This window comes from Actinomyces ruminicola, from assembly GCF_900103885.1.
Classification (GTDB): Bacteria; Actinomycetota; Actinomycetes; order Actinomycetales; family Actinomycetaceae; genus Actinomyces; species Actinomyces ruminicola.
The window spans coordinates 469,480-526,849 of record NZ_FNIM01000001.1 but is presented as its reverse complement, the minus strand read 5'-3'; the positions used below and the strand labels follow the sequence as shown (position 1 = coordinate 526,849).

At 71.2% G+C, this 57,370-nt stretch carries 51 protein-coding genes (2 of these 51 running past the window's edge); 44 read left to right on the top strand and 7 right to left on the bottom strand.

What is annotated here, in order from left to right; translation table 11 throughout:
• Both BLR49_RS02230 and BLR49_RS02225 read left to right on the top strand, forming a co-directional pair.
• Nucleotides 1-805 carry the 3' portion of an ATP-binding protein gene (locus BLR49_RS02230; RefSeq protein WP_092532662.1) on the top strand. 587 nt of this gene lie to the left of the window's left edge, so the window shows 805 of its 1,392 coding nt (coding positions 588-1,392); its start codon lies beyond the left edge, outside the window; it ends in the stop codon at nt 803-805.
• Nucleotides 806-848: 43 nt separating this feature from the next.
• The gene (locus BLR49_RS02225; RefSeq protein ID WP_092532659.1) at nt 849-1,538 is read left to right on the top strand and encodes a response regulator; all 690 of its coding nucleotides are present in this window, start codon (nt 849-851) and stop codon (nt 1,536-1,538) included.
• 15 nt (nt 1,539-1,553) lie between these two features.
• Here the strand turns inward: BLR49_RS02225 and BLR49_RS02220 are convergent, their stop codons facing one another.
• Complete coding sequence (locus tag BLR49_RS02220) at nt 1,554-3,536, bottom strand: oxidoreductase (protein ID WP_092532656.1); 1,983 nt, start codon at nt 3,534-3,536, stop codon at nt 1,554-1,556.
• A gap of 185 nt (nt 3,537-3,721) precedes the next feature.
• On the opposite strand from BLR49_RS02220, the gene BLR49_RS02215 reads away from it, so the two are divergent.
• The 18 genes from BLR49_RS02215 (at nt 3,722) to BLR49_RS02130 (ending at nt 22,706) form a co-directional block, all read left to right on the top strand.
• The gene (locus BLR49_RS02215) at nt 3,722-4,402 is read left to right on the top strand and encodes an L-threonylcarbamoyladenylate synthase (RefSeq protein ID WP_092532653.1); all 681 of its coding nucleotides are present in this window, start codon (nt 3,722-3,724) and stop codon (nt 4,400-4,402) included.
• A complete protein-coding gene (locus BLR49_RS02210) occupies nt 4,399-5,547 on the top strand; it encodes an MraY family glycosyltransferase (RefSeq protein ID WP_092532651.1) in 1,149 nt (382 codons plus the stop codon). Before BLR49_RS02215 ends, BLR49_RS02210 begins: the two co-directional genes overlap by 4 nt.
• A 26-nt stretch (nt 5,548-5,573) precedes the next feature.
• Nucleotides 5,574-6,029: a hypothetical protein gene (locus BLR49_RS02205; RefSeq protein WP_092532648.1), complete on the top strand. Its 456-nt coding sequence runs from the start codon at nt 5,574-5,576 to the stop codon at nt 6,027-6,029.
• Between the two features lie 323 nt (nt 6,030-6,352).
• Nucleotides 6,353-7,177, top strand: coding sequence for a F0F1 ATP synthase subunit A (gene atpB, locus BLR49_RS02200; RefSeq protein ID WP_092532645.1), 825 nt, complete (start codon nt 6,353-6,355; stop codon nt 7,175-7,177).
• Between the two features lie 62 nt (nt 7,178-7,239).
• Nucleotides 7,240-7,443: an ATP synthase F0 subunit C gene (atpE, locus tag BLR49_RS02195; RefSeq protein ID WP_092533395.1), complete on the top strand. Its 204-nt coding sequence runs from the start codon at nt 7,240-7,242 to the stop codon at nt 7,441-7,443.
• A 13-nt stretch (nt 7,444-7,456) separates the two neighbouring features.
• The gene (locus tag BLR49_RS02190) at nt 7,457-8,041 is read left to right on the top strand and encodes a F0F1 ATP synthase subunit B (RefSeq protein ID WP_245690309.1); all 585 of its coding nucleotides are present in this window, start codon (nt 7,457-7,459) and stop codon (nt 8,039-8,041) included.
• Entirely contained in the window at nt 8,038-8,862 is an 825-nt protein-coding gene (locus tag BLR49_RS02185) for a F0F1 ATP synthase subunit delta (protein WP_092532642.1), read from the top strand. Before BLR49_RS02190 ends, BLR49_RS02185 begins: the two co-directional genes overlap by 4 nt.
• A gap of 85 nt (nt 8,863-8,947) precedes the next feature.
• The gene (gene atpA / locus BLR49_RS02180; RefSeq protein WP_092532639.1) at nt 8,948-10,579 is read left to right on the top strand and encodes a F0F1 ATP synthase subunit alpha; all 1,632 of its coding nucleotides are present in this window, start codon (nt 8,948-8,950) and stop codon (nt 10,577-10,579) included.
• 5 nt (nt 10,580-10,584) lie between these two features.
• Nucleotides 10,585-11,529 carry a F0F1 ATP synthase subunit gamma gene (locus tag BLR49_RS02175; RefSeq protein WP_092532636.1) on the top strand — a complete coding sequence of 315 codons (945 nt, stop codon included), beginning with the start codon at nt 10,585-10,587 and terminating at the stop codon, nt 11,527-11,529.
• Nucleotides 11,530-11,606: 77 nt separating this feature from the next.
• The gene (gene atpD / locus BLR49_RS02170; RefSeq protein ID WP_092532633.1) at nt 11,607-13,061 is read left to right on the top strand and encodes a F0F1 ATP synthase subunit beta; all 1,455 of its coding nucleotides are present in this window, start codon (nt 11,607-11,609) and stop codon (nt 13,059-13,061) included.
• 1 nt (nt 13,062) lies between these two features.
• Nucleotides 13,063-13,410: a F0F1 ATP synthase subunit delta/epsilon gene (locus BLR49_RS02165; protein ID WP_092532630.1), complete on the top strand. Its 348-nt coding sequence runs from the start codon at nt 13,063-13,065 to the stop codon at nt 13,408-13,410.
• 8 nt (nt 13,411-13,418) lie between these two features.
• Nucleotides 13,419-13,820, top strand: coding sequence for a DUF2550 family protein (locus BLR49_RS02160; protein ID WP_092532627.1), 402 nt, complete (start codon nt 13,419-13,421; stop codon nt 13,818-13,820).
• A 544-nt stretch (nt 13,821-14,364) separates the two neighbouring features.
• Nucleotides 14,365-16,953 (top strand): PEP/pyruvate-binding domain-containing protein, encoded by a 2,589-nt coding sequence (locus BLR49_RS02155; RefSeq protein WP_143013669.1) that lies wholly within the window; start codon nt 14,365-14,367, stop codon nt 16,951-16,953.
• Entirely contained in the window at nt 16,937-18,235 is a 1,299-nt protein-coding gene (locus BLR49_RS02150; protein ID WP_092532621.1) for a glycosyltransferase, read from the top strand. Before BLR49_RS02155 ends, BLR49_RS02150 begins: the two co-directional genes overlap by 17 nt.
• A gap of 18 nt (nt 18,236-18,253) precedes the next feature.
• On the top strand, nt 18,254-18,985 hold the full coding sequence (locus BLR49_RS02145; protein WP_092532618.1) for a TetR/AcrR family transcriptional regulator: 732 nt from the start codon (nt 18,254-18,256) through the stop codon (nt 18,983-18,985).
• A 197-nt stretch (nt 18,986-19,182) separates the two neighbouring features.
• The gene (gene nucS / locus BLR49_RS02140; RefSeq protein ID WP_092532614.1) at nt 19,183-19,878 is read left to right on the top strand and encodes an endonuclease NucS; all 696 of its coding nucleotides are present in this window, start codon (nt 19,183-19,185) and stop codon (nt 19,876-19,878) included.
• 107 nt (nt 19,879-19,985) lie between these two features.
• Nucleotides 19,986-21,230, top strand: a complete 1,245-nt coding sequence (locus BLR49_RS02135; protein ID WP_092532611.1) for a DNA glycosylase AlkZ-like family protein — start codon at nt 19,986-19,988, stop codon at nt 21,228-21,230.
• Between the two features lie 279 nt (nt 21,231-21,509).
• Nucleotides 21,510-22,706 (top strand): N-acetylglucosamine-6-phosphate deacetylase, encoded by a 1,197-nt coding sequence (locus tag BLR49_RS02130; RefSeq protein WP_245690375.1) that lies wholly within the window; start codon nt 21,510-21,512, stop codon nt 22,704-22,706.
• An 82-nt stretch (nt 22,707-22,788) separates the two neighbouring features.
• Here the strand turns inward: BLR49_RS02130 and BLR49_RS02125 are convergent, their stop codons facing one another.
• Both BLR49_RS02125 and BLR49_RS02120 read right to left on the bottom strand, forming a co-directional pair.
• A complete protein-coding gene (locus tag BLR49_RS02125) occupies nt 22,789-23,364 on the bottom strand; it encodes a mycothiol transferase (protein ID WP_092532608.1) in 576 nt (191 codons plus the stop codon).
• Between the two features lie 43 nt (nt 23,365-23,407).
• A complete protein-coding gene (locus BLR49_RS02120) occupies nt 23,408-23,974 on the bottom strand; it encodes a hypothetical protein (protein WP_092532605.1) in 567 nt (188 codons plus the stop codon).
• A gap of 208 nt (nt 23,975-24,182) precedes the next feature.
• On the opposite strand from BLR49_RS02120, the gene BLR49_RS02115 reads away from it, so the two are divergent.
• Both BLR49_RS02115 and BLR49_RS02110 read left to right on the top strand, forming a co-directional pair.
• Nucleotides 24,183-25,418, top strand: coding sequence for an MFS transporter (locus BLR49_RS02115; protein WP_092532602.1), 1,236 nt, complete (start codon nt 24,183-24,185; stop codon nt 25,416-25,418).
• A 68-nt stretch (nt 25,419-25,486) separates the two neighbouring features.
• The gene (locus tag BLR49_RS02110; RefSeq protein WP_092532599.1) at nt 25,487-26,713 is read left to right on the top strand and encodes an AAA family ATPase; all 1,227 of its coding nucleotides are present in this window, start codon (nt 25,487-25,489) and stop codon (nt 26,711-26,713) included.
• 183 nt (nt 26,714-26,896) lie between these two features.
• On the opposite strand, the gene BLR49_RS02105 is transcribed toward BLR49_RS02110, so the two are convergent.
• A complete protein-coding gene (locus tag BLR49_RS02105) occupies nt 26,897-27,496 on the bottom strand; it encodes a TetR/AcrR family transcriptional regulator (protein WP_176765734.1) in 600 nt (199 codons plus the stop codon).
• Nucleotides 27,497-27,535: 39 nt separating this feature from the next.
• On the opposite strand from BLR49_RS02105, the gene BLR49_RS02100 reads away from it, so the two are divergent.
• The 3 genes from BLR49_RS02100 to BLR49_RS02090 are packed head-to-tail and all read left to right on the top strand — an operon-like array spanning nt 27,536 to nt 30,773.
• On the top strand, nt 27,536-28,498 hold the full coding sequence (locus BLR49_RS02100) for an ABC transporter ATP-binding protein (protein WP_092532593.1): 963 nt from the start codon (nt 27,536-27,538) through the stop codon (nt 28,496-28,498).
• The gene (locus BLR49_RS02095; RefSeq protein WP_092532590.1) at nt 28,495-29,625 is read left to right on the top strand and encodes an ABC transporter permease; all 1,131 of its coding nucleotides are present in this window, start codon (nt 28,495-28,497) and stop codon (nt 29,623-29,625) included. The genes BLR49_RS02100 and BLR49_RS02095 overlap by 4 nt, the downstream gene beginning before the upstream one ends.
• Nucleotides 29,625-30,773 carry an ABC transporter permease gene (locus tag BLR49_RS02090; protein WP_176765733.1) on the top strand — a complete coding sequence of 383 codons (1,149 nt, stop codon included), beginning with the start codon at nt 29,625-29,627 and terminating at the stop codon, nt 30,771-30,773. Before BLR49_RS02095 ends, BLR49_RS02090 begins: the two co-directional genes overlap by 1 nt.
• A 55-nt stretch (nt 30,774-30,828) precedes the next feature.
• Here BLR49_RS02090 and BLR49_RS02085 read toward each other — a convergent pair whose 3' ends face one another.
• Both BLR49_RS02085 and BLR49_RS02080 read right to left on the bottom strand, forming a co-directional pair.
• Nucleotides 30,829-32,217: an isochorismate synthase gene (locus BLR49_RS02085; RefSeq protein WP_092533386.1), complete on the bottom strand. Its 1,389-nt coding sequence runs from the start codon at nt 32,215-32,217 to the stop codon at nt 30,829-30,831.
• 45 nt (nt 32,218-32,262) lie between these two features.
• Nucleotides 32,263-33,009 carry a demethylmenaquinone methyltransferase gene (locus tag BLR49_RS02080; RefSeq protein ID WP_092532584.1) on the bottom strand — a complete coding sequence of 249 codons (747 nt, stop codon included), beginning with the start codon at nt 33,007-33,009 and terminating at the stop codon, nt 32,263-32,265.
• A gap of 354 nt (nt 33,010-33,363) precedes the next feature.
• Between BLR49_RS02080 and BLR49_RS02075 the strand changes: the two genes are divergently transcribed.
• The 16 genes from BLR49_RS02075 (at nt 33,364) to BLR49_RS02000 (ending at nt 52,351) form a co-directional block, all read left to right on the top strand.
• Nucleotides 33,364-34,662 (top strand): geranylgeranyl reductase family protein, encoded by a 1,299-nt coding sequence (locus BLR49_RS02075; RefSeq protein WP_092532582.1) that lies wholly within the window; start codon nt 33,364-33,366, stop codon nt 34,660-34,662.
• Nucleotides 34,659-35,018, top strand: coding sequence for an NADH-quinone oxidoreductase subunit A (gene ndhC / locus BLR49_RS02070; RefSeq protein ID WP_092532579.1), 360 nt, complete (start codon nt 34,659-34,661; stop codon nt 35,016-35,018). The genes BLR49_RS02075 and ndhC overlap by 4 nt, the downstream gene beginning before the upstream one ends.
• 12 nt (nt 35,019-35,030) lie before the next feature.
• A complete protein-coding gene (locus BLR49_RS02065; RefSeq protein WP_092532576.1) occupies nt 35,031-35,651 on the top strand; it encodes an NADH-quinone oxidoreductase subunit B in 621 nt (206 codons plus the stop codon).
• A complete protein-coding gene (locus BLR49_RS02060; protein ID WP_092532573.1) occupies nt 35,648-36,418 on the top strand; it encodes an NADH-quinone oxidoreductase subunit C in 771 nt (256 codons plus the stop codon). The genes BLR49_RS02065 and BLR49_RS02060 overlap by 4 nt, the downstream gene beginning before the upstream one ends.
• Nucleotides 36,418-37,797: an NADH-quinone oxidoreductase subunit D gene (locus BLR49_RS02055; protein WP_092532570.1), complete on the top strand. Its 1,380-nt coding sequence runs from the start codon at nt 36,418-36,420 to the stop codon at nt 37,795-37,797. The genes BLR49_RS02060 and BLR49_RS02055 overlap by 1 nt, the downstream gene beginning before the upstream one ends.
• On the top strand, nt 37,797-38,522 hold the full coding sequence (gene nuoE, locus BLR49_RS02050; RefSeq protein WP_092532567.1) for an NADH-quinone oxidoreductase subunit NuoE: 726 nt from the start codon (nt 37,797-37,799) through the stop codon (nt 38,520-38,522). Before BLR49_RS02055 ends, nuoE begins: the two co-directional genes overlap by 1 nt.
• A gap of 71 nt (nt 38,523-38,593) precedes the next feature.
• Nucleotides 38,594-39,880 (top strand): NADH-quinone oxidoreductase subunit NuoF, encoded by a 1,287-nt coding sequence (gene nuoF, locus BLR49_RS02045; protein WP_092533383.1) that lies wholly within the window; start codon nt 38,594-38,596, stop codon nt 39,878-39,880.
• A gap of 4 nt (nt 39,881-39,884) precedes the next feature.
• Nucleotides 39,885-42,596 carry an NADH-quinone oxidoreductase subunit G gene (locus tag BLR49_RS02040; RefSeq protein WP_092532564.1) on the top strand — a complete coding sequence of 904 codons (2,712 nt, stop codon included), beginning with the start codon at nt 39,885-39,887 and terminating at the stop codon, nt 42,594-42,596.
• Nucleotides 42,597-42,736: 140 nt separating this feature from the next.
• Entirely contained in the window at nt 42,737-44,089 is a 1,353-nt protein-coding gene (nuoH, locus tag BLR49_RS02035; RefSeq protein WP_245690371.1) for an NADH-quinone oxidoreductase subunit NuoH, read from the top strand.
• Nucleotides 44,082-44,789, top strand: a complete 708-nt coding sequence (gene nuoI / locus BLR49_RS02030) for an NADH-quinone oxidoreductase subunit NuoI (RefSeq protein WP_092532561.1) — start codon at nt 44,082-44,084, stop codon at nt 44,787-44,789. Before nuoH ends, nuoI begins: the two co-directional genes overlap by 8 nt.
• The gene (locus BLR49_RS02025; protein ID WP_092532558.1) at nt 44,789-45,751 is read left to right on the top strand and encodes an NADH-quinone oxidoreductase subunit J; all 963 of its coding nucleotides are present in this window, start codon (nt 44,789-44,791) and stop codon (nt 45,749-45,751) included. The genes nuoI and BLR49_RS02025 overlap by 1 nt, the downstream gene beginning before the upstream one ends.
• A complete protein-coding gene (gene nuoK, locus BLR49_RS02020; RefSeq protein ID WP_092532555.1) occupies nt 45,748-46,053 on the top strand; it encodes an NADH-quinone oxidoreductase subunit NuoK in 306 nt (101 codons plus the stop codon). The genes BLR49_RS02025 and nuoK overlap by 4 nt, the downstream gene beginning before the upstream one ends.
• 13 nt (nt 46,054-46,066) lie before the next feature.
• Complete coding sequence (gene nuoL, locus BLR49_RS02015) at nt 46,067-48,097, top strand: NADH-quinone oxidoreductase subunit L (RefSeq protein WP_092532552.1); 2,031 nt, start codon at nt 46,067-46,069, stop codon at nt 48,095-48,097.
• Nucleotides 48,098-48,111: 14 nt separating this feature from the next.
• Complete coding sequence (locus BLR49_RS02010; RefSeq protein ID WP_092532549.1) at nt 48,112-49,689, top strand: NADH-quinone oxidoreductase subunit M; 1,578 nt, start codon at nt 48,112-48,114, stop codon at nt 49,687-49,689.
• Nucleotides 49,686-51,248, top strand: a complete 1,563-nt coding sequence (gene nuoN / locus BLR49_RS02005) for an NADH-quinone oxidoreductase subunit NuoN (protein WP_092532546.1) — start codon at nt 49,686-49,688, stop codon at nt 51,246-51,248. Before BLR49_RS02010 ends, nuoN begins: the two co-directional genes overlap by 4 nt.
• The gene (locus BLR49_RS02000; RefSeq protein WP_092532543.1) at nt 51,245-52,351 is read left to right on the top strand and encodes a polyprenyl synthetase family protein; all 1,107 of its coding nucleotides are present in this window, start codon (nt 51,245-51,247) and stop codon (nt 52,349-52,351) included. The genes nuoN and BLR49_RS02000 overlap by 4 nt, the downstream gene beginning before the upstream one ends.
• Before the next feature lie 92 nt (nt 52,352-52,443).
• Here BLR49_RS02000 and BLR49_RS01995 read toward each other — a convergent pair whose 3' ends face one another.
• Entirely contained in the window at nt 52,444-53,796 is a 1,353-nt protein-coding gene (locus BLR49_RS01995) for a hypothetical protein (protein ID WP_143013668.1), read from the bottom strand.
• Nucleotides 53,797-54,058: 262 nt separating this feature from the next.
• Between BLR49_RS01995 and BLR49_RS01990 the strand changes: the two genes are divergently transcribed.
• From BLR49_RS01990 to htpX, 3 genes are all read left to right on the top strand, one after another.
• Nucleotides 54,059-55,546 carry an FAD-dependent oxidoreductase gene (locus BLR49_RS01990; protein WP_092532537.1) on the top strand — a complete coding sequence of 496 codons (1,488 nt, stop codon included), beginning with the start codon at nt 54,059-54,061 and terminating at the stop codon, nt 55,544-55,546.
• Between the two features lie 73 nt (nt 55,547-55,619).
• Nucleotides 55,620-56,735, top strand: a complete 1,116-nt coding sequence (gene ald, locus BLR49_RS01985) for an alanine dehydrogenase (protein WP_092532534.1) — start codon at nt 55,620-55,622, stop codon at nt 56,733-56,735.
• A gap of 51 nt (nt 56,736-56,786) precedes the next feature.
• Nucleotides 56,787-57,370: the 5' portion of a zinc metalloprotease HtpX gene (gene htpX / locus BLR49_RS01980; RefSeq protein ID WP_092532531.1), read on the top strand. Its footprint extends 280 nt past the window's final position; only the first 584 of its 864 coding nucleotides appear in the window; its start codon is at nt 56,787-56,789; its stop codon lies beyond the right edge, outside the window.

Below are 57,370 nucleotides of genomic sequence, written 5' to 3'. Positions count from 1 at the left end.
CACCATGCTGCGCCTGGCCGGCGGCGTGGTGCTGGCCGCCGTCGGCATTCTGCTGTGGATCGGGGATGACACCCCGCCGCGCGTGCTGCTCACCGGCGCGTTGACCGGCGGCGCCCTCGTGCTCGGCATCGGCCTGGTACTGGCACCGCTGTGGCTGCGCACCAGCCGCGCCCTGTCGGACACCCGCGCCGCCGAGGCCCGCGAGGCCGAGCGCGCCGACATCGCCGCCCACCTGCACGATTCCGTGCTGCAGACCCTCACCCTGATCCGCAAGCGCGCCGACGACCCCGAGACGGTGGCCCGCCTGGCCCGCTCCCAGGAACGCGAACTGCGAGCCTGGCTGTACACCGACCGTCCCGAGGCCGCCACCTCCACCGCCGACGCCCTGCGCGACCTTGCGGCGCAGATCGAGGATCGCCACGGCGTCGAGGTTGAGCTCGTCGTCGTGGGGGATCGGTCCCCGGACCCGGACACCGAGATCGTCATCGCCGCCACCCGCGAGGCCCTGTCCAACGCCGTGCGCCACGGGGCCCCGCCGGTGAGCGCCTATGCGGAGATCTCAGCAGACCACTTGGACGTGTTCGTGCGCGACCACGGCGCCGGCTTCGACCTCGCCACCGTCGCCCCCGACCGCCACGGCGTGAAGGAGTCGATCGTCGGCCGCATGGAGCGCCACGGCGGGCGCGCCACCGTGCGCTGCCGCCCCTCCGGCACCGAGGTGCACCTGTCCCTGGCCGCCCCGACGACGCCGCCCTCCCCGACCACGCCGTCGTCGCCCTCTCCCGCCCAACCGTCCCCGCACTAGCCGGTTCTTGATTTCCCGTCCACCCCAGACCCAGGAGACTCCAATGACCCAGCCCTCCGCCCCCGCCACGTCCGAGACTCCGCTGCGCGTGCTCGTGGTCGACGACCACGCCCTGGTGCGCGCCGGTGTGCGCGCCGAGCTCGCCGCTGACGCCCCCGACCTGGAGGTGGTGGCCGAGGCCGACGACGTCGAGGGCGCCATCGCCGCCGTCCACGCCCTGACCCCCGACGTGGTGCTGCTGGACGTGCACCTGCCCGGCGGCAACGGCGGGGGAGGGGCCGAGGTCGTGGCCGCCTGCCGGGACGTGCCCGCCACCCGCTTCCTGGCCCTGTCCGTCTCCGACGCCTCTGAGGACGTCGTCGGCGTCATCCGCGCCGGCGCCCGTGGCTACGTCACCAAGGCCATCTCCTCCACCGACCTGGCCCAGGCGGTGCGGCGCGTGGCCGCGGGGGATGCCGCCTTCTCCCCGAGGCTCGCCGGCTTCGTGCTGGACGCCTTCGGCGCGGGGGCCGGGGAGGTGGCCGTGGCCGACTCCGAGCTGGATCGGCTCTCTGCCCGCGAGCGCGAGGTCATGCGGCTGATCGCCCGCGGCTACACCTATAAGGAGTGCGCCGCCGAGCTGTTCATCTCCGTCAAGACGGTGGAGACCCACGTGTCCGCCGTGCTGCGCAAGCTCCAGCTGTCCAACCGCAACGAGCTGACCCGCTGGGCCGCCGCCCGCCGCATCGTGTAGGCGGCCGGCGGCGGCTTACAGGGCGAGCGCGGCGACGTAGGCGTCATTGATGGCATCGCCGACCTTGCGCGGCTTGACACAGTCGCCGACCCGGATGACCTCGGCGTCGGGAACTGCCGCGGCGAGGGCGTCGCCCTCGCCTGTGGCGGGTCTGAGGCCGAAGGCCGTGATGACGGTGTCGGCCTCGACGAGCTCCTCGGCGCCGTCGGGCCCGGCCAGGCGCACGCCGTCGGGCGTGATCTCCTTGACCAGGGCGCGGGTGCGGATCTCGACCCTGTGCGCCTCGAGCTCGCGCAGCAGCGAGATCCGGTTGAGCATCAGCATGTCCCCGGCGATCGCCTCGGCCATCTCCAGGATGACGACCTCGTGGCCCGCCTGGGCGATCTCGAGCGCGGCGTCGGCGCCCGACAGGCCGCCGCCGCACACGACGACGCGCTTGCCCAGGGGCGCCCCGCGGTGGAACTCGAGCACGTCGACGGGCCGTGCCCCGGGGGCGACGGCGACCGCTTCGGGAACGAGGGGGTGCGAGCCGATGGCGAGGACGAGGACGTCGGCGCCGGTGAGGACCTCGTCCTCGGGCGTGACCTCATGACCCAGGTGGATGCTCACCGTGGGGATCTGCTCGAGCTGGTGCTCCCACCAGCCGATCATGCGGAACAGCTCCCGCTTGAATTCGGGGGTCGCCGCGGGCAGGAGGACGCCGCCGATCCCGTCACCCTTGTCGTACACCTCCACGCGGTGCCCGCGCAGCCCGGCGACGCGCGCGAACTCGAGTCCTGCCGGGCCGGCGCCCACGACGACGACGCGCTTGGGCTCGGCGACGCTGCCGGGTTCGATGACGCGCTCGAGCTCGAAGCCCGCCTCGGGGTTGACCGCGCAGGCCACCGGCAGCCCGAAGAAGGCGTTGCCGGTGCACAGTTGGTTGCAGCGGATGCAGGGGCGGATGTCGGCCCGGCGGCCCTGCGCGAGCTTGACGACGATGTCGGGGTCGGCGATGAGCGGGCGTCCCAGTGCCACCAGGTCGGCACTGCCCTCGGCGATGAGCCGCTCGCCGATCTCAGGGGTGAGGGAGCCGCAGGCGGCCACGGGGATGGAGACGACCTCCTTGACCCTGGCGGCGGCCTCCCACATCGGGGCGTCGCCGAGGTAGTACGGCGGGAAGACGTAGTCCATGGCCTCGTAGGAGCCGTCGTCGCACAGGATCATGTCGAGACCGCCGGCCTCGAGGGCCTGGACGAGGGCCTGGGTCTCCTCCCAGGTGCGCCCGCCCTCGAATCGGTGGTTGACCGAGATGCGGAAGGAGGCGATGCAGCCGGGGGCGTTGTCCTTGATGGCGCGCAGGCACTCCACGGCGAAGCGGGCGCGGTTGCCGGGCGAGCCGCCGTACTCATCCGTGCGGCGGTTCCACACCGCGCTCATGAACTGGTCGACGAGGTAGCCGGTGTGGCCGTGCAGGTCGATGGCGTCGAAGCCCGCCTCGGCCCCGCGGCGGGCGGCCTCGCCCACGCGCTGGACGATGAGGCGGATCTCCTCGGTCGTCAGGGCCCGGCAGCGGCGCGAGGGGTCGAAGAAGTAGGTGTTGTCCGAGGACGAGACCGGCTCCATCCCGAGCTCGTCGTAGTACTGGTTGTTGCGGCCCAGGCCGGGGGTGAGCTGGAGGGAGGCCAGGCCGCCGCCGGCGTGGACGGCGTCGGCGATGCCGCGCAGGCCCGGGATGCACTCGTCGGAGTCGACCCGTGCCAGGCCCTTGTGCACGGGCTCGAGGTCGGACTGGACGAAGTTGATACCGGTCATGACGACGGCGGTGCCGCCGACGGCGCGGGCCCCGTAGTAGGCGGCCTCGCGCGGGGTGGAAAGCCCGTCCTCGGTGCACATCTCGGTGCCCATGGGCGGCATGAGGACACGATTGCGCAGGACGTGCCCGGCGATCGTCAGGGGCGACAGGAGATGCGGGTAGGCGGAGTTCGGTGCGGTTGCCTGGCGGGTGGTGGTGGGCATGGCTGGCTCCTCGGATGTCGACGCTGACACGGTGTCAGTTCACCGCCAATTCGTGAGCAGCGCCACTACCGAAGGTCCCCATTGGCTGAAACGCAACCCGCCCCTCCCCGCCCCATCGTGAGCATGCTCGGCTCCCACCATGATTCCGGGGCGCGTGCGCGCGCGTACGGCTGAATCGTGCGAGGATGACGGCCGTGACAGAGCAGGCCCATCCGGAGCCGGCGCCCGAGCAGATCGCCAGGGCCGCCGCGCACGTCGCCGCAGGCGGACTCCTCGCCCTGCCCACCGACACGGTCTACGGCCTGGGCGTGCGCGCCGACGACGCGGCCGCCGTCGCCCGGCTGCTGGCCGCCAAGGGACGAGGCCGCTCCATGCCGCCGCCGGTGCTGGTCGCGGACGTAGCCCAGCTCGACGGCGTCGTCGCCCACGTCCCGGACGCCGCTCGCGCCCTCATGGAGTCCTTCTGGCCCGGGGCGCTGACCCTGGTGCTCGATGCCGCCGTCGGCCTCGGTTGGGACCTGGGGGACACCGGCGGCACGATCGCCGTGCGCATGCCCGACCACCCCCTCGCACTGGCCCTACTGCGCGCCACCGGCCCCATGGCGGTCACATCCGCCAACGTCACCGGCAGCGCCCCGGCGACCGACGCCGTCGGCGTGCGCGCCGCCTTCCCGGGCCGCGTCGTCGACGTCGACGGCGACGCAGACGCCGCGGGAGCCGGGGACATCCTCCTGCTCGACGGCGGGCCCACCCCCGGCCCCGTCCCCTCCACCATCGTGTCCCTGGCCGGGCGGGCCACCCGGGCCCCCGAGATCCTGCGCGAGGGCGTTATCACCCGTACGCAGTTGGAGGGGATGGGCGCGTGAAGGTCTACCTGCTGGTGCTGCTGGTCGCCGCGGCCGTCACCTATGTGGCTGTGCCGATCGTGCGCCATCTTGCCCTGGTCAGCGGTGCGCTCACCCCGGTGCGGGCGCGGGACGTGCACTCCACCCCCATCCCGCGGCTGGGCGGAGTGGCCATGTTCGCCGGCTTTGCCACCGCGATGGTCGTCGCCTCCCAGGTGCCCTACCTGTCCAACGTCATCGACTCCTCCGCCTGGGCCGTGGTGCTGGGTGCCGGGCTGGTGTGCGTCCTCGGCGTCATCGACGACCTGTGGGAATTGGACTGGATGACCAAGCTGGTCGGGCAGGTGCTGGCCGCCGGCCTTATGGCCTGGCGGGGCGTCCAGCTGATCACCTTCCCCGTCGGCGGGCTGACGATCGGTTCCTCGCGGCTGTCGCTTTTCTCCACGATCATCGTCGTCCTGGCGGTGATCAATGCCGTCAACTTCGTAGACGGCCTGGACGGACTGGCCGCCGGCATCATCGGCATCGGCGCCTCCGCCTTCTTCCTGTACATATACGTGCTCACCCGCACCACCTCCCCGGAGTCCTACACCTCCCTGGCGGCCACGGTGATGGCGGCGCTGGTAGGCATCTGCCTGGGCTTCCTGCCCCATAACTTCCATCCCGCCACCATCTTCATGGGCGATTCCGGCTCCATGCAGCTGGGGCTGATCAGCGCCGCCGGCACGATCATCGTCACCGGGCAGATCGACCCGGGCACGCTCGAGGGGCCGACGGCCGTGCCGGTGTTCCTGCCCGTGCTCATTCCCCTGGCGGTGCTGCTGCTGCCGCTGATGGACATGATCATGGCGATCGTGCGCCGCACCCGCGCCGGCCACAGCCCCTTCCACCCCGACCGCATGCACATGCACCACCGGCTGCTCGCAGCCGGTCACTCCCACCGCCGCGCCGTGCTGGTGATGTACGTGTGGGCGGCGGTGGCCGCGTACTCCGTGGCGGCCATGGCCTTCTTCCCCTTGAACTGGGTGCTGGTGGGCAGCCTCGCAGGCGTGGGCATCGCCCTGGTCGTGACCGTGGACCTGATGCCCGGAGTGCGCCAGGCCTGGGCACGACGCCTGGGCGCCCGACACGTACGTGCCCGGCACGGCTCGGGAGGACGCCGTTGAAGCAGGAACGGTCCTCTCCCCGGCGGATGTCGCAGCAGGGATTGTTCCGGCGCACCGCAGTGCGCGCGGGTTGTGCGGGCGGCGCCATTACCGCCGTCGCGCTGGTTGCCGGTGCCCTGGCGGGGGGCACCGCCTGGACCGGCGCCGCCTGGGGCGCCCTGACCGGGGGCTTGCTGACCGCTATCACCGTGGTCGCCCTGCTCGTGCCCTGGGACCGCTTCCCGATGCTGGCGTCCGCCGGAGTCATGGCCTCCTTCGGCGGGAAGGTCCTGGTGATGATCGGGATGGTGCTGGTGCTCGGGGGTCACCGGGAACAGCTGGCGCCGGGCTGGTTCTTCTGTACCTTCGCCGCAGTGCTGCTGGGGGTGACGGCCGTGGAGGTCGTCTCACTCGGCTCCGGCAGCCATGCGCCCTCCGGCCGGTCGAACACGAACGAGGGCGGGCGCAATGGTGAGAACGACGAAGTGAACCCGGGCGCATAGTCGCCGGGTCCGCGATGTCGGCCACTGGACTGCCACGGGGGCGCCCGTAACGGTGTCCCGCCGCCAACACCCCACCCACGGCGCCGTCGGCCGTGGCACCCCGACGTCCGCCATAGCTACCGATCTGGGCACGTGACTTCTACCGATCTCGGCGAAAGTGCGACCGGGGCGGAAGACAGGTAAGGTCATACCCCTGTGGAAGGGAGTAGCATGACCGCGAGGCGCCGGCGCCGGATACGGTGGCGAATGCCCTCGGTCACCGCGGTCACCTCGCGGCGGCACGACGGTGCCTCGAAGTCCGTAATCGTCCCCGAGGAGGTCCGGTGACCACGAGCGCGACCCTGGCGGCCGGCTTGGCCGCCATCGCACCGGCGGCGGACGGAGGCGGCTTCGAGCCACCCTCGCTCGACGACTTCTATCCCCAGGCCTTCGCCCTGGTGGGCACGCCCTTCGAGCTGAACCGGGTCATGCTGGTGCGCATCATCATGACGCTGGTGCTGGTGGCCCTGTTCGGCATCGGCGCGGCCCGCGCCAAGGTCGTGCCGGGGCGCATGCAGAACCTGCTGGAGATGCTGCTGGAGTTCGTGCGCAAGAACATCGCGGTGGAGATTCTCGGCGAGAAGTACGGTGCACGCTATGCGCCGATCATCACCACGATCTTCCTGGGCGTGTTCTTCCTGAACATCTCCGGCATCCTGCCCGGGCTGCAGATCGCCTCCACCGGTGTGGTCGGCATGCCGCTGGTGTTCGCCATTGTCTCCTACATCGCCTTCGTCTATGCGGGCGTGCGCGCCAACGGGGCGGGCAAGTTCGTCAGGGGAGCACTCGTCCCCGCGGGTGTGCCCGGCTTCCTCTACCCCCTGATCATTCCGGTGGAGTTCCTCTCCACCTTCGTGCTGCGTCCGCTCACGCTGACCGTCCGTCTCATGGCGAACATGATCTCGGGGCACCTGCTGCTGTCGCTGTGCTTCCTGGCCACCAACGCCCTATTCGTCTACGCCACCGCTCAGCTGAAGGTCCTGGGCACGATCACCTTCGTGGCGGGTATTGTCTTCATCCTGTTCGAGGCCTTCGTCGCGGCCCTGCAGGCATACATCTTCGCCCTGCTGTCCGCCGTCTACATCGAGTCCTCGGTGCACATGCACTGACCCCCTCATCCGCCCACTGACCCCCATCCGCACCCACCAACACGAGGAGATACCACATGGGAATCACCGGTTCTATCGCGACCATCGGCTACGCCCTGGCCACCGTCGGTCCGGCCCTCGGCATCGGCATGGTCGTGGCCAAGACCCAGGAGTCCACCGCTCGTCAGCCCGAGGTCGCCGGCGTGCTGCGCACCAACATGTTCATCGGCGCGGCGCTGATCGAGGCCCTCGGCCTGCTCGGCTTCGCCGCCGGCTTCGTCTTCTGAGGACTGATCGGGCATGACTGTCGGTGCCGTCATGGCGGCCGAGGCCGGGGCGCCGGAGGGTATCTTCCTGTTCGTGCCGCACCTGGCCGACCTGGTGTGGGGCACGCTCTGCTTCCTGCTCATCGCCGTCGTCCTGGTCAAGTACGCCCTGCCGCGCTTCAACGCGGTGCTCGACGAGCGCACCGCCAAGATCGAGGAGGGCCTGGCCCTGACTGAGAAGGCCAAGGAGGAGCAGTCCGACGCCGAGGCCCGGGCCGCCCGCCTGGTGGAGGACGCCCGCCTGGAGGCCGCCAAGATCCGCGAGAACGCCCAGACCGAGGCGGAGAAGATCATCGCCGCCGCCCGTGCCGAGGCAGCCGGTGAGGCCGGCCGCGCCATGGAGGCCGCCGAGCGGCAGATTCAGGCCGACAAGCAGGCCGCTCAGATCTCGCTGCGCGCCGACATCGGCCTGCTGGCAACCGACCTGGCCGAGAAGCTCGTAGGCGAGCACCTGGCCGACACCGAACTGTCCGGACGCGTGATCGACCGCTTCCTCGACGAGCTCGAGCACACGCCGGTCAGCCCCGCCTGGTCAGCGCGAGCGGGGGCGGTTCGGTGAAAGCCGGCACCTCCGCCACCCGCGCGCTCACCGAGGAGGCCTGGGCGCCCGTCCTGGCTGCCGCCGGGGCGCAGGGGCAGGAGCTCGGCGAGCAGATCCTCGCCGTCGCCCACGAGATCGCCTCCAACGCCCTGCGCGGGCCGTTGACCGACCCCAACCGGGAGCCGGAGGACAAGGCCTCCCTGGCCTGCCGCCTGTTCACCGGACGGGCGGATGCGCGCGTGGTCGAGCTGCTGCAGGGCATGGTGCGCGGCCGCTGGTCCCGGGCCGTGGACCTGATCAGTGCCCTGCACGATCTGGGCATACAGGCCATTCTCTCCGGCGCCCAGGCCGGCGGCACTCTCGACGACGTCGAGCAGGAGCTCTTCGCCGTCGCCCGCGAGGTCGCCGCCAACCGGGAGATCCGGCAGGCACTGGAGCCGGCCCGCCGCACCAGCACCGACGCCCGGGTGCGCCTGGCATGCCGCCTGTTCGCCTCCCGCATCTCCGGCCCGGCCATGACCCTGGTCGTCTGGAGCGTGCGCCACCAGCCGGAGGTCGCCGTCGGCGGGGTGCCCTACAACCTCAGGCGCGTCACCGAGCTGGCCGCCGCCATGCAGAACCGGGTCATCGCCGACGTCGTCACGGCGGTGCCGCTGACGACGGCGCAGCAGGCCCGCCTGCGCGAGATCCTGGTCCGCCGGCTGGGATTCGACGTGGAACTCAACCTTGAGGTCGACCCTCAGGTCATCGGTGGCGTTCGGGTGATGGTGCGCGACCTCGTCATGGACAACACCGTGCGCCACTCGCTGGCCGGGCTGCGCACCAGCCTGACCGGATGACGCGGCCCGCGGATACGGGTGCCGCCCACACAAGCCAAACGAACAGCTGCGACAATGCAGCAAGCCACAGCGAAGGAGACGACAGATGGCTGATATGACCATCGCAGCGGAGGACGTCCGCTCCGCCCTGGAGGAGTTCGTCGATTCCTACCGGCCGGCCCAGGTGGCCGCCGACGAGATCGGGCACGTGGTCTTCGCCGCCGACGGCATTGCCCACGTGGAGGGCCTGCCCGGGGCGATGGCCAACGAGCTGCTCACCTTCGAGGACGGCACCGCCGGACTGGCGATGAACCTGGACGAGCGGCAGATCGGCGTGGTCATCCTGGGCGACTACTCCGGCATCGACGAGGGCCAGGTGGTGCACCGCACCGGTGAGGTCCTCTCGGTACCCGTGGGCGACGCCTTCCTCGGCCGCGTCGTCGACCCGCTGGGACGGCCGATCGACGGGCTCGGCGAGATCGCCGCCGAGGGGCGCCGCGCCCTGGAGCTGCAGGCACCCGGCGTCATGGCCCGCAAGTCCGTGCACGAACCGCTGCAGACGGGGCTGAAGGCCATCGACTCCATGATCCCGATCGGCCGCGGCCAGCGCCAGCTGATCATCGGCGACCGCAAGACCGGCAAGACCGCCATCGCCCTGGACACGATCCTCAACCAGAAGGCGGCCTGGGAGACGGGCGATCCGAGCCAGCAGGTGCGCTGCATCTACGTGGCCACCGGGCAGAAGGGCTCCACCATCGCCTCCGTGCGCGCCACCCTGGAGGAGCGCGGCGCCCTGGAGTACACCACCATCGTCGCCTCCCCGGCCTCGGACCCGGCCGGCTTCAAGTACCTGTCCCCGTACACCGGCTCCGCCATCGGCCAGCACTGGATGTACGGCGGCAAGCACGTGCTCATCGTCTTCGACGACCTGTCCAAGCAGGCGGAGGCCTACCGCGCCGTCTCCCTGCTGCTGCGCCGTCCGCCGGGCCGCGAGGCCTACCCCGGTGACGTCTTCTACCTCCACTCCCGGCTGCTGGAGCGCTGCGCCAAGCTGTCCGACGCGCTGGGGGCCGGCTCGATGACCGGCCTGCCGATCATCGAGACCAAGGCCAACGACGTCTCCGCCTACATCCCCACCAACGTCATCTCCATCACCGACGGGCAGATCTTCCTGCAGTCCGACCTGTTCAACGCCGACCAGCGCCCCGCCGTCGACGTGGGCATCTCGGTCTCCCGCGTCGGCGGGGACGCCCAGATCAAGGCGATGAAGACCGTGGCCGGCACGCTCAAGATCACGCTGGCCCAGTACCGCTCCATGCAGGCCTTCGCCATGTTCGCCTCCGACCTGGATGCCGCCACTCGCCAGCAGCTGACTCGTGGTGAGCGACTCATGGAGCTGCTCAAGCAGCCGCAGTTCACCCCCTACCCGGTCGAGGAGCAGGTCGCCAGCGTGTGGGCGGGCACCAACGGCTACCTCGATGACCTGGACGTCACCGACGTGCTGCCCTTCGAGCGCACCCTGCTGGACCACTTGCGCCGCAACACCGACATCCTGGCCACCATCCGGGACACCGGCCGCCTGGACGAGGACACCGAGGAGGCGCTGCGCCAGGCCGTGGAGTCCTTCCGCACCACCTACCTGGCCGGCGGGCGCATGCTCTCCGGCCAGGTCGAGGCGCTCGAGGAAGAGGTCCCGGCGGAGCACACCGCCGAGCAGATCGTGGTCAAGAGGGGCTGACCGACGTGGCAGGGAACCAGCGCATCTACAAGCAGCGCATCCGGTCGACCCAGACGCTGCAGAAGGTCTTCCGGGCGATGGAGCTCATCGCCTCCTCCCGGATCGGTTCCGCACGCCACAACGCCCAGGAGGCCGGCCCCTACGACCACGCCCTGAGCCAGGCCGTCGCCGCCGTCGGCACCCACGCGGCCCTGGATCACCCCCTCACCCGCGAGCGGGAGGACACGGACCGGGTCGCCGTCCTCGTGCTCACCTCGGACCGGGGCATGGCCGGCGCCTACTCCGCCACCATCCTGCGGGAGACCGAGCGGCTCATCGAGCAGCTGGTCGAGGCCGGCAGGGAACCGGTCCTGTTCACCTACGGGCGCCGTGCCGCAGCCTACTTCGCCTTCCGCGGCCGCCCGGTGGAGTTCTCCTGGACCGGCGAGTCCGACCGCCCCAGCGACGCCTCCATCGAGGAGGTCGCCACCGTCATGCTGGACTACTTCCTGTCCAGTCCCGAGGCCGGCGGCGTGGCGGAGGTACACATCGTCTTCACCCGCTACGTGTCAATGGTCTCGCAGGTGCCCGAGGTGCGCCGCATGCTGCCGCTGACCGTGGTGGACGTGGATGGCCCCGGCGAGCTCAGCCGCGAGGACCTGGCCGCCGACGTCGAGCGGGTGCGGGCCGAGCGGACCGGTGCGCGGCCGCTGTACGAGTTCTCGCCCAGCGCCGACGCAGTCCTGGACGCCCTGCTCACCCGCTACGTGCGCAGCCGCATCCGCAACGCCCTGCTGCAGGCCGCCGCCTCCGAGCTGGCCAGTCGGCAGCAGGCCATGCACACGGCCACCTCCAACGCCGAGGACCTGATCGCCACCTACACCCGCCTGGCCAATGCCGCCCGCCAGGGCGACATCACCCAGGAGATCACCGAGATCGTCTCGGGCGCCGACGCCCTGGGCTCGCAATAGCGGCCCGGCCCCGCCGGCCCCACCAACAGCCACCCGCCCCCGCAGCTTCTGGCAGAACGGATACGGAAGAACGCATCATGACCGACACGACCCCCCAAGGGACCCCCGCCACCGCCATCGGGCACGTCACCCGGATCATCGGCGCCGTCGTCGACGTCGAGTTCCCGCCGGACGCGATCCCGGCGATGTACAACGCGCTGAAGGTGACCGTCAACGCCACCGGCGAGGGCGAGGAGGCCCACGAGATCACCCTGGAGGTGGCCCAGCACCTGGGCGACAACATCGTGCGCACCGTCTCGCTCAAGCCCACCGACGGGCTCGTGCGCGGCTCCGAGGTGCGCGACACCGGCGCCCCCATCTCCGTGCCCGTCGGTGACGTCACCCTCGGCCACGTCTTCAACGTCACCGGCGAGGTGCTCAACCTCGAGCCGGGCGAGCACCTGGAGATCAATGAGCGCTGGCCGATCCACCGTCAGCCGCCTACCTTCGAGCAGCTGGAGCCCAAGGAGCAGATGTTCGAGACCGGCATCAAGGTCATCGACCTGCTCACCCCCTACGTGCAGGGCGGCAAGATCGGCCTGTTCGGCGGTGCCGGCGTGGGCAAGACCGTCCTCATCCAGGAGATGATTCAGCGCGTCGCCCAGAACCACGGCGGCGTGTCCGTGTTCGCCGGCGTCGGCGAGCGCACCCGTGAGGGCAACGACCTGATCGGCGAGATGGACGAGGCCGGCGTGTTCGACAAGACCGCGCTGGTCTTCGGGCAGATGGACGAGCCGCCGGGCACCCGGCTGCGGGTGGCGCTGAGCGCGCTGACCATGGCCGAGTACTTCCGGGACGTGCAGCACCAGGACGTGCTGCTGTTCATCGACAACATCTTCCGCTTCACCCAGGCCGGCTCCGAGGTCTCCACGCTACTGGGCCGCATGCCCTCCGCCGTCGGCTACCAGCCCAACCTGGCCGATGAGATGGGTCAGCTGCAGGAGCGGATCACCTCGGCAGGCGGCCACTCCATCACCTCCCTGCAGGCGATCTACGTGCCCGCCGACGACTACACCGACCCCGCCCCGGCCACCACCTTCGCCCACCTGGACGCCACCACGGAGCTGTCCCGCGACATCGCCTCCCGCGGCATCTACCCGGCGGTGGACCCGCTGGCCTCCACCTCCCGGCTGCTCGCCCCCCAGTACGTGGGCCAGGAGCACTACGACGTCGCCACCCGCGTGAAGTCCATCCTGCAGAAGAACAAGGAGCTGCAGGACATCATCGCCATCCTCGGCGTGGACGAGCTCTCCGAGGAGGACAAGGTCACCGTGGGCCGCGCCCGCCGCATCGAGCAGTTCCTGTCCCAGAACACCTACATGGCGGAGAAGTTCACGGGTGTGCCCGGCTCCACGGTGCCGCTGGCGGAGACGATCGAGGCCTTCCGGCGCATCACCGAGGGCGACTACGACCACCTGCCCGAGCAGGCCTTCTTCAACATCGGCGGCATCGAGGACCTCGAGCGCCGCGCGGCAGAAATGGCGGACGCCTGACATGCCCGGCGAGCGCAGTCTGAGCGTGGAGGTGGTCTCCCGCTACGGGGGCGAGGCCTGGGTCGGCACCGCCGCCCGGGTCTCGGTCCCGCTGCCCGACGGCGAGCTCGGCGTGCTGCCCGGGCGGCAGCCGATCCTGGCTGTGCTCGGGCGCGGCAACGTGCGCATCACCCCGACCGAGGGCGAGGCGGTCAGCATTCCCGTGGCCGGCGGCTTCTGCTCCGTCTACGGCGACGTGGTCACCGTGGCGGCCGACGCCGCCGGCGCGGAGGTGACCGACTCCGCCGTCACCGTAAGTGACGTTCTCGCCGAGACCATCGTCATACCCGGCGTGGGCATGCGGGACTGAGGGAGGGCATGCCGGTGTGGGAGATGGTCGTCGCCGTGGCGCTAGTGGTCATTGCCCTCACCGGAGGATTCCTGCTACGGCTGCGATATCTGGCCGGGCGGGTCGGCTCTTTCGAATGCGCGTTGCGTCCGGCGGGCAGTCGGCACTGGATCAGCGGCATTGCGGTATTCGGCTATGACGAGCTGGAGTGGCACCGACTCGTCTCCCTCGGCCTGCGTCGCCGTCGTCGCTTCAGGCGTGACGACCTCGAGCTCGGGCCGGTGCACCGGCGCGGCCAGGGCGGGCGGGTCGTCGATGTGCACTGCCGCTACCGCGGCGAGGACTTCGAGCTGGCCATGGTCGAGGACTCGCACTCCGCCCTGGTCGCCTGGATCGAGTCCGCCGCCCCCTCCCAGCCCACGCTCTTCTAGCCGCAGGCCGCTGCCGCTCTGCCGCCCCTCGCCGAGATCGGTAGATATAACCGTCGAGATCGGTAGAAGCTACGTGCCGAGATCGGTCGAAGTGGTCTGCGAGACCTGGGCGAGCATAAGTGGTGCTTCCGGTTCTGGCAGTCGGGTGTGGGGGCTGTGTGGTCTGTGGAGCCTTGGTGGGTGAGTTCTACCGGTGGCGGGAGGCCGCCGCTGTCGGGGCGTCTGCTACTGGCTGCTGTGGTGGCGGGAGCCTTCGAGGACGCGGGCCTACCCGTCAGGACGGTGGAAGACCGTCGAGCACGCTGCTGTGAAGGGCGTCTTGGGCGGCTGCCCCGCGTGCTGGTGGTTCGCCCCGCGTTGTCGGCGGGCCTGCGACGCCGTCATGGCCCGCCGTCCCGACTACACGCACCGCCCGAACAGCCCCACCCAGCAATCACACCCGCAAACTCGAAGAGCGCATGACTTCCGACGCCTTTGCTGACCATTTGACTTGATTTGGTCAGTTAGTCATGATTGGTGTGTGGTACACGCCCCTCCGCAGTTCATGAACGGAGTCCCCTTGATTCTCTGGCTTGACGACGCTGATGCCGCCGATCGCTCCCGGACGGGTGGCAAGGGTGCCTCCCTGGCGCGGTGTCGCGCACTGGGCCTGCCCGTCCCCGACGGCTTCTGTATCACCACCAAGGCGTTCCTCGCCGGCGCGCGGACGCGCACTCGGGAAGTGGGTGTGCGCGGCTCCGAACCGTTTCCGTTTCCGCCCGGGCTTGAGTCCGCGCTGCTCGACGCCTATGACCGCCTGGGACGGCCCGCAGTCGCGGTGCGCTCCTCGGGGGCGGATGAGGACGGCCGCAGCATCAGCCTGGCGGGGCAGCACGAAACTGTCCTGGGCGTCTCAGATCAATTCGCGCTGCTCGACGCCGTGCGCGCCTGCTGGGCCTCCGCCTTCAGCGAGCGGGCGACCGAGTACCGTCACCGGCGGGAGATTCCACAAGCGGCACCCCTCGCTGTCATCGTCCAGCGAATGGTAGAGCCCGAGGTCTCGGGGGTGCTGTTCACGCGTGACCCGGTCTCCGGGGCGGAGGACGCGGCGGTGGTGAGTGCGTCGTATGGGCTGGGGGAGAGTGTGGTCTCCGGGCTAGTGGTGCCCGACATATTTCGGCTGCGCCAAACCCCGCCGCAGGTGCTCAGCCTGGAGTTGGGCGCGAAGGCGACGCGGCTGGATCTGACCCCGCATGGCGTCGTCGCGACCGAAGTATCGCCGACCGAGCGCGAGCGGCTGTGCCTCAACGAAGACCAGCTGCTGCGCCTGCTGGAGGTCGGCATGCGCTTGGAGGAGTACTACGGGTGCGCGCAGGATGTCGAGTGGGCGCTGTGCGACGGCGACGTCGTGCTGCTTCAGTCCAGGCCCGTCACGGCCGGCGTCGGCGGGTCCGACCGGGCCGACTCCACTCGCCGGACCGACCTGGGCGATGACGCCTCCCCGCATGCCGCAGCGCGTTCAATGCGCGCCCGCGCGGAAGACCTGATCCGCGCCGACGTCGCCGAGCACTTGCCTTGCCCCTATCCGCTTGATTTGGGTGCTGCGCGCCGCCTCGTCGAGGCCGTGACGGCGCTGCTGTCGCGCGCCGGCCTGAATCCTCCAGCCCCGCAGGCACTGCTCCGAGGCGACGCCGACGGCGCCATCCGCCTGCACCCCGCTCTGCCGTCGCAGCATCCGGGGTGGCTCACGCGCCTGCCCGCCGTCGTCGCGCGCAGCATCCGCCACGATCCCGCCCTTTGGCCGCAGGAGGAGGCCGCCATGCGCAGGCGGCTGGATCGCCTCACGCGGCGTGTTGATCGCCGCGCCGAGGCCGACTCCGCCGCCCTCCTCCGGCTCCTGGATGAGGTGATCGACGCGGCCGCTCACGTCCTGCACGACCGCTACCGCCATTATCTCTTGCCGCTCGCCTTGAATCGTGCTGCCACCATGGGGCTGGCGGCGACGGCCGGTCTGGGCCGTGGCGTGCGGGAGGAGGACTTCTACCGGGATCTGTCTTACGTGACCGCGGCGGCTAACGCCGGGACCGCGCGCCTGGCCGAGCGGGTGTGCGCGCTCGGGCTGGAGCGGACGCTGCTTGCGGACGGGCCGGAGCCTTTCCTGGACGAGCTCGCCGCCACGCCTGCGGGACACCGGTTTCACGCCGAGCTGCACCAGTTCCTGGATGAGTACGGTGCTCGCGCCGGATCGCCCTACCTGGCCTTCTCCGCCAGGTCGTGGCGCGAGCGCCCAGAGGACCTGATGGGGATCATTGCGGCACAACTGCGTGGGGCAGCCGCTGCGCCCCGCGGACGGGCGCAGGGACCGTCATCCCCGCGCGACGTGGTGCAAGAGGTGGCGGCCCGGCTGCCCGCGCCGCTGCGCCGCCGCTGGTACCGGTCCGTAGCGCGGCAGCGCGCCCTGCACGTCGGGCGCGAGGGGACCCTCTACCTGATCGAGGAGTTCTTCTTGCAGGCCCGCCGGATCATGGATGAGATCGCTGACCGGCTGGCGGTCCGCGGCCTGCTGGAGAGCGCGGAGGATGTGGTCTTGCTCTACGACGCCGAGGTACGCCGGGCCTTGAGCCATCCGGCGGGCGCGGAGCTGACGCGCCTGGTCGACCGGCGCAGAGACGCCCGCGCGCAGGCCGAGGAGGCTTGGCGGCGCAGCTGTGGCACCGTAAGCGGAGGCTCGGACCGGGGTGTCTCGGACCAAGGCGGCCCCGCAGGCGAGTCGGCGCTGCGCGGGCTCCCGTCCGCCGCCGGCCGGGCCCGCGGGCGGGCACGGGTGATCCTAGGGCCGCGGGACTTCGGGCGCCTGAGTGCCGGGGAGGTGCTGGTGTGCCCATTCACCGACCCGTCGTGGACCCCGCTGTTCTCCCTTGCCGCCGGCGTCGTCGCCGATGCGGGCGGGCCGCTGTCGCACGCCGCGATCGTCGCCCGGGAGTACGGCATACCCGCAGTGCTCGGAGCCGACGGCGCCACTGCGCGGATTCGCGACGGCGATCTGATTGAGGTGGACGGCTCGGTCGGTGTGGTCATGCGGATATCGGCGATGGGCGATCCGTCTGTGATGGCTGCCGAATCGATGGGGGATGACAATGGCGACCTCGGCTGACACCCGGCGGGCGGTGTCGGGGCGGCGGCGGGCCCGGGTCCTGTTCGCCCCAGAGAACTTCAACGTCGCCGAGGTGACTCGGGGAGTCACAATCGCCCGGCGCCTGCCGCCCGACATTGAATGTGTGTTCGCCGGATACTCCGACCGCAATCGGGAGATCATTGAGGAGGCCGGATTCGAGTACCGCCTCCTGAGCCCCCGCCTCGATGACGCTGATGCGCAGGCGCTTCTCGCCCTGGATCAGGGACGCGCACTGCGTAACCCCTTCACCGACGAGATGCTCGCCGGCAGGGTCGCCTCCGAGCGGTCGCTCATACGCGAGCTCCGTCCGTCTGCGGTCGTCATAGGTGCCACGCTCAGCCAGTTCATCTCCGCACGGGCCGAAGGAGTCCCGCTGGTCTTCGTCCGTCCCTTCGCCTACTCCCTGGCACACTTGCAAGCGGTGCGCGACTCGTCCGCCACCGGCGTCCTCGCGCGCACCACCCCCGCGCAGCGGGCCGTTGACGATCTGGTCGCACGAGCCTTGACGAAGCTCCACCGACATGTTAGCCCGCCGGGATCGTTCCGGCGGATCGCCAAGGCCAATGGGGTCCATCTTGATGAGGATCTGGTCCGCTTCTTTACTGCGGACCTCAACCTGATCACCACTGCGGCGCATCTGCTTCCGTCCTGGGTGGAGATGCCGCCCGGTCATCGGGTGGTCGGGCCGGTCTATGCCAGTCTGCCCGGGCCAGTTCCCCCGCTGGTGAATGAGTTGGCATCCCGTGGTGAACCGGTTGTCTACTTCGCGGTGGGCTCGTCTGGGGGACGGCAACTGGTACTCGACGTGCTGCCTCGTCTCGCGCACGCCCCCTGTCAGGTTCTCGCCCCGGTCCGCGAGCACCTGGACTCAGCCGACCTGGCGGTACTGCCTGCGAATGTCCACGTGACCGGGCGCCTGCCCGCGGACCGCCTCGGCGGCGCCGTCGACCTGGCCATCACCCACGGCGGGGAGGGGACCGTGCAGACCAGCAGTGTGCAGGGGTGGCCCTTCATTGGCATCCCGCTTCAGCTCGAGCAGCGCTTCAATATCCAGCGCTGCGTCGACTATGGCTCGGCGCTCATGGTTCGACGCCGGGAGGCGGCCGACGTCGATTGGCCCGCGCTCGTGGCCGACGCGCTCATTGACCGGCGCCTGGGCGCGCGGGCCGAACGGATGGCGCTCGAGCTGCGGTCGATTGATGGGCCGGCCGCCGCCGCGGCTGCGATCTCCGAGCTGATCCCGGACGGCCGGAGTCATTGACCGCAATATGATGCTCCCATGCGCAAGCCTGGGCACGCCTCCGGGGCGGCGGTCTCCGCCCTTCCCGAGCGGATCCTCACCGCCGCCGCGGAGCTTGTCGCTCGCCATGGTCCCCAGAAGACCACCGTTGCCGAGATCGCCCGGGCGGCCGGCGTCGGCAAGGGGACCGCTTACCTGTACTGGCCCAGCAAGGAGGAGTTGCTGCTGGCGCTGCTCGCCCATGAGCTGGTGGCATGGATCGGCTCCGTGCGCGCCGAGGTGGTGCGGGACCCCGAGCAGCTGCGCCTGTCGCGGTTGGCGGTGCTGCTGCTGCGCTCGTGGCGGCACGAGCTGGTTGAACTCATCGTCTCCAATGTGTACCTGCGGCGGATTCTCACCGCGCACCGCGACTCCCGCGAGACGCTTGACCGGTCCATGCCGCTGGAGTTGTGCCTGCGCGTGCTGCCCCTGTTGCGGCGGGACGGACTCATGCGCGACGACGTCGACGCGCATGAGCAGGCTTACGTCTTCAACGCCGTGATGACCGGGTTCGTCATTGGCAAGGTGGCGGAGCGTACCGATTCAACGGTAACCGACCCGGATGCCGCGCTCAGTCGCACCGTGCGCGTGCTGCTGGAGCCCGCTGCGGCCCCGGACCGGTCCCAGTGCGAGCGGCTGCTGCCCGAGGTGCTCGAAGTGGTCGACCGCGCCGTCGCCGAGTTGGAGGAGTTGATGTACGGGGCGGCGGCGTCCGCGGGTGGGGTGAACTGAGCTTCTGCGGTGCGTTGCGTCGGCCGGTCTCGGTGCGTCGTCGCCGGTCCGGGCGTGTTGTTGGTGCCGTTCTCGGCGGGCCATTTCGACCGATCTCGACGGTTATTGCGACCGATCTCGATGGTAACGTCGACCGACCTCGATGAGGAGGGGAAGGTCGGCGCGCTGGGGAGGCGGAGAGCCGGTAGGCTGCCCGGGTGCGCGTTGTGATCGCTTCCTGCTCCGTGGACTACTCCGGCCGTCTGGACGCCCACCTGCCCCGGGCCACCCGCCTGATCATGGTCAAGGCCGACGGCTCGGTGCTGGTCCACTCCGACGGCGGCTCCTACAAGCCGCTGAACTGGATGAGCCCGCCCGCGCGCCTGGCCGAGGTGGCCCCCGACGACGAGGACGCCGAGGCCGGCGTCACCGCTCGCTGGGAGGTCATCGCCGCCAAGAGCGAAGACCGCCTGGTCATCCGTCTGTTCGAGATCGTCTCCGACACCAGTGTGGAGCTCGGCCTCGACCCCGGACTGAGCAAGGACGGCGTGGAGGCCCACCTGCAGGAACTGCTCGCCGAGCAGGTGGAGGTGCTCGGCCCCGGCTTTCGCCTGGTGCGCCGCGAGTACCCCACCCCGATCGGCCCGGTCGACCTGCTGGTGCGCGACGCCGCCGGTGCCGCCGTGGCCGTCGAGGTCAAGCGCGTGGGCGGCATCGACGGCGTCGAGCAGCTGACCCGCTACCTGGACATGCTCGATCGGGATCCCCTGCTGACCCCGGTGCGCGGGGTGTTCGCCGCCCAGCAGATCAAGCCGCAGGCGCGCGTGCTGGCCGAGGACCGCGGCATCCGCTGCGTGGTGCTGGACTACGACGCCATGCGCGGCCTGGACGATCCCTCCTCCCGGCTCTTCTGAGCCGCCGGCGAGTCATGCTGCCGCGCCCCGACCCGCGCCGTGGATCCGGCGCCGGAGTCGAGGCGCGCCCGCTTCGGCCTGTCCGACGCACCGCATAGCATCTGCCCATGCCCGCCGCCCGCCTTGCCGCCCCGCGTGAGCTGTCCTACCTGCGCATCCTCGCCCAGGGACTCGTGCCCGCCACTTCCGCCCCTGACGTCGAGGAGGCGGTGCGCCGTCAACTGGCCGTGCAGGGCCAGCAGCCCTCGGCGGTGCCGCACGCGCTGATCCTCCGCGCCGAGGGCGCCACCGGCTCCGACGTCGACGCCGCCTTCGCCGCCGGCCGCCTGGTGCGCTCCTGGCCCATGCGCGGCACGGTGCACATCACCACCGCGGCCGACCACCACTGGTTGCGGGTGGCCCTCAAGCACCGCTCCGAGGTCTGGACCCGCCGCGCCGCGGAGCACCTCGGCGTCGACGACGCCGCTGCGGAGCGGGCAGCCGATACCGCCTTGGCACTCATAGACCGGGAGGGGCCGGTGGCCCGCTCGCGGCTGATCGAGGCCTGGCAGGAGGCGGGCCTGCTGGACGCCGCGGAGGGGCCGGACTCCTTCACCAACGGTTCGGGGCGACGGCGCTACCTGCTGGTGCGGCTGCAGCGCGAGGGCGTGCTGGTGCAGGGGCCCAGGCGCGGCAACGAGCACCTGATCATGGACGCCCGCCCCCTGCCCGCTGCCGAGACCGGTCCCGGCGGCACCGGCGGCGGGGCTAAGGGCGTGCCTGGCCACCGCGCCGCGCTGGCGGAGATCGCCCGCCGGTACGCCACCAGTCATGGGCCCGTGAGCGCGGCCGACCTGGCCCGGTGGACCACGCTGCCACTCGCCCAGTCCACCCGGGCGCTGGAGGACGCCGTCGAGATCACACATGCGGCCGACTACCCGGTCGATCCCGCCGCCGCCCGCGTGCCACTGGTGCGGGCTCGAGCCGAGGGCGGGCTGCGCGGGCGTGCGCGCCTGCTGGACGCTGAGGCCGCGGCGCCCGGACGTGATGTGCTCTACCTGCGCGCAGATCTGCCCGCGCTGCTGGAGGAGCACTCTCGCGCCGTCGTGCGCACGCTGTTCCTCCCCTCCTTCGATGAGCTGCACGTGGGCTACAAGGACCGCTTGTGCTTGACCGACGCCGCCGGGGAGCTGCTGATCTGTCCGGCGCGCAATGGCATGTTCCGGCCGCTGCTGGTGGATCGTGGGCGACTGGTGGCGGTGCGCCCCGTGGGACAGGGGCTGCTGTGGGCCGACGAAGCTCGCCGCTCGGCCCGGCTGGAGGCCGCGGTGGAGCGGGCGGTACGGCGCGTCGAGCGCAGGCTGCGCAGGTGAGCGCCGCCCGTTTGCCCCGGACGCGAGTGTTCCGGGGCTGGCGGGTCGCCACTTCGCCGGCTCGGCCAGGCGTGGCGACCTCAGAGTCCGGAAAAGGAGCAGAACCGACCTCAGCCGGCTAGACAACAGACGTCTGATGTCGGGCGGGGTCTGGGGTAGACTCGCCGCATGAGCAACGCCGCCATGCCCGCCGCCGCATTCGCCGGGTCCTCCTCCGCCCCTGGTGACGTCCCCGCCGCTGGTCCGCCATTCGCCCTGCGCGGCCGAGTCGTCACCCCGATGCAGATCATCGACGACGGGGTGGTCGTCATCGCCGAGCGCCACCTGGCCTGGGTCGGCTCCGCGGACGAGGCCGTCGGGGCCGGCTGGGCGGGTCTGCTGGACGCCGCCCGCGTCGCGCCGCCGGGCGGCTACCTGCTGCCCGGCCTGGTGGACGTGCATTGCCACGGCGGCGGCGGCGAGTCCTTCCCCAACGCCGAAACCGCCGCACAGGCCATGGTCGCCGTGCGCGAGCACCGCCGCCACGGCACCACCAGTCTGGTCGCCTCCTGCGTCACCGCTGCGCCGGAAGTGCTCAGGGCGCGCACCCGGGTGCTGGCGGACCTGTGCGACGCGGGGGAGCTCGCCGGCATCCACTTCGAGGGTCCGTTCGTCTCTGCCGAGCGCTGCGGCGCCCAGGACCCCGCCTACATCGCCGACCCGGACGCGGAGCTGACTCGCGAGCTCATCGAACTGGGCCGCGGTCACGTGGCCACCATGACCATCGCCCCCGAGAAGCCACACATCACGGGCGACGACGGCATGGTCGCGGCACTGATAGAAGGAGGGGCGCTGCCCTCCTTCGGTCACACCGACTCCGAGGCCGCCACCATGCGCGCCGCCCTGGCCTGCGCCTCCTCTCGAATCGCCGCTCGGCTAATGGTCGGAGCCCCCGTCCGCTCCGCCCGCGCCACCGCCACCCACCTGTTCAACGGCATGCCCCCCATGCACCATCGCAGCCCCGGCCCCGTGCCGGAGCTCCTCGCCGCGGCCGTTGGCGGCGAGTGTGTCGTGGAGCTGATCGGCGACGGAGTCCATTTGGCCCCGGCCATGGTCCGCGCCATGTTCGAGACCCTGGGGCGGGAGAACGTCGTGCTGATCACCGATGCCATGGCTGCTGCGGGCATGGCCGACGGCGACTATGTGCTCGGCTCCCAGGCGGTAACCGTCACCGGCGGCGTGGCCCGTCTGAGCGAGGGCGGGGCGATTGCCGGCGGCACCGCCCATCTGCTCGACGTCGTGCGCACCACCTGGCGTGGCGGGGTCGACCTGGTCGACGCCGTATTCGCCGCCTCCTGCCAGGGCGCGGAGATCCTCGGCGACCACTCCATCGGGGCGCTGGAGGCCGGCCTGTGGGCCGACGTCGTGGTCACCGACGTCAACCTGAATCCGGTCGAGGTCATCCGCCGCGGCGAGGCTGTGGACCGACGCCGGTGAGGCGCACGCGCCTGGGCGGCACGCCACTGGCTCCGGCCTCGGTGCGTGGTTTGTGCAGGCTTCGTCGGGCCGGGAGAGCGGCTCAGCCGGGCAGGCCCAGCAGCCGGTGGGTGTAGACGGCCTGGCCGGAGTGCTGAGCGGCGTCGTCGATGATGGAGGCCAGCCGCACGCCGCGGGTGACCGGCGGGTCCCAGGCGCGGTCGACGATGTCGTCGAGGGCCGCCGGGGTGAGTGAGGCCAGGTAGTCACGGGCCAGGGCGTAGGCGGCGTCGAGGTATTCGGTCAGGACCGTCAGGTCGTTCACGCGCACCAGCGCGGCCTGCGCGGGGGTGTGGCGCCAGTCCTCGGTGTCGTCGGGCAGCGGCAGGGCGAAGCGCTCCTTGAAACCGCGCGCCGTCCACAGCACCTCGGTGCCGGCCAGGGCGGAGACCTGCATATCGATCTCGCGGGCCGTGTGCCAGGCCAGCCAGCTGAGGGAGTCGATGCGTGGGGCGAGCTCGGGGGTGGGCTGGGTGTTGGCCTGCTCCACGCTCACGCCGTCCAGGGCGCGATCGAAGCGCTCGCGGGAGCGCTCCAGCGAGGCCGACAGGAGGCTGAGGTAGGGGGAGGCGTCGGTGTGGTCAGAGGCTGTGGCGGGGAGTTCGCTGTGCTCGTTCATGCCCCCACGGTAGGCGTGGGTCGGCGTCGTGGACAGGGGCGAGTCAGATCCGCTGGCCGCACTGGGAGCAGAAGGCGGCGTCCTCGGTCTCCAGGTAGCCGCAGGAGCGGCAGCGCAGCTTGACCACCTCCGCGGGGGAGCCCGTCGGCCCGGGGGCGCCTCCAAGCGCGGCCTGCAGGGTGGGGATCTCCTCCAGCCGCATCTGGTCCTGGGCGCCCTCCGAGCGCCTCCACGGCTCAGCGTCGCGGGCCTCGCCCTGCGGTGACAGCACGACGCCGGAGCCGGCCAGCCCCTGTCTGCCCACGCGTCGCAGCCACTGGCCGGCGCTGATGACGAAGAAACCAAAGAACGCCACGGGGAAGAACCGGAAGGCGCGGCCGATACCGCTTCCGATGGCGGTGTGGTCGCCGGAACCGAATACGTCACCGATCCCGGCGAAGGCGGCAAAAACGGCGACGAAGACGCTCAAGAACATGAGCAGGCCGATCCCCTGGAGGACGGCTCCGCCGTAGTAGGCAACCTTCCGCCAGGTTGGCACGTCATAGCTGCGTGGCCGACCGCCGTTGTTCGTGTACGGGGACTGCTGGGCGGGCGTGGAACCGTGGGTCATGAGTGAGCCTCCGGGTGAGGTGGAGGCGAGTCACTATAAACGACGGCTCACTGGATCACGAATCGAGGACGGACCATGGGGTGCTGTGCCGTGCCCGCACTCTTGCGCGGGGAGTGCGGAGCCAGTTAAATTGAACTTACGGTCAATTCTGTGACGGGTGCCGCGGGACTCGTTCGTCCCGGCCGTTCCCACCCAGAGAGGCTCCCCGATGTACCTACTGCTACTCGCCATCATCTACCTGGCCTTCATCAGCCTCGGCCTGCCGGACTCGCTCGTGGGTGCCGGCTGGCCGGTCATGCACGAAGACCTGGGGGTGCCGGTTTCCTACGCGGGCGGCATCACCTTCATCATCGCCGTGGGCACGATCATCTCCTCCCTGGCCTCCGAGCGGCTCACCCGGCGCTTCGGCGCGGGCCTGGTCACGGCCGTGAGCGTGGCAATGACGGCGGCGGCACTGTTGGGCTTCTCCGTGGCCACGCACTACTGGATGCTGTGCCTGTGGGCCATTCCCTACGGCCTGGGCGCGGGCGCCGTAGACGCGGCGCTGAACAACTACGTGGCGCTGCACTACACGGCAAGGCACATGAACTGGCTGCACAGCTTCTGGGGAGTGGGGGCCTCCATCAGTCCCTTCGTCATGAGCCTGGCGCTGTCCGCGAACGGCAACTGGCCGGCCGCCTACCGCGCCATCGGCCTGCTGCAGATCGGGCTGACCGCCGTGCTGTTGGCCAGCCTGCCGCTGTGGCGGCGCATCGCTGCGATCCGGCCCGGCGACGGGGCGCAGGCGGCGGAGGCCGCCGACGGGGCAGAGCCGGACGGGACGGCCGAGGCCGCCTCGGTGGTGGATGGGGGCCGGGCGGCGCAGACGCACGTGTCGCTGCTCGCGGCGCTGCGCATTCCGGGGGTCCCCTCCGTGCTGCTGGCGTTCTTCGCCTACTGCGCCTTCGAGCAGACGGCGATGCTGTGGGGTGCCACCTTCTTCGTCTCCGACCGCGGCTTCGAGGCGTCCTCGGCGGCGTCCTTCGGTGCCCTGTTCGTGCTGGGACTGACCGCGGGCCGCTTCCTGTGCGGCTTCTTCGCCGATCGCGTCGGAGATCGGGCGCTGATCCGCGGCGGCTTCCTGCTGGGAGCCGTCGGCGCACTGCTCGTGGCGCTGCCGCTGGGGGCCGTGTCCTTCATGGGCTTCGCCCTGGCCGGTGTCGGTGCGGCACCGGTGTATCCGGCGATCATCCACTCCACGCCCGAAAACTTCGGACGCCGCAACTCTCAGGCGATCATCGGCATCCAGATGGCCGCGGCCTATACGGGTACCACCATCATGCCGCCGCTGTTCGGGATCATCTCCGGTCGGGTCGGACTCTGGCTGCTGCCCTTCTACCTGCTCGCCCTGGCCCTGCTGGGGCTGGCCATGACCGAACGGCTCAACGGCCTCAAGCGCAGTTGATGCGGAACCCTCTCGACACCCCCTTGATAAAGTTATCAAGGACTCCGCTCGTTGATAAACTTATCAACGTGCGGACTCCGCTTGACTCTCCATTCAGCCCGGGCTCGGACACCGTGCCCGAGGTGTGGGCCGGCCGAGCCGCCCAGCTCAGCGACTGGCGGGACGTGCTCCGCCCGCGGCGCCTGGCCGGCATTCACGAGCGGGGCCGCACGATCCTGGGAGAGGCGGGCTCGGGCAAGTCGTCCCTGGTGCGGCGAATCGCCCGTGACGCCGCCGACGCCGGTGACTGGGTCACCCCGCAGCTGCGGATCCCGTCCGGAACCGACCCGATCAAGCGGGTCGCCGCGGCCCTGCTGGACCTGGCGTCGGCCGCGGGTCTGGCCGCCGCTCGCGAGCAGCGCATATCCGAGCTGCTGCGGCGGGTCGAGACCGTGGCCGTCTCCGGCGTCTCCCTGTCCATGCGCGCGCAGGAGGGGCCGGAGCCGTACACCGTTCTGACCGACCTGCTGATCGAGATCGGCCGCGCCGCCATCCAGCGCCGAGACGTCATGGTGCTGATCCACATCGACGAGGTGCAGAACATCACCGATGAGGGCGCCCGTTCCCAACTGCTGACCGCGCTCGGCGACGCCCTGGCACATGATGAGGCCATCGACATCCCGGGAGGCGTGCAGGTTGCTCGCGGCCTCCCGGTCGCCGTGTACCTGACCGGACTGCCCGAGTTCGCAGACATGGCGGGCGCGCGCACGGGCGCCACCTTCGCGCGCCGCTTCCGCACCATCACCCTTGACGCCATCGACGATGCCGCGCTCATGGCCGCGCTCCAGCCCTTCGTCACCGAGGGCTGGCCGAGCGCCGCCGGCGACGGCATCGACCGGGTGTTCATGGAACCTGCAGCGCAGCGCGCCATTGTGGAGCGCTCCTGTGGGGAGCCCTTCCTCTTCCAGCTCGCGGGGGAGCGCGCCTGGTATGCGGGCACCGATAACCTCATCACCGCTGCGCAGGTCGAGACCGGGTGGCGCGATGCTGCGCCCGAGGCGGAGGCGCACGTGCAACGCATTCTCGACCGGCTCCCCGCGCGCGAACGGCAGTTCCTCGAGGCCATGGCGGGGCTCGAGCCCGAGGAGCGCAGCCTGACCAACATCGCCCGGGCCATGGGGTACGCGAAGGTCACCGACGCCGGCCCGACGGCGCAGCGCCTCGACCTGGTCCGGCGCATCATCCGCCGCGCCAGGCCCTACGGCTTCCGCCACCGTGCCATCGAGGCCTACCTCACCTCCGACTGGCCCTGGTGAGGTCGATCGGGCCAGGACCTTATTGGCCGGCAATGCGCACCGCGCCGTTCGGAAACTGTCGCGCAACGGCACAAACGCCGTTGTATGTCATAAGGCGAGTTGAGAAAGTGGCGTGATTTCAACGATTCGTCAGACGCCCTCCGGTGCCGGCGGCCCGTTTGTGCCGTTCTCAGACATTCTGGCTCACGAGAGTCCCCGCGGCGCCAGCGCCGAGCGCAGGGCGGGGGTCAGCTGGGCCACGACGTCGTCGGCGGGCAGGGAGGCGACCGGTTCCAGCCGCAGCAGGTAGCGGGTCAGGAACAGCCCGGAGAAGATTGTCGCGGCCGTGGCCGCCCGCCGCCCGGCGTCCGCGCCGCCGATGTGCTCGGTCAGGCGCCCGATCATCTCCGTGTGCAGATATTCCCGCAGCACCCGCAGCGCCGCCTCGGAGGACAGGGCGTCGGCGAACAGGCGGGCCAGACCCTCCCGGTAGCCGGGCCGGTCCCACGCCGACAGCGCCGAGCGCAGCAGCGCCTGCGCCAGGTGCTCGGGCGGCACCCTGGCCGCCACCAGGTCGAAGCCCTGCGCCGGGCTCGGCGCCAACTCGGCGACCGCACGGAAAAGTCCCTCCTTGGAGCCGAAGTAGTAGGTGATCAGGGAGTGGTCCACATCGGCCTGCGCGGCGATCGACCGCAGCGATGTGCGGGCGTAACCGTCCTGTTCGAAGCGGTCCCGAGCGGCGGTCAGGATCCGCTCCCGAGTGTTTGAAGGGCCGGAGGGACGCCCACGTCGTTTATTCACCACAGTAGAAATCATTACGCTCGCCGGAGTTACCTGGCAAGCATGAACGCCCCGCAGGCCCCCACCATCAGCTTCCGCGAACTGCGCATGGAGTTCCCTCGCCGCCGCTCCCGGCCCCTGGTCGCGCTCGATTCCCTCACTCTCGACGTCGGCCACGGCCAGGTCTTCGGCCTGCTCGGCCCCAACGGCTCGGGCAAGACCACCTCCGTCAACCTGCTGTGCGGCCTGCTGCGCCCCACCGGCGGCACCGTGCTGGTGGAGGGCATCGACGTGCGCACCGACGTCACCGGGGTGCGTACGCACCTGGGGGTGGTGCCCCAGGAGACCGCTCTGTACAACGACCTGAGCGCCGAGGAGAACCTCGCCTTCCACGCCCGCCTGTACGGTGTGCCCCGCGCGCAGCGGCGCAACCGCATCAATGAGGTCCTCGAGCTGGTCGGCCTGGCGGAGCGCCGGGGCGACCGGGTGGGCACCTACTCCGGCGGCATGCAGCGCCGCCTGGCCCTGGCCCGGGCCCTGCTGACCCGGCCGGGCGTCGTCGTCCTGGACGAGCCCACTCTCGGGGTGGACGTGCAGTCCCGTGCCGCCCTGTGGGATCGGGTTCGGCGCATCGCCGCTGACGGCGGCACGGTGCTGCTGACCACGAACTACATGGAGGAGGCGCAGGCACTGGCGGACAACCTGGCCATCCTCGACCACGGCCTGCTCATCGCCACCGGGACTCCGGAGGAGTTGCGCGGCAGGCTGGGAAGGACCTTCATCGATGTGCGCACCGCACGGCCCGACCCGGCGCTGGCGCGGCTGCCCGGCGTGGTCGGCGTGTCCTGGCACGACGGCGTCGCCTCGGTGGCCGCCGACGGGTCACCGGCCACCATCCGCACCCTCCTCGACCGGCTGACTGAGCAGGACCCCGACGCCCTCCTGGTGGGGGTGCGCCGCCCCGACCTCAACGACGTCTTCCTGAGCCTGACCGGGACGGCTCTGCGCGATAGGGGACAGGCATGACCGCCATGCGCGCCGCGCTCGCCATCGCGGTCAAGGACTGGACGCGATTCCTGCGCCAGCCCTTCCTCATGGTCATCTCGGTGGTCATCCCCCTGGTGTTCATCTTCTTCTACTCGCTGGTCATTCCCGTGTCCAACAACAACCCGATCATGGTGGCGGACCTCGACGGCGGCCCGGCGGCCGCACGCCTGATCGAGACCATGCGCACCATCCGCTCCGACGAGGGGCCCTACTACGACGTGCGCACCACCGACCCCGAAACCGCGTTAAGGGCCTTCGATGACGCCGAGGCGCTGGCCGTCGTGGTCATCCCGGAGGGATTCTCCGCGGACGTCGGCGCCGGCGACGCCCGGGTGGAGCTGCGACTGAACAACATCAACTCCGACTACTCCAAGAACCTGCGCCTGCGTCTGGACGCGGCGGTGCGCGCGCTCAACGACGAACTGGTCGGCCCGGTGATCGGCGTGGAGGAGACCCGCTGGCTGGCCGCCGACCCCACCATGCTCGGCTACATCTCCACCAGCCTGCTCCTGTTCGGCTGCCTGTACGCCGCCATGGTCAACACCGGCCTGCAGATCGCCGCGGAGTGGAACGACCGCACCGTCAAGCACCTGCTGCTGGCCCCGCTCGGCCGCGGCACGCTCGTGGCCGGCAAGGTGATATCCGGGCTCGGACAGTCCCTGGCGTCGGTGGCGCTGGTGGCGGCGGTGCTCGTGGTCGGCTTCGACTTTCGGCCCAGCGGCAGCCTGGGGGCCATGGCGGGAATCGTCGGGGTGGTGCTGCTCATGGGGGCCGGGATCGGCATGGTGATCGGCGTCGCCTCAAAGAAGACCTTGGCGACGGCGTCCGGCCTGATCACCCTGGCGGTTGCATTCTTCCTGGTGTCCGGCAATGAGGAGTCCATGCGCGGGCTCGCCTGGGGGCAGCCGATTACGGCGCTGTGGCAGCTGTCCCGGGCACTGCCCACCACCTACGCCTTCATGAGTGCCCGCAGCATCTTCCTCACCGGCGACGCCTCAGACCTGGCCCGCAACCTCGCCGTCGTGCTGACCGCGACGGCGGCGATTCTGGCTCTGGCCGGATGGCTGTTGCGCCGCGCCTACACCAACTTGAGCGGAGGACAGTGATGAGACCGACGACGCCGAGGCGGCCGCGGCGCGGGTGGCGCGGGCACGTGGAGCGCGTGGGCGCCGTCGCCCGCAAGGACCTGCGCCAGTGGGCCCGCGACCGGCAGGCCCTGGCCGGCCCCATGCTCATCCCGCTGGTGCTGATGCTCCTGTGCGGCATCCTGTTCGGCTTCGGCGGGGACGAGTGGAACATCGGCCTGATCAACGAGGGGGAGGGGCCCCACGCGGCTGCGTTCGAGGCGGAGATCCGCGACCTGCGCAGCAACATCAGCCCCTACTTCCGCGTGGTGACCACCGACGCCGACGAGGCCGAGCGATTGGTGGCCGCCGGCCGCCTGCACCTGGTGGTCACCGTCCCCGCCGACTTCGACGAGCGCATCGAGACGGGGCAGAGGCCCGTACTACGCACCAGGACCTACAACATCAACACCGACATGATGAAGAACGCCCGCCTGCGACTGACCCGCGCGATCCAGGACTACGCCGCCGCACAGGCGCCCGGGGCCGCACCGGTCACCGTCACGCAGGAGACGACGCGTCCCGACGACGTGTGGCGCCGCACCTTCATCGGACACAGCGCCGTCATCCTCGCGGTCATGGTCGGCTCCGCGCTGAACGCCGCGATCATGACTGCGCGCGAGTGGGAGCATCGCACCGTCAAGGAGATCAGGCTCGCACCCCGGCCAGTGGGCGACGTGACCGCCGGGACGCTGCTGGCCGCCGTCATCGCCGGAGGCATCAACACCCTGGTCGCACTGGCCGTGGCCGCGGCCGTGTTCGGGGTGCGGGTGCCGGTGGGGCGGTTGCCGGTGCTGGCGGGCGTGGCCGCGCTGACCGCGCTGGCGTGCGCCGGGATCGGCGTCGCCATCGGCGCCTGGCTGCGGGACTACCGCACGGTGCAGCCGCTGCTCATGATCACCTTCGCCGGCTCGTTCTTCGCCTCCGGCGGCTTCTCCTCGCTCGCGACCCTGCCGCGCGCGGTGCAGGTCCTCGACCGGTTCTGGCCACCGGCATACGTGTTCGAGACCATGCAGGCGCAGGCGTGGATGACCGAGCCCCCGTCGGCGGCGCCGGTGCTGGCCGGCTGCGCCGCGGCCGCCGCGGTGGGCGTGGGAGTCGGTGCCTGGGCGCTGAACCGGCGGCTCTAGGCGGATTCGAACGCACACGTGGCCGTGGTCGGCACCCCGGGCCGGGGGAGCTGAATCAGCGGGGAGTGCCTAGCGACTTGCCGTTCATGCCGAGGGCGGCCAGCACGGGACGCATCTTCGCGGTCGTCTCGGCCAGCTCGTCGGAGGGTACCGAGTCGGGCATGATCCCGCCGCCGCCGAAGACCCGCGCCGGCGCCCCCGGCGCTACCCCGCCGGGCGGCAGGGCGGCGCAGCGCAGCGCGATGCACCACTCGCCCTCGCCGTGCCAGTCCACCCAGCCCACCGGGCCCGCATACCGCCCCCGGTCCATGCCCTCCACCTCGGCGATGATGCGGGCGGCGGCCGCGGTGGGCGTGCCGCACACCGCCGCCGTGGGGTGCAGGGCGCGCACCAGTGACAGCGCCCCCGTGTCCCCGGCGACCACCCCGGTGATGTCGGTGGCCAGATGCAGCACATTCGGCAGGGTCAGCACCCGCGGCTCGCGGGCGCGCACCACCGAGCACAGGGGCTCCAGGGCGGAAAGCGCCGAGTCGCGCGCCAACTCGTGCTCGGCCCGATTCTTCGACGACGCCGCCAGCCAGCGCGCCAGCCGGTCCACCTCGCGCTCGCGGGATGCCGCATCGCCCGAGTGGCGGCGCGCCGTCCCCGCCAGCACCCGGCTGACCAGGCGTCTGCCCTCCAGCCGCACCAACAGCTCCGGGCTCGCCCCCACCATCGAGTCGACGGCGAAGGTCCAGCACGACGGATAAGCCGTGCCCAGTCGCCGCAGCAGGTCGCCGGTCGCCAGGGGCGCGGCCGGAGCCACCAGCAGGTCACGGGCCAGCACCACCTTGCGCGCCTCGCCGACCGCCATGCGCCGCTGGGTCTCGGCGACGGCGTCCAGGTAGTCGGCCTCGGACAGTGACCCGGGCGAGACCATGGGGGCGTCGGGGGAGGCGACGTCAGGTCGGGCGGATGCCGACGGGCGCAGTCGGGACAGAGCCTCCGCCACCTCCGGATGCTCCTCGCCCTCCGCCACGGCGGTGGTCAGCCACGCCCCGGCGGCATCCAGCCCGACCAGGAATCGCGGCACGATCAGCACCGAGGCGGCGGCGGAGTCGGGGGAGAAGGCGATGGCGCCCAGGGCGACCGGCCCGGTGCCGGGGCGCACCAGTGCGTCGCGCCACCAGGAGGCGTAGACGGTGGCGCGCCAGGCGGAGCGCAGGTCCTCGATCCGATCCGGGCCACGTGCTTCCAGCCGGAGCGCACACCCCCAGCCGACCAGTCCGCGCCCGCGGCGCACCCAGGAGACGACATCCGCGCACCCGGTGAGCAGGTCGAGTAGCCCCGGGGCGTTCTCCGCCGTAGCGGCGCCACCGGCACCCGCCGCGACGAGACCGTCGGGCAGGGCGACCGTGCGGAAGGACAGGCGCGGAGGGGAGGCGGCGGCCCGCGGCGCGGACAGCGTCGGGGCGGGGTCCAACCCCTGATCGGGCAACGGCGCGGTCACTCAGGCTCCCGGGGCGGTTGGCGCGTCGCCGGGAACGCCGCCCGGCGTCGGCGCCTCCGGCTTGGTGGCGCGGTGGATGGCGACGATCCCGCCGGACAGGTTCTTGTAGCCCACCCCGCGCCAGCCGGCGCGCTGCAGCATCCCCGCCAGCGCCTCCTGATCCGGCCAGGCCAGGATCGACTCGCCCAGGTAGCCGTAGGCGTCGGCGTTGGAGGACAGCAGCCTCCCGGCCGCCGGCAGGGCCGTGCCCAGGTAGAAGCGGTACAGGCGACGGAACGCCGCGCGCACCGGGGTGGAGAACTCCGCGATCACCAGGCGCCCGCCGGGGCGGGTCACCCGCGCCATCTCCTCGAGCGCCCTCGCGGTGTCCTGCACATTGCGCAGCCCGTAGGAGATGGTGACCACGTCGAAGGCATCATCGGGGAAGGGCAGGTCGGTGGCGTCTCCGACGACGAACTCGATCTCGGGGTGGCGCCGCCGCCCCTCGGCCACCATGCCCGCGGACAGGTCGCAGGCGACCACGTCCGCGCCGTCGGCGGCGTAGTCGACGCTGGAGGTGCCGGTACCGGCGGCCAGGTCCAGCACCCGCATGCCGGGACGTGCGGCGACGGCGGCACGGGTGACGGCGCGCCACATGCGCACCTGCCACAGGCTCATCACGTCATTAGTCAGGTCATATCGGCGTGCGACGGCGTCGAACATGCCTGCGATCTCACGGGGGTCCTTGGCGAGAGAGGCTCGGCTCATGGGGTGATCCTCGCAGATCGCGGACCCGGTCGGCGGCCGCCCGACCGCCGGGGGCGCGGGCCGACGCGCAGGGGGCCCTAATTCGCAAGGGTAGGTATCTCTAAATATGCGCCGAACGTTGCCGCCCCCCTCGTCCGGGCGCCTCGTATGCACCTGCGTTATCCTGGAAATCGCGGGGAATAACACGGGTTTACGGCGGCGGAGGCGGGGTCTGCGAATGACGCGTCGAGGTCAGCCGGTAATGTCTCGGCCGGTCCCCGTTGGTCCACAGGACTCCCGGGTCCCGGCCGCCCCGGTGGTCGCCCGACATCTCCTAACCATCCCGAGCCGCACTACGTAAGGAGGCAGGCAGCAATGGCAGCAGCCGCTGGTGATCTGAGCGCCGACGTCGTCGTCGTGGGCGCGGGTCCCGCAGGCTCGGCCGCCGCCTACCACCTGGCCCGACTCGGTCTGGACGTGCTGCTGCTGGAGCGGCAGGAGCTCGGCCGGGACAAGGTCTGCGGCGATGGGCTCACCCCCGCAGCGGTGCGCGAACTGGTCCGTATGGGCGTGGACACCTCCGCCTGGCAGCGCAATCGGGGGCTGCGCGTCATCGGCGGCGGGCACCAGCTGCACATCCCCTGGCCGGAGCAGCGCAGCCTGCCCTCCTACGGGCTGGCCCGGCGCCGCGCGGAACTGGATCGGGACCTGGCCCAGCACGCGGCAGCCGCCGGCGCCCGCCTGCTCACCGGCGTGACCGTCACCGCCCCCGTAACCAGCGCCGCGGGCCGTGTCACCGGTGTGGAGGCGGTTCCCACCCCCCGCAGCCCCGAGCCCGGCATCGAGGCTCCCGCCACCATCAGCGCCGGGCTGGTCATGGACGCCGGCGGCGTCTCGGCCCGCCTGGCCACCGCCGCCGGCCGCGCCAAGAGCGAGCGCAGGCCGCTGGGCGTGGCCGTGCGCGCCTACTTCCGCTCTCCGCGCGCCGACGACGCCTGGATGGAGTCCCGCCTGGAACTGTGGGACGGCCCCGCCGGACGCTCCGACCTGCTGCCCGGATACGGCTGGATCTGGAGCGTGGGCGACGGCCTGGTCAACGTCGGCCTGGGGTCGGTGGCCTCGACGCCGGCCGCGGCCTCCGCGCGCGGCATCGACTACCGCGCCGTGCTGGGCCGCTGGCTCGAGCACGTCCCCGCCGCCTGGGGCCTCACCCCCGACAACCGGGTGGGGCGCATCGCCTCCGCCGCCCTGCCCATGGCCTTCAACCGCAAGCCCCACTACGCCGACGGGCTCATGCTGCTGGGCGACGCCGGCGGCATGGTGTCCCCCTTCAACGGGGAGGGCATCGCCCAGGCGCTCATGGCGGGGCGCCTGGCCGCCGAGGCGGCCGCCCAGGCGGCGGCCCGCACCACGGCCGCCGGCCGTGAGCTCGCCCTGTCCCAGTACCCCGCCGCGCTGGAGGCGCAGATGGGCGGCTACTACACCCTCGGGCGCATCTTCGTCGCCCTGATCGAGCATCCCGAGGTGATGCGCGTGTGCACCCGTTACGGGCTGCCGCGCAAGCGCCTCATGCGGCTCGTCGCCAAGCTCCTGTCCGACGGCTGGGAGCGCCGCGGCGGCGACGGAATCGACCACTTCATCCAACTCCTCACAAGGATGGTGCCGGCAGCATGAACCCGTACGTCTCCCTGCTCATCATGGCGGCGGTCGCCATGGTCATCGCCATCGGTGGCCTGGTGCTGTCCGCGATCGTGAGCCCGAACCGGCACAACCGGGTCAAGGTCGCCAACTACGAGTGCGGCATCGACCCCACCCCCACCAACGTCGACCAGGGCCGGTTCCCCGTGTCCTTCTACCTGGTCGGCATGACCTTCATCATCTTCGACGTCGAGGTCGTCTTCCTCTACCCGTGGGCCACCGCCTTCGCGCAGCTGGGCTTCTTCGGGCTGAGCGCCGCCCTCGTCTTCATCGCGCTGATCACGGTGCCCTACCTCCTCGAGTGGCGCCGCGGCGGCCTGGACTGGGAGTAAAGGAGCGAGCCCATGAACATGCGCGAGTACAACGAGAAGATGCTCCACATCCCCTCCAAGCGGGATGACCTGCGCGCGCAGGCCTTGGAGAGCGTCGAGGGGCCCGGCTTCATGCTCACCACCGTGGAGAAGCTCGCCGACCTGGCCCAGGCGCGCTCGCTGTGGCCGGTGACCATGGGCCTGGCCTGCTGCGCCATCGAGATGATGGCCACCGGCACGCCGCGCTTCGACATGGCCCGCTTCGGCTGGGAGGTCTTCCGCGCCTCGCCGCGCCACGCCGACGTCATGATCGTCTCCGGCCGCGTCTCCCACAAGATGGCCCCGGTGGTGCGCAACGTCTACGACTCCATGCCCGAGCCCAAGTGGGTCATCTCCATGGGCGCCTGCGCCTCCTCCGGCGGCGTGTTCAACAACTACGCCGTGGTCCAGGGCGCCGACCACATCGTGCCGGTGGACATCTACCTGCCCGGCTGCCCGCCGCGGCCCGAGATGCTGCTGAACGCCATGCTCGAACTGACCCGGCAGATCGAGCGCAAGCCGATCTTCGCCCACCGCGAGGAGATCGCCCGCGCCGTCGAGGCAGCCGCCCTCAAGGCCGTCCCCACCTCCGAGATGAAGGGGCTGCTCGCATGAGCACCAACGCCGAGAACACCGCACCCGAGACCGACGCCGTCGCGCCGCCCGCCGCCGCGGCGGCCCCGGAGGTCGCCGGCCGCCCGGTGCGCGAGGAGCTGCGCCTGGAGGTCATCGGCACCCACACCGGCCAATTCGGAGCCCCCGACGCCGGCGACACCACCGGCTACGGCGGCACCACCAGCGTGGTCGCCCTCGCCCCGGCAGCCACCCGCCCCTACGGGGGCTGGTTCGACGACGTCGTCGACGCGCTGCTTGAGGACCTCACCGAGGCGGGCGTCGACCCGGCCGCCGCCATCGAGAAGGTCGTCGTCGAGCATGACGAGCTGACCCTGTTCATCGCCCGCGAGCACCTGCTCGACGTGGCGCGCCCCCTGCGCGACGACCAGGACCTGCGCTTCGAACTGTGCCTGGGCGTCACCGGCGTGCACTACCCGGCCGACGCCGGCCGCGAGCTGCACGCCTGCTACGAGCTGATCTCCCTGACCCACGGCGCCCGCGCCCTGCGCCTGGAGGTCACCTGCCCCGAGGGCGACCCGCACGTGCCCTCGCTGGTGCCGGTCTACCCCGGCAACGACTGGCACGAGCGGGAGGCCTGGGACCTGATGGGCATCGTCTTCGACGACCACCCCAACCTGACGCGCTCGGCCATGCCCGACGACTGGGTCGGGCACCCGCAGCGCAAGGACTACCCGCTCGGCGGCATCCCCGTTGACTACAAGGGCGCCGCCACCGCCACCGCCGACACCCGGAGGTCGTACCGCTGATGAGCACACTGCACGCCACCGGCCCCGCCACCGACGACCTCATCGACGGCGTCCCCCAGTACACCGCCAACGGCGGCGACTGGGACGACATCGCCGCCCAGATCGCCGCCCGCGACGAGGCCGACCGCCTCCAGCACGACCGCGTCGTGGTCAACATGGGCCCGGTCCACCCCTCCACCCACGGCGTGCTGCGCCTGGTGCTGGAGACCGACGGGGAGACCGTCACCGACCTGCGCGCAGGCACCGGCTTCCTGCACACCGGCATCGAGAAGAACATGGAGTACCGCACCTGGGTGCAGGGCGAGACCTTCGTGACCCGCATGGACTACGTGGCCCCCTTCTTCCAGGAGGTCGGCTACGCCCTGGCGGTGGAGAAGCTGCTGGGCATCACCGACGACGTCCCCGAGAAGGCGACCGTCGCCCGCGTGCTCCTCATGGAGCTCAACCGCATCGCCAGTCACGTGGTGGCAGTCGGCTCCGCCGGCAACGAGATGGGCGGCACCACCCTGATGACCATCTCCTTCCGCTGCCGGGAGAACATCCTGCGCGCCTTCGAGATGGCCTCCGGGCTGCGCATGAACCACGCCTACGTGCGCCCCGGCGGCCTGGCCCAGGACCTGCCGGAGGGCTTCACCGACTTCGTCCGCTCGGTCATGCCGAACATCAAGCAGGACCTGGGCGAGCTGGAGTCCCTGCTCATGGCCAACCCGATCCTGAAGTCCCGGTTCGTGGGCATCGGCGAGATGAGCCTGGCCGCAGCCATGGCCATGGGACTGACTGGCCCGTGCATCCGGGCCGCCGGCTACCCGCTGGACATGCGCAGGCTGCGACCCTACTGCGGGTACGAGACCTACGACTTCGAGGTCCCCGTCTACGACCGCTCCGACTGCTACAACCGGCTGCGGGTGCGCTTCGACGAGTGCTACCAGTCCCTCAAGATCGTCTCCCAGGCGCTGGACCGGCTCGACGAGATCGCCGCCCGCGGCGACGACCCGTCCAACACCACCATGGTTGCCGACCCGACCATCGCCTGGCCGGCCCGCATGGCCATCGCCACCGACGGGCAGGGGCAGTCCCTGGAGCACGTCAAGGACATCATGGGCGCCTCCATGGAGTCCCTGATCCAGCACTTCAAGCTAGTCACCCAGGGGTTCCGGGTGCCGGCCGGGCAGGTGTATCAGACGATCGAGCACGCCAAGGGCGTCCTCGGCATCCAGGCCGTCTCCGACGGCGGCACCCGCCCCTACCGGGTCCACTTCCGCGACCCCTCCTACTCCAACCTGCAATCGCTGGCCATGATGAGCGAGGGCGGCATGATCGCCGACGTCGTCCCCTCCCTGGCCTCGATCGACCCCGTCCTGGGAGGCGTGGACCGCTGATGAGCACCCTTGAGAACACCCCCGCCCCGGCCGACGCCGCCGGCATCGCACTGGGCTACGCACCGGATGTGGCCGCGCAGCTGGACGCCGACATCGCCGAGATCATGTCCCGCTACCCGGCCGGGCACGAGCGCAGCGCCATCATCCCCATGCTGCACCTGATTCAGAGCGTCGACGGCTACGTCTCCCCGGCCGGCATCGCCCTGGTGGCGCAGAAGCTGGAGCTGACCCGCTCCGAGGTCTCCGCCGTCGCCACCTTCTACAGCCAGTTCCGCCGTCACCCCGCCGGCGAGTACCACGTGGGCGTGTGCACCAACGCCCTGTGCGCCGTCATGGGCGGCGACGAGGTGTGGCGGGCCGTGAGCGAGCACACCGGCCTGGGCAGCGACGAGACCAGCGCGGACGGCCGCATCAGCCTCGAGCGCGTGGAGTGCAACGCCGCCTGCGACTACGCCCCCGTGGTGATGGTCAACTGGGAGTTCTTCGACAACCAGACCCCCGCCTCCGCAGTCGACCTGATCGGGCGTCTCGAGCGCGGCGAGGACGTCACCCCCACCCGCGGCCCGGAGACCGTGCCGACCTTCCGGGAGAACGAGCGGCTGCTGGCCGGATTCGAGGACGGCCGCGCCGACGAGGGCATCGGCGCCGGCGAGTCCAGCCTGCGGGGCCTGCGCCTGGCCCGCGAGCACGACTGGAAGGCCCCCACCCAGGAGGAGGACAAGTGAGCGAGCAGACTCCCGGCTCCGCGGAGCCGACCTTCACCGCCCCGGGCACCCTCACCCCCGTCGTCACCGACATGTGGGACAAGGAGCGCTCCTGGACGCTTGACGCCTACCGGGCCTCCGGCGGCTACCAGGGCCTGGCCCGCGCCAAGACCATGAGCTCGGCCGAGCTGATCGAGCTGGTCAAGGCCTCCAACCTGCGCGGCCGCGGCGGCGCCGGCTTCCCCACCGGGCTGAAGTGGTCCTTCCTGCCCGCCCCGGACGGCCTGCCCCGCTACCTGGTGGTCAACGCCGACGAGTCGGAGCCCGGCACCTGCAAGGACATGCCCACCCTGATGGCCAACCCCCACGCCCTGGTGGAGGGGGTCGCCATCACCTCCCGCGCCATCGGCGCCGACCGCGCCTTCGTGTACGTGCGCGGCGAGGTCGCCCACCCCTACCGGCGACTGCTGCACGCCATCCACGACGCCGCCGACGCCGGCCTGCTCGCCGACGGCTTCGGCCTGGACGGCAACCAGCCGCTCAAGATCGTCGCCCACGCCGGTGCCGGCGCCTACATCTGCGGCGAGGAGACGGCCCTGCTCGACTCCCTCGAGGGACGCCGCGGCCACCCGCGCCTGCGGCCGCCCTTCCCGGCTGTGCAGGGCCTGTACGCCCGCCCCACCGTCATCAACAACGTGGAGACGATCGCCTCCGTGCCCGGGGTGCTGGCCCGCGGGGCCGCCTGGTACTCCTCCATGGGCACCGAGCGCTCCAAGGGGCACGGCCTGTTCTCCGTGACCGGGCACGTGGCGAGCCCAGGCCAGTTCGAGGCCCCCTTCGGCATCACCATGCGCGAGCTCATCGAGCTGGCCGGCGGGGTCCGAGCCGGCCACGAGCTGAAGTTCTGGGTGCCGGGCGGCTCCTCCACCCCCATCTTCGGCCCCGAGGAGCTGGACGTGCCCCTGGACTACGAGTCCGTGATCGGCGCCGGCTCCATGCTGGGCACGCGCGCCCTGCAGGTCTTCGACGACACCGTCTCGGTGGTGCGGGTGGTGTCCCGCTGGACCGAGTTCTACCAGCACGAGTCCTGCGGCAAGTGCACCCCCTGCCGTGAGGGCACCTACTGGATGCGGCAGATCATGACCCGCCTGGAGGCCGGCCGGGGCGAGAGCGGCGACGTCGAGAAGCTGGAGGACATCGCCTCCAACATCGCCGGCCGCTCCTTCTGCGCCCTCGGGGACGCCGCCGCCACCCCGGTGCTGTCCGGCATCAAGCGCTTCCGCAGCGAGTTCGAGGCCGGCTACACCACCCCCGCGGCCGAGCTGTTCCCTCCCGCGGCCTCCTCCATTGTCAACAGCCCGGCTGAGAGCGGACGGTGACCACATGACTGACACGGTCAACATCACGATCGACGGCATGAGCGTCGAGGTGGACAAGGGCACCCTGCTGATCCGCGCCGCGGAGCAGGTGGGCGTGCGCATCCCGCGCTTCTGCGACCACCCGCTGCTGGCGCCGTCGGCCAACTGCCGCCAGTGCCTGGTGGAGGTCGCCATGCCGGGCCGCGACGGCGTCGTCCGGCCCATGCCCAAGCCGCAGCCCGCCTGCGCCATGACCGCCTCGGAGGGCATGGAGATCTCCACCCAGGCCACCAGCGCGGTGGCCGCCAAGGCGCAGGCCGGCACCATGGAGTTCCTCCTGATCAACCACCCGCTGGACTGCCCGGTGTGCGACAAGGGCGGGGAGTGCCCCCTGCAGAACCAGGCCCTGGAGCTGATGGCCTCCGGCGCCCAGGCGGCCACCCGCTTCACCGACGTCAAGCGCACCTTCCCCAAGCCGCTGCGCCTGACCAGCAACATCCTGCTCGACCGCGACCGCTGCATCCTGTGCCAGCGCTGCGTGCGCTTCGCCGACCAGATCGCCGGCGACCGCTTCATCACCCTGCAGGGGCGCGGCGCCGGCCACGCCGGCGGCGAGATCACCGGCGGGCTCTACTCCGAGCAGATCGGCCGCTTCGACTCCGGGGTCCTGGACTTCCACGACCCCGAGGCCGTCGCCTCCCGGCACACGCAGAGCGTGCGCGGCGGGGAGCACCTGGTGCCCCAGGCGGACCTCGCCGGACCGGGCGGCGAGCCCGGCGTCGTCGACGGCACCGCCTACGGGCCCGGCGGGTTCGAGGAGCTGGACGTGTCCGGACGCCCCTTCGCCTCCTACTTCTCCGGCAACATCATCCAGATCTGCCCCGTCGGCGCGCTGACCAGCGCCCGCTACCGGTTCCGGGCCCGCCCCATGGACCTGGTGTCCACCGACACCGTCACCGAGCACGACGCCTCCGGCTCCGCCCTGCGCGTGGACATGCGCCGCGGCGTGGTGCTGCGCCGCCTGGCCGGCAACGACCCCGAGGTCAACGAGGAGTGGATCACCGACAAGGACCGCTTCGCCTTCCCCTGGTCCACCCTGGATGACCGCCTGGACGTCCCGCTCGTGCGCGACGCCGACTCCGGCGAGCTGGTGGCCACCTCCTGGTCCGACGCGCTGGACGTGGCCGCCCGCGGCCTGGCCGCCGCCCGCGCCGACGGCGGCGTGGGGCTCCTGCCCGGGGGACGCCTGACCCTGGAGGACGCCTGGGCCTGGTCCCGTTTCGCCCGCACCGTGCTGGGCACCAACGACATCGACCAGCGGGTGCGCGACCACAGTGCCGAGGAGGACACCTTCCTGGCCGCCCGCGTCGCCGGCACCGGCCTGGGGGCGGTCACCTACCGGTCGCTGGAGACCGCCGGCCAGGTGCTGCTGATCGCCCTGGAGCCCGAGGACGAGTGCGGCTCGCTGTTCCTGCGCCTGCGCAAGGGCGTGCGCGCCGGCGGCGTCAAGGTCGCCACCGTCGCCGGCCTCCGCTCGGCCGGGTCGCGCAAGCTCGACGCCGAGGTGGTCCCGGCCGCTCCCGGCGCCGAGGCCCGCACCGTCGCCCTGCTGTCCCAGACCCACCCCGAGCTGACCCGGGCCCTGGGCCAGGACGGAGCCACCATCCTGGTGGGGGAGCGGGCCGCCGCCGTGCCCGGCCTGCTGTCGGTCATTGACACGCTCGCCTCCGCCACCGGCGCCCGCCTGGCCTGGGTGCCGCGCCGCGCCGGTGAGCGCGGCGGCATCGAGGCGGGCCTGCTGCCCTTCCTCCTGCCCGGCGGCCGTCCCGTCGCCGACGCCGCCGCCCGCGCCGAGGTGCAGCGGCTGTGGGCCCCGCTCGGCGGGCTGAGCGCTCCCGCCCCGCTGCCCGAGCAGCCCGGCCGGGATGCCACCGCGATCCTGGACGCCCTCGCCGACGGCGTGCTCGGCGGCGTCGTGATCGGCGGCGTCGACCTGCGTGACTTCCCCGACCCGGGCCTGGCCCGTACCGCCCTGGCCGCCTCGGGCTTCACCGTGCAGCTGGAGGTGCGCCGCAGCGAGGTCAGCGAGCACGCCGACGTCGTCCTGCCGGTGGCGCCGCCCGCGGAGAAGAACGGCACCTTCGTCAACTGGGAGGGGCGCGTGCGCCCCTTCGGGCAGGCGCACGTCTCGCGCGCCCGCACCGACCGGCAGGTGCTGGCCGCCCTGGCCGCCGAGATGGGCGCCGACCTGGGCGTGGACACCCTTGAGGACGTGCACGCGCAGGTGGACGCCCTGGGCCTGTGGGCCGGCGCCCGCCCCCGCGTCGCCTTCACCCCCGCCCCCCAGAGCGCGGATGCGCCGGCGCAGGCGCCCGGTTCCGGCCGCTCCACGGTCAGTGGCCTGGACGCCGTCCTGGCCACCCACAAGCCGATGCTCGACGCCGGCCGCCTCCAGGACGGCGAGCCCTTCCTGGCCGCCACCGCCCGGCGCCCCGTCGCCCGCGTCGGCGCCGACCTGGCCGCCCGCCTGCACCTGGTCGGCGGCGAGCGCATCGACGTGACCGCCGCCGCCGGCACGATCACGCTGCCGGCCGTCGTCGGCGGCGTCCCCGACGGGGTCGTCTGGCTGCCGGAGTGCTCACCCGGCTCCACGGTCCGCCAGAGCCTCGGCGTCGGCCACGGCGCCCGCGTCTCCCTCTCACTCACCACTGCGGACAGCCCGGAGGTGGCCCAGTGAACCCGATTGGAATCGCCAGTATCCCGAGCCCCTCGGCGGCCGCCGGCCTGCCGGCCGCCCTGGCCGCGCAGGGGGGCGGCGTCGTCGCCGACTACTCCCAGGAGACCTGGTGGCTGACCCTCATCAAGGCCGTGTTCATCATGGTCTTCCTCATCCTCAGCGTCATCCTCGCCATCTGGGCGGAGCGACGCGTGCTGGCGCGCATGCAGACCCGTCCCGGGCCCAATGTCAACGGCCCGCTCGGCCTGCCGCAGCTCATCGCGGACGCGGCCAAGCTGATCATGAAGGAGGACTTCTGGCTCAAGGGCGCCGAGAGCCTCATCTACATCCTGGGGCCGGTCATCGCCGCCTTCAGCGCCTTCATGATCTACGCGGTCATCCCCTTCGGGCCGCAGGTGAGCATGTTCGGCCACTCCACGCCGCTGCAGCTGACGGACTTCCCCGTCTCCGTGCTGTACGTGCTGGCCATCACCGGTTTCGGCGTGTACGGCATCATCCTCGGCGGCTGGTCCACCCACTCCACCTACCCGCTGTTCGGCTCCGTGCGCTCGGCCGCGCAGGTGATCTCCTACGAGCTGAGCATGAGCCTGTCGATCCTGACGGTCTTCCTCGCCTCCGGCACCATGTCCACCTCCGGCATCGTCGGCGCCCAGGAGCGCCTGTGGTGGTGCGTGGCCATGATCCCCAGCTTCCTCATCTACGTGGTGTCCATGGTCGGTGAGGTGAACCGCTTGCCCTTCGACCTGCCCGAGGCGGAGGGCGAGCTCGTCGCCGGCCACATGGTGGAGTACTCCTCAATGAAGTTCGCCTGGTACTACCTGGGCGAGTACATCAACATGTTCAACGTCTCCGCCGTGTGCACCACCCTGTTCCTCGGCGGCTGGCGCTCCTTCATCCTGGGCAGCTTCTGGGACGGCGCCAACTCCGGCTGGTGGCCGATGCTGTGGTTCATCATCAAGGTCTGGTGCGTCATGTTCTTCATGATCTGGACGCGCGGAACCCTGGTGCGCATCCGCTACGACCACTTCATGAAGTTCGGCTGGAAGTTCCTCATCCCCGTGGCGCTGGTGTGGTTCGTGCTGGTCGCCATCGTCCAGGGCTACCGGGCCTTCTCCGACGGCTCCACCCAGGGACTGCTGCTGGTGCTCGCCGCCATCTTCCTGGTCGCCATGGTGATCCTGCTGGTCCTGCCCGCGGATGAGGAAGAGGAGGCGGCCGCCGTCGTCGAATCGGACGAGGCGGAGGCCGGAGCGGCCGGGGCGGCCTCGATAACCGTCCCGGGCGAGGAGCTGGACGCCTTCGCCGGCGGCTTCCCGGTCCCGCCGCTGCCCGGACAGAAGCTGCCGCCTTCCCCGCGCGCCCGGTGCGCCGCCCAGGCCGCCGCACCGGTGCGTGACGCCGCCAGCGACGTGTCCCTCGCGGGCCTCACCCAGACGGCCACCACAGCGGCCACCGACTCCGACGTCACCGCTCAGGAGGGAACCGATGACTGACCCAACGCCCCAGTCACCCCGACCGGAGGGCCGGGAGCGCACCGACCACGACCAGTGGCTGCGCGACGAGCCCAGCGCCCTGGGACGCGTGTTCGCCCCCGTCGCCGGCTACGGAGTCACGCTCTCCTCCATCTTCCGCCCCACCGTCACCGAGCTGTACCCCTTCGAGAAGCCGGTGCTGATGCCCCGCTACCACGGGCGCCACCAGCTCAACCGGTACGACGACGGCCTGGAGAAGTGCATCGGCTGCGAGCTGTGCGCCTGGGCCTGTCCCGCCGACGCCATCTACGTGGAGGCCGCCTCCAACACCCCCGGCGCGCAGTACTCTCCCGGTGAGCGCTACGGGCGCGTCTACCAGATCAACTACCTGCGCTGCATCTTCTGCGGATTGTGCATCGAGGCGTGCCCCACGCGCGCCCTGACCATGACCCATGAGATCGACGAGCTGGTCGGCCCCACCCGGTCCGGGCTGATCTACGAGAAGCAGGACCTGCTGGCCCCCGTCCCCGACGGCGCCCTGGCGGCCCCCCATCCCATGGTCGAGGGCACCGAGGACGGCGACTACTACCGCGGCGCCATCACCGGACCCACCCAGGCGCAGGTCGACTGGGTGCGCGAGAACCGCCCCGAGGACCCCACGCTCGCGTCCGCCCGGCCGGTCCCCGCACCCGCGACGGCTCAGAAGGAGGCGGTGCACTGATGAACCCCTTGACCACCCTGCCCGCGACGCTGACCGCGGACGGCAGCCTGTCCGGAGGCGAGACGGTCCTGTTCGCCGTCGTCTCCGCAATCATGGTCGCCTGCGGCTTAATCCTGCTCACCGCCAAGCGCGCCGTGAACGCCGCCGTGAGCATGATCCTGATCATGATCTGCCTGGCGGTGCTCTACGTCGCCAACGAGGCGCCCTTCCTGGGAATCATCCAGGTGGTCGTCTACACCGGCGCGGTGATGACGCTGGTGCTGTTTGTGATCATGCTGGTCGGCGTCGGCGGTGACGAGCCCGTCGCCGCCCACTCCGCCGCCACCAAGTGGCTGCTGGCCGTGTTCGGGATCGGCCTGATCGCCGTGATCGCCGCCGTCGTGTGGCGCACGGCCTTCCCCGCCGCCACCGGCCTGGACGTCGGCGACGAAGCCATTCCGCAATCGCTCGCCGCGGTCCTGTTCGGCGACCACGTGGTCACCATGGAGCTGACCGGCATCCTGCTGATCACCGCCGCGGTCGGGGCACTGACCCTCACCCACCGGCAGCGGGTCCGCCCCCGCCTGTCCCAGCGCGATCGGGTCGACGCCCGGATGCGGGCCTACGCCGCCTCCGGCGCCCACCCCGGCCAGAAGCCCATGTCGGGCGTCTACGCCTCCACCAACACGGCCGCCGCACCGGCACTGTCCGCCTCCGGCGAGGCCCTGGAGGAGTCCGTCTCCCCGGTGCTGCGCATGCGCGGCCAGGCCCTGGAGCTCTCCGACGTCTCCCCGGAGATGAGCGATGCTCAGCGTGCCGGCCGGATCACCCAGCGGGAGGACGCCACCGTCGGCCGCTCCGGCATGCCGGCCATGCCCGGAGCCCCCGCGCCCGTCGTCACCCAGCCCGTGGCCCCGGCGCCGGCCGGCGCCGCGGACGCCTCCGGCGAGGCGGCAGAAGAAACCGAGGAGGAGCACCAGTGAGCGTCCCCGTTACCGCCTATGTCGTGCTCGCCGGGGTGCTGTTCACCCTCGGCGCCCTGACCGTGCTGCTGCGGCGCAACGCGATCATCGAACTGATGGGCGTGGAGCTCATGCTCAACGCCGTCAACCTCGTCCTGGTGACCTTCTCCCGCATGTACGGGGACCTGACCGGGCAGGTGTTCGCCTTCTTCGCCATCGTCGTGGCCGCAGCCGAGACCGTCGTCGGGCTGAGCATCGTCGTGTCCATCTTCCGCACCCGCAGGTCCACGTCGGTCGACGACCTCAACCTGCTCAAGAACTGAAGGAGCCGAGAACATGACTGCATCCCCTCTCGTGCTCTCCGCCGGCCTGCTCGCCGCCAACTCCGTTGTCGGCGCCGCCGCCCCGGCCACGGGCGCCGCGGCGCTCGCCTGGCTGCTCATCGCGGTGCCCGCCGCCTCCGCCGCCATCCTGCTGCTGCTCGGGCGGGCCGCCGACGCCTGGGGCCACTGGCTCGGGGTGCTCGCCGCAGCCTTCAGCGCCTGCCTCGGCCTGGTCATCCTGACCCAGGTGCTCGGCCTGGACGCCGCCGACCGGGTCCTGGGCGTGGAGCTGTGGCGCTGGTTCGGCGCCGGCGACCTGGACGTGCGCCTGGGCCTGCGCCTGGACCCGCTGTCGCTGACCTTCGTGGTGCTGGTGACCTGCGTCGGCTTCCTCATCCACGTGTACTCGGTGGCCTACATGGCCCACGACCGGGACCGGCGCCGCTTCTTCGCCTACCTGAACCTCTTCATCGCGGCCATGCTCATCCTGGTGCTCGGCGACTCCTACATCGCCCTGTTCATCGGCTGGGAGGGTGTGGGCCTGGCCTCCTACCTGCTGATCGGCTTCTGGAACACCGCCGACGCCGACGCCCCGCAGGCGGAGCGCTTCACCAGCCGGGAGAACGCCGTCGCCGCGAAGAAGGCCTTCATCATGAACCGCATCGGCGACGTCGGCCTGCTGCTGGCCATGATGGCCTGCATCGCCCAGGTGGGCTCGGTCGCCTTCGACACGGTGCTGCCCGCCGCCCAGAACGGGACCATCTCCACCGGCTGGCTGACCGCCATCGGCTTCTTCCTGCTGCTGGCCGCCTGCGGCAAGTCCGCCCAGTTCCCGCTGCAGGCCTGGCTGGGGGACGCGATGGCCGGTCCGACCCCCGTCTCGGCCCTCATCCACGCCGCCACCATGGTCACCGCCGGCGTCTACCTGATCGTCCGCTCCGGGGCCGTCTTCGAGGGCGCCCCCGATGCCCAGCTGGCCGTCGCCGTCGTAGGCGCCATCACCCTGGTCCTGGGCGCCATTATCGGCTGCGCCAAGGACGACATGAAGAAGGTGCTGGCGGCCTCCACCATGAGCCAGATCGGCTACATGATGCTCGGCGCCGGCCTGGGGCCGATCGGCTACGCCTTCGCCATCTTCCACCTGCTCACCCACGGCTTCTTCAAGGCGCAGCTGTTCCTCGGCGCCGGCAGCGTCATGCACGCCATGGGCGACCAGGTGAACATGCGCCGCTTCGGCGGCCTGCGCCGCGCCATGAGGCTCACCTGGATCACCATGGGCATCGGCTGGCTGGCCATCCTCGGCATTCCGCCCTTCTCCGGCTTCTGGTCCAAGGACAGGATCATCGAGGCGGCCTTCGTCGGCGACGGCGCCCGCCCCTGGATCCTCGGCACGGTCGCCCTGCTGGGCGCCGGGCTGACCGCCTTCTACATGTCGCGGCTGTTCTTCATGATCTTCCACGGACGCCCCCGGTGGACCACCGCCAAGGACATCGAGGGCGAGGTCCACCCCCATGAGTCCGGCTGGCTGATGACGCTCCCGCTGATCGTCCTGTCGGTCTTCTCCCTGGGCCTGGGCGGGGCGCTGTCGGTCGGCGACGCCTTCGTCGCCTGGCTGGAGCCGGTAACCGGGCACGTTGACCATGCCGCCCACGGCGAGCCGGTGCTCCCGGCCACCGCCATCATGCTGGCCACGCTCGCCCTGGTGCTCATCGGCGTCGTCGTCGCCTGGGCCATGTACGTGCGCCGGGAGGTGCCCACGGTGGTGCAGCGCGCCAACGTCCTGGTGGAGGCCGCCCGCCACGACATGTACCAGGACACCATCAACGAGGCCGTCGCCATGCGACCCGGCCAGGGACTCGTCCTCGCCGCCGGCGCCTCGGATCGCTACGTCGTCGACGGCGCCGTCAGGGGACTCGCTCAGGGAACCGCGGCGCTGGGCCGACTGACCGCCCGCACCGAGTCCGGCTACGTCCGCTCCTACGCCGGCTACATGCTCGGTGGGACGGTTCTCGCACTCATCGCCGTCCTGGCCGGCAGGTTCTGAGAGGACACGACCACATGCAGCCCATGAATGCAACGTTCCCCGTTCTGTCCGTCATGGCGATCGTCCCGCTGGCCGGGGCGCTGGTGCTGTGGCTCCTGCCACCGCTGCGGCGCCAGGGGCGGGTCATCGGCCTGCTCTTCTCCCTGGCCGCCCTCGGCATCGGCATCTGGGCGCTGATCTCCTTCGACGCCTCCCAGGCCGGCACCACCCAGCTGGCCGAGACCCACGCGTGGATCCCGCTGCTGGGCGTGTCCTGGGCGCTGGGCGTAAACGGGCTCGGCCTGGCCATGCTGCTGCTGACCGCCTTCCTGGTGCCGCTGGTGCTGCTGGCCAGCTGGGGGGAGGTCCCCGCCGATCGCCAGGCCCTGTTCAGCGGCCTGGTGCTGGTGCTGGAGGCATTCGTCGTGGTCATCTTCTCCGCCCGCGACGTCTTCCTGTTCTACATCTGCTTCGAAGCCATGCTGGTGCCGGTCTACTTCCTGATCGGCCGCTTCGGCGGGCCGCGCCGCCGCCGCGCCGCCTTGAAGTTCCTGCTGTACTCGCTGGCCGGCGGACTGGTCATGCTGGTGGGGGTAGTTGCCCTGTACGTGTACGGTCCCCGCGGCGAGGGCGCCTACCTGATTGAGAACCTCGCCGGACAGATCACCGCCTCCACCACGGCCGGCCGCTGGATCTTCGCCTCCTTCTTCGTCGCCTTCGCCATCAAGGCCCCCATGGTGCCGCTGCACACCTGGCTGCCCGACACCGCCGAGCAGGCCACCCCGGGCACCTCCGTGCTGCTGATCGGCGTGCTGGACAAGATCGGCACCTACGGCATGGCCGCACTGGTGCTGCCCCTGTTCCCGCGCGAGTCCGCCTGGGCCGCCCCGGTGATCCTGGCGCTGGCCGTCATCGGCATCATCTACGGCGGCCTGGCCGCCATCGCCCAGGACAACCTGTACCGGCTGATCTCCTACACCTCGATCAGTCACTTCGGGTTCATGGTGCTGGGCCTGTTCATCGGCAACCAGATCGCCGCCACCGGTGCCATGGTGTACATGGTCGCCCACGGGCTGTCGATCGCCGGCCTGTACCTGGTGTCCGGCTTCCTCGCCCGGCGCACCGGCACGGTCGCCATCAGCGAGCTCGGCGGCATCCAGCGGGTCATGCCGCTGCTGGCCGGAACCTTCCTCATCTCCGGCCTGGCGTCCATCGCGCTGCCGGGCCTGAGCGGGTTCGTCCCGGAGTGGATGGTGCTTACCGGCACCTTCTCGAAGTCGGTGCCGCTGGGAGTCATCGCCGTGTGCGGCGTGGTCATCGCCGCCGTGTACGTGCTGCTGCCCTACCAGCGTGTCTTCACCGGCGCCCCCGCCCACGAGCGGGTGGGCAGCGCCGACCTCGACGGGCGCGAGAAGCTCATCCTGGTGCCGGTGATCGCCGCCATGCTGGCCCTCGGGCTGGCGCCCGCCGTCCTGACGGACGCCTTCGAGGACGTCGCCGCGCAGGTCGCCACCGCCCTGGACGCCGCCGGCACGACGACCCGGGCCACAGCGCCCACCGCCCCGGCCGACCCCGCCGTCGCCATCGTGATCGCAGAAGGGAACACCAAGTGAGCTTCACCGCCCCGGTCATCGAATGGGCCGGCCTCACCCCGGTACTGATCATCCTGGGGGCGGGCGTCATCGGCGTCCTCGTGGAGGCCTTCGCCCCCCGCACCGCCCGCCCGGCCGTCCAGACCCTGCTGAGCCTCCTGGCGGTCCTCGGCGCCGGCGTCGCCCTGGCGGGCCGCTGGTCCATCGTCTCCGCCGACACCGGCCGGGAACTGGCCACCGGCATCGCCGAGGACCCCTTCGGCGTCGCCGCCCAGGGCATCCTGCTGGTCATCGGCCTGCTCGCCATACTGGTCATGGCCGATCGCACCACCGCCGACGACGGCGCCTTCGCCGCCCAGGCCGCCGACCGGCCCGGCAGCGCAGAGGAGGCCGAGTCCCTCCACGCCGGCTGGATCGCCACCGAGATGTTCCCGCTGACCCTGTTCTCGCTGGGCGGCATGATGCTGTTCCCGCTGGCGGACGACATGATCACTCTGCTGGTCAGCCTGGAACTTGTGTCGCTGCCCCTGTACCTCATGGCGGCCATGGCCCGACACCGTCGCCTGCTCAGCCAGGAGGCGGCCCTGAAGTACTTCGTGCTGGGGGTCTTCGCCTCCGCCTTCCTGCTCATGGGCGCCGCGTTCCTGTACGGCGTGTCCGACTCGGTGTCCTACACGAACATCGCCTCCGCCATCGCCGGCGGGGGAGCAGTCGGCATGGACTGGCTGGCACTGGCGGGCGTCGCCCTGGTCACCATCGGCCTGCTGTTCAAGACGGCCGCCGCCCCGTTCCACGCCTGGAGCCCGGATGTCTACCAGGGCGCGCCCACCCCGGTGACCGGCTTCATGGCCGCAGGCGTGAAGGCCACCGCCTTCCTCGCCCTGGTGCGCTTCTACTACGTGGTCGGCGGGGCACTGGGCTGGGACCTGGCCCCCTTCCTGTGGGCCGTCGCCATCCTGACCATGCTCGTGGGCACCGTCGTCGGCGTGGTCCAGACCGACGTCAAGCGCATGCTGGCGTACTCCGCCATCGCCCACGCCGGCTACATGCTCATCGGCATCATCGCCTGGAACGGGGTGGGCGTGAGCGCGCTGCTGCTGTACGCCCTCACCTACGGCGTCGCCACCGTCGGCGCCTTCGGGGTGATCACCCTGTTGCGGGAGAGCCACGACGGCGCTCCCGGCGCCGAGGCGACCGGCCTGGACGCCTTCATCGGACTGGGCCGCCGCAGCCCTTGGTTGGCCGGTGCCATGACCGTGTTCCTGCTGTCCTTCGCCGGCATCCCGCTGACGGCCGGATTCATGGCGAAGTTCGAGGTGTTCATCGCCGGCGTCGTCGGCGGCGCCACCTGGCTGGTGATCGCCGCCGTTGCCAGCTCCGTGGCCACCGCCTTCTTCTACATGCGGCTGATCGTGCTCATGTTCTTCCGTGAGCCGGACGGGGAGCGGGTGATCGTGGTCGGCTCGATGGGGCCCACCGCGCTGGCGATCGGCCTGGCGGCCGCCGCCACCGTCCTCATCGGCGTCCTGCCGCAGGCCGTGGTGGGAGCGCTGGCCGACGCCGCTATGCTCCTGCCGTGATTGGAACGCTGCCCCTCAGCCTGCCGCAGCTCGAGGACCGGATCATCCCGGGTCTCGACGCCGTCGAGTCCCGTCTGCTCGAGGTCGTCAGCAACGCCGACGAGACCATCAACCCGCCGACCTCCCACCTGGCTGCGGCGGGCGGCAAGCGGCTGCGCCCCGTGCTCACGCTGCTGACCGCTCAGCTCGGCGACCCGGAGCTGGCGACCGGTGAGCCGGTGCTGGACGCCGGCGTCGCCGTCGAGCTCACTCACATCGCCACCCTCTACCACGACGACGTCATGGACGAGGCGCCCCTGCGGCGCGGCGCGCCGAGTGCCCAGACCGTGTGGGGCAACTCCGCCGCCATCCTCACCGGAGACGTGCTGGTGGCCCGCGCCTCCCAACTGGTGGCGGCCCTCGGCCCGCAGGCGGTGCTGGCGCACTCCAAGACCTTCGAGCGCCTGTGCATGGGCCAGCTGCACGAGACGCTCCCGCGGCCGGCGGGCACGGACCCGGTGGCGCACTACCTGCAGGTGCTCGCCGACAAGACCGGCTCCCTGATCGCGGTGTCGGCGCGCTACGGCGCCATGCTCTCCCGGGCGGGGGCGGCGACCGAGGCGATCGTGGAGGAGTTCGGCGAGAAGATCGGGGTCGCCTTCCAACTCGCCGACGACTGCATCGACCTGACCAGTGACGCGGCCACCACCGGAAAGACCCCGGGCACCGACCTGCGTGAGGGCGTGGACACCATGCCCGTGCTGCTGCTGCGCCAGGCCCTGGCCGCCGGCGAGCTGGACGCAGCCGGGCAGTCGATCCTGGCGACCCTCTCGGGAGGGGACCTGTCCGACGACGCGGTCCTGGCCGACGTCGTCTCCCAGCTGCGCATCCACCCGGTGCTGGCCCGCACCCGCGAGATGGCTGCGAGCTGGGCGGATGAGGCCGTCGCGGCGCTGGACGGCCTGGAGGAGGCGGTCCTGGCCGGCACCAATGCGCGCCTGGACGCTGCCGACGTCACCGGGCCCGAGCATGAGGCGGCCATTGCCGATGCCCGGCAGCGGGTGGCGCTGGTGCGCGACGGCATGGTGCAGTTCGCCCACATCCTGGTCGACCGCGCCGCCTGACTCCCGGCCGCCCCCTTCGCCGAGTTCGGTAGAAGTTACGTGCCGAGATCGGTGGAAGCGGCATGCCGCTCGGCTCCGCTCCGGCTACTCCTCTACTTGTCCCGCCAGTCGGTGGCCTGATGAAAGGTGCAGCTGCCGCCCCGGCTGTAGAAGTAGCCGGCCCCGACTTCCGACACCAGCAGTGCCTGCGGCTCGCGGTCGATGCCGTCCTCCTGACCGCCCAGTGCGGCCACGGCGTTCTCCTCGCCGGTGGCCAGATCGATCAGGTGAAGTTCATGTGGCTTTGAGGCGTAGGCGGCGTAGACGATGTCCCGGTGCACGGCGAGGGAAACGGGAATGGCGTCCCCGGCGTCGGCGGACAGGGACAGGCCGGCCGTGGGCGAGCCGAGGGCGCGCACATCCAATGCGGAGTCGGTCAGTATCACGGAGTATCCACCGGTTTCCCAGACCGTCGGCCGCGCGCCCAGCGTGCCCACGGGAGGCGGATCGGTCAGGGCCACCTCTTCCCCGGTGCTCACGTCCATTACGCGCCAGGCGTCGTAGGCGGTCTCCAGCCAGTACAGCCAGTTGCCCAGCAGGTAGGTGTCCCGGTTGTTCTCCTGGGTGAGCAGGTTGCCGGACTCCAGGGAGTAGACGATGTAGGGAGGGTAGGCGCCCTCGGTGTAGGAGGAGCTTTCCGTCCCGGTCAGCAACGCATCACCGCTGATCTGCTGGAAGCAGTCGTAGCCCAACTGGTGCGGATCCTTGCGGACGACGGCCAGCGATTCGGTGTCAATCGCCCAGGCGCGGCAGGCTCCCCCAAGTCGTCCGGTCGCAACGCCCAGACGCGTGCCATCCTGGTTCAGCGCCGCCGCCCAGTTGCCGAGCGCGGTGCCCACGGCGGCGTCGACGTCGAGCGGCAGGGCGCCGACCACGGTCGCGGCGCTCAGATCCACCTTGACCACGTGGGCCTGCCAGGCAGAGTCCTGCGCCACTCCGGTACGGACGGCGGTGACAACCACGTAGCCGTAGTGGGCGGCGGCGTCGACCACCATGATCTCGTCGCTGAGGATGCGCGCCGGTCCGGGCTGTTCCGCCAGCGTCCGGTACGTCTCGGCGGAGTTCATGGCGACCAGCTTCATGGCGTCGGGCTCGGAGGCCTCGGCGGTGAAGTACCAGTACTGTCCTGCAGTCGGATCTCCATACCACCAGGTTCGTGAGCCGCTGCCGACCAGGTAGCGGTCGCGGAGCCAGGTGAAGGACTCGGGCCGGAAATCGGAGCCGGGTAGCGGGCCGGCGTCGGCGAATGCGATCGGAATGCTCGGCGCAGGAGTTGCAGACGACGCCGCGGTCGCCGTGCCGGCGGCGGCTGTGGGGGCGTTGGACGGCGTCCCCAAACGACACGCGCTCAGCAGCGGCAAGGCGGCGGTTGCCAGTAATCCAGTGAGAAAACGACGGCGTTTCATGGGTGTCCCTGGGATGAGTGAAGGACTCATCTCGATTCTATATCGCGACGATGCTGGTGTGGACTCGGCCGTGGAGACGCAGCGCCACGGAAGCGGAGCGCCACTTCTACCGATCTCGGTGAGGGGAGGAGACGGGCCGGGTGGGCGGGATGCACGCCACACCGCGCCCCGGGAGCCGCCGCATACACTTGGGCGGGCCTCGCCGCCGCCCCGCGGGCGCGGCGCCGGGCCATTCAACCGTAGTCACCAGAAACGAAGAGCAGTGAACGCACGCCCCCTCAACGTAGCCGTCATCGGAGCAGGCCCCGCCGGTATCTACGCCTCGGACATCCTGTCGAAGTCGGGTCTGGACGTGAACATCGACCTGTTCGAGCGCCTCCCCGCCCCCTACGGGCTGGTGCGCTACGGCGTCGCCCCCGACCACCCGCGCATTAAGCAGATCATCGTGGCCCTGTACAAGATCCTCCAGCGCGGAGACATCCGCCTGATCGGCAACGTGGAGGTCGGGCGCGACATCAGCGTGGATGAGCTGCACGAGCACTATGACGCCCTGATCTTCTCCACCGGCGCCGACACCGACGCCCCCCTGGACATCCCCGGCATCGACGCCCCGGAGTCCTTCGGCGGCGCCGACTTCGTCTCCTGGTACGACGGCCACCCCGACCACCCGCGCACCTGGCCGCTCAACGCCAAGGAAGTGGCCGTGATCGGCGTCGGCAACGTGGCCCTGGACATCTCCCGCATCCTGGCCAAGCACGCGGAGGACCTGATGACCACGGAGATCCCGGCGAACGTGGCCGAGATCCTGAAGCAGTCCCCGGTCACCGATGTGCACGTCTTCGGCCGCCGCGGCCCCGCCCAGGTGAAGTTCACCCCCTTGGAGCTGCGCGAGCTGGGCAAGCAGCCCGATGTTGACGTCACCGTCGACGAGGAGGACTTCGAGTACGACGAGGGCTCCCGCGAGGCCCTGGCCGCCTCCAACCAGCAGCGCCAGGTCGTCAAGGCCCTGGAGGGCTACGCGATGCAGGAGCCGGAGGAGCTCACCGCCTCCCGCACCATCCACATCCACTTGTTCCAGGCGCCCACCGCCGTCCTGACCGACGACGCCGGGCACGTGCGCGCCCTGCGCACCGAGCGCACCCGGCTCAACGGCGACGGCACCGTCTCCGGCACGGGCGAGTTCCGGGACTGGCCGGTGCAGGCGGTCTACCGGGCGGTCGGCTACGCCGGCAGCCCCATCGAGGGCCTGCCCTTCGACGCCGACCGGCACGTCATCCCCAATGCCGGCGGCCGCGTGCTCGGCGCCGACGGCGAGCCGCTCACCGGCATCTACGCCACCGGCTGGATTCGCCGCGGCCCCGTGGGCCTGATCGGCTCCACCAAGTCCGACGCCCAGGAGACGATCACCAACCTGGTTGCCGACGCCCAGGCCGGCCTGCTGCACGCCACCACCGACGACGTCACCCAGATCGGCCACGACGCCCTGCTCGCCCTGCTGGACTCCCGTGCGGTGCCCTACACCACCTGGGAGGGCTGGGAGCTGCTGGACGCCTACGAGCGCCGCCTGGGGGAGGCCTACGGCGAGGTGACCGTCACCGGCGGGAAGTCCAAGCCGCGTGAGCGCGTCAAGGTCGTCGCCCGGGACGCCATGACCGCCATCTCCCGCGGCACCGAGGTGCCCGACGACCTCATCGGTGAGCCCGACCCCGACCGCGTGCCGGAGCGGGTCGCCCACCGGCTTCAGGACTGACCGGCGCGGCCCGGCGGTAGGCTGGATCATCCGGGCCGAACGCCCACACTCCAACCTGCGAAAGGCGACCTCCATGCGCATCGGCGTCCCCACTGAGGTAAAGGATCACGAGTACCGCGTCGCGCTCACGCCGGCGGGCGCGGACGCGCTCGTGCGCCGCGGACACGAGGTGACGGTGCAGGTCGGCGCCGGCCTGGGTGCCGGTATCACCGATGCGGACTATCTCGATGCCGGCGCGGACATCGCCGCCGAGCCGGCCGCCGTTTGGAGCGGCGCCGAGATGATCCTCAAGGTCAAGGAACCGGTTCCCTCCGAGTTCGGGTACCTGCGCGAGGGCCTGGTGCTGTTCACCTACCTGCACCTGGCCGCCGACCGCGCGCTCACCGAGGCCCTGCTGGCCCGGCGGGTCACGGCCGTCGCCTATGAGACGGTCGCCACCGACGACGGCGGCCTGCCGCTGCTCGCCCCCATGTCCGAGATCGCGGGGCGACTCGGGACGCAGGTCGGCGCCGACGCCCTGCTCGCCCCGAACGGCGGCTCCGGCGTGCTGCTGGGCGGCGCCGCCGGCGTGCGCCGCGGCAACGTCGTCGTGCTCGGCGGCGGCACCGCCGGCCTGGCCGCCGCGCGCGTGGCCGCGGGCATGGGCGCGGACGTCACCGTCATGGACATCAACCCGGTCCGCATGCGCCAGATCGAGGAGCTGGCCGGTGGCGCCATCCGTACCCGGTTCTCCACCCCGCTCGACGTGGCGGGTGCCGTGGCGGACGCCGACCTGGTCATCGGCGCCGTGCTCGTGCCCGGCGCCCGCACCCCCAGGCTGGTGACCCATGAGATGGTCCGGGCGATGCGCCCAGGCTCGGTGCTGGTGGACATCGCCATCGACCAGGGCGGCTGCTTCGAGGACTCCCACGTCACCACCCACTCCGAGCCCACCTACCGGGTGGACGGCAAGGTCTTCTACGCCGTGGGCAACATGCCCGGGGCGGTGTCCTACACCTCCACCTACGCGCTGACGAACGCGACCCTGCCCTACGCCATCACGCTGGCCGACAACGGCTGGCGCGAGGCCTGCCGGGCCCGGACCGACCTCGCCCGCGGCCTGGCCACCCACGACGGCGCCCTCTACACCGCCGGTGTCGGGCAGGCGCTGGGCCTCGACGTCGCCGACCTCGCCGAGCTGCTGGCCTGAGCCCGACGGTCTCCCAGGAGCTGCACAGCGAGCGTTCATACACTCGCCGTCATGACGGGTACGAACCACCACAACGGACTCAAGACGGCGGTCCTCATGGGCGGACTGTGGGGACTGCTGCTCCTGATCGGCTGGCTGCTGGCCCGGGGCACCGGCTCGGGCGTGTGGCTGCTGCTCATGCCGGCGATCGGGGTGGTCCAGACGGCCTACGCCTACTGGAACTCCGACAGGCTGGCGGTGCGCTCCATGGGCGCCATCGAGGTCACCGAGGCGCAGCAGCCGGTCATGTACGCGGTCGTGCGTGAGCTGTCCACGGCCGCGGGGCAGCCCATGCCCCGCCTGTACGTGGCTCCCACCATGAGCCCGAACGCCTTCGCCACCGGCCGCAACCCGCAGCACGCCGCCGTGTGCTGCACGCAGGGAATCCTGCAGCTGCTCAACCGGCGCGAGCTGCGCGGGGTACTGGGCCATGAGCTGTCCCACGTGTACAACCGGGACATCCTCACCGGTTCCGTCGCCGCCGGGATCGCCGGGGTGATCTCCTCGATCGCCACCGGCATCATGTGGTTCGGCGGTGGTCGCGACCGGCGCGACGGCAACGCGCTCGTGCTCCTGCTGCTGGCGCTGCTGGCCCC

Bases quoted from the DNA above. Each gene is read 5' to 3' on its own strand.
- BLR49_RS02225 (WP_092532659.1), top strand. From the start codon at position 849: ATGACCCAGCCCTCCGCCCCCGCCACGTCCGAGACTCCGCTGCGCGTG.
- BLR49_RS02220 (WP_092532656.1), bottom strand. From the start codon at position 3,536: ATGCCCACCACCACCCGCCAGGCAACCGCACCGAACTCCGCCTACCCG.
- BLR49_RS02215 (WP_092532653.1), top strand. From the start codon at position 3,722: ATGACGGCCGTGACAGAGCAGGCCCATCCGGAGCCGGCGCCCGAGCAG.
- BLR49_RS02205 (WP_092532648.1), top strand. From the start codon at position 5,574: ATGTCGCAGCAGGGATTGTTCCGGCGCACCGCAGTGCGCGCGGGTTGT.
- BLR49_RS02190 (WP_245690309.1), top strand. From the start codon at position 7,457: ATGACTGTCGGTGCCGTCATGGCGGCCGAGGCCGGGGCGCCGGAGGGT.
- atpA (WP_092532639.1), top strand. From the start codon at position 8,948: ATGGCTGATATGACCATCGCAGCGGAGGACGTCCGCTCCGCCCTGGAG.
- atpD (WP_092532633.1), top strand. From the start codon at position 11,607: ATGACCGACACGACCCCCCAAGGGACCCCCGCCACCGCCATCGGGCAC.
- BLR49_RS02165 (WP_092532630.1), top strand. From the start codon at position 13,063: ATGCCCGGCGAGCGCAGTCTGAGCGTGGAGGTGGTCTCCCGCTACGGG.
- BLR49_RS02160 (WP_092532627.1), top strand. From the start codon at position 13,419: ATGCCGGTGTGGGAGATGGTCGTCGCCGTGGCGCTAGTGGTCATTGCC.
- BLR49_RS02155 (WP_143013669.1), top strand. From the start codon at position 14,365: ATGAACGGAGTCCCCTTGATTCTCTGGCTTGACGACGCTGATGCCGCC.
- BLR49_RS02150 (WP_092532621.1), top strand. From the start codon at position 16,937: ATGGCGACCTCGGCTGACACCCGGCGGGCGGTGTCGGGGCGGCGGCGG.
- BLR49_RS02145 (WP_092532618.1), top strand. From the start codon at position 18,254: ATGCGCAAGCCTGGGCACGCCTCCGGGGCGGCGGTCTCCGCCCTTCCC.
- BLR49_RS02135 (WP_092532611.1), top strand. From the start codon at position 19,986: ATGCCCGCCGCCCGCCTTGCCGCCCCGCGTGAGCTGTCCTACCTGCGC.
- BLR49_RS02130 (WP_245690375.1), top strand. From the start codon at position 21,510: ATGCAGATCATCGACGACGGGGTGGTCGTCATCGCCGAGCGCCACCTG.
- BLR49_RS02125 (WP_092532608.1), bottom strand. From the start codon at position 23,364: ATGAACGAGCACAGCGAACTCCCCGCCACAGCCTCTGACCACACCGAC.
- BLR49_RS02120 (WP_092532605.1), bottom strand. From the start codon at position 23,974: ATGACCCACGGTTCCACGCCCGCCCAGCAGTCCCCGTACACGAACAAC.
- BLR49_RS02115 (WP_092532602.1), top strand. From the start codon at position 24,183: ATGTACCTACTGCTACTCGCCATCATCTACCTGGCCTTCATCAGCCTC.
- BLR49_RS02100 (WP_092532593.1), top strand. From the start codon at position 27,536: ATGAACGCCCCGCAGGCCCCCACCATCAGCTTCCGCGAACTGCGCATG.
- BLR49_RS02095 (WP_092532590.1), top strand. From the start codon at position 28,495: ATGACCGCCATGCGCGCCGCGCTCGCCATCGCGGTCAAGGACTGGACG.
- BLR49_RS02090 (WP_176765733.1), top strand. From the start codon at position 29,625: ATGAGACCGACGACGCCGAGGCGGCCGCGGCGCGGGTGGCGCGGGCAC.
- BLR49_RS02080 (WP_092532584.1), bottom strand. From the start codon at position 33,009: ATGAGCCGAGCCTCTCTCGCCAAGGACCCCCGTGAGATCGCAGGCATG.
- BLR49_RS02075 (WP_092532582.1), top strand. From the start codon at position 33,364: ATGGCAGCAGCCGCTGGTGATCTGAGCGCCGACGTCGTCGTCGTGGGC.
- ndhC (WP_092532579.1), top strand. From the start codon at position 34,659: ATGAACCCGTACGTCTCCCTGCTCATCATGGCGGCGGTCGCCATGGTC.
- BLR49_RS02065 (WP_092532576.1), top strand. From the start codon at position 35,031: ATGAACATGCGCGAGTACAACGAGAAGATGCTCCACATCCCCTCCAAG.
- BLR49_RS02060 (WP_092532573.1), top strand. From the start codon at position 35,648: ATGAGCACCAACGCCGAGAACACCGCACCCGAGACCGACGCCGTCGCG.
- BLR49_RS02055 (WP_092532570.1), top strand. From the start codon at position 36,418: ATGAGCACACTGCACGCCACCGGCCCCGCCACCGACGACCTCATCGAC.
- nuoE (WP_092532567.1), top strand. From the start codon at position 37,797: ATGAGCACCCTTGAGAACACCCCCGCCCCGGCCGACGCCGCCGGCATC.
- nuoF (WP_092533383.1), top strand. From the start codon at position 38,594: ATGTGGGACAAGGAGCGCTCCTGGACGCTTGACGCCTACCGGGCCTCC.
- BLR49_RS02040 (WP_092532564.1), top strand. From the start codon at position 39,885: ATGACTGACACGGTCAACATCACGATCGACGGCATGAGCGTCGAGGTG.
- nuoH (WP_245690371.1), top strand. From the start codon at position 42,737: ATGGTCTTCCTCATCCTCAGCGTCATCCTCGCCATCTGGGCGGAGCGA.
- nuoI (WP_092532561.1), top strand. From the start codon at position 44,082: ATGACTGACCCAACGCCCCAGTCACCCCGACCGGAGGGCCGGGAGCGC.
- BLR49_RS02025 (WP_092532558.1), top strand. From the start codon at position 44,789: ATGAACCCCTTGACCACCCTGCCCGCGACGCTGACCGCGGACGGCAGC.
- nuoL (WP_092532552.1), top strand. From the start codon at position 46,067: ATGACTGCATCCCCTCTCGTGCTCTCCGCCGGCCTGCTCGCCGCCAAC.
- BLR49_RS02010 (WP_092532549.1), top strand. From the start codon at position 48,112: ATGCAGCCCATGAATGCAACGTTCCCCGTTCTGTCCGTCATGGCGATC.
- BLR49_RS01995 (WP_143013668.1), bottom strand. From the start codon at position 53,796: ATGAAACGCCGTCGTTTTCTCACTGGATTACTGGCAACCGCCGCCTTG.
- ald (WP_092532534.1), top strand. From the start codon at position 55,620: ATGCGCATCGGCGTCCCCACTGAGGTAAAGGATCACGAGTACCGCGTC.